Annotated in this window: 59 protein-coding genes and 2 pseudogenes (2 of these 61 cut by a window edge); 8 read left to right on the top strand and 53 right to left on the bottom strand. The window is 49.4% G+C overall.

The annotated features are described in order from the left end of the window. The 14 genes from VV089_RS03960 to VV089_RS03895 all read right to left on the bottom strand — a co-directional run. Nucleotides 1-300 carry the 5' end (the start) of an ABC transporter ATP-binding protein gene (locus VV089_RS03960; protein ID WP_334335035.1) on the bottom strand. Its footprint begins 618 nt before the window's first position, so only the first 300 of its 918 coding nucleotides appear in the window; it begins with the start codon at nucleotides 298-300; its stop codon lies off the left edge, out of view. Beyond that, entirely contained in the window at nucleotides 297-500 is a 204-nt protein-coding gene (locus VV089_RS03955) for a PLDc N-terminal domain-containing protein (protein ID WP_172541147.1), read from the bottom strand. Before VV089_RS03955 ends, VV089_RS03960 begins: the two co-directional genes overlap by 4 nt. Before the next feature lie 93 nt (nucleotides 501-593). Beyond that, entirely contained in the window at nucleotides 594-1136 is a 543-nt protein-coding gene (locus tag VV089_RS03950; RefSeq protein ID WP_004073503.1) for a helix-turn-helix domain-containing protein, read from the bottom strand. A gap of 466 nt (nucleotides 1137-1602) precedes the next feature. Next, entirely contained in the window at nucleotides 1603-3225 is a 1623-nt protein-coding gene (gene groL / locus VV089_RS03945) for a chaperonin GroEL (RefSeq protein ID WP_172541146.1), read from the bottom strand. Nucleotides 3226-3311: 86 nt separating this feature from the next. After that, nucleotides 3312-3596 (bottom strand): co-chaperone GroES, encoded by a 285-nt coding sequence (locus VV089_RS03940; protein ID WP_172541145.1) that lies wholly within the window; start codon nucleotides 3594-3596, stop codon nucleotides 3312-3314. Nucleotides 3597-3802: 206 nt separating this feature from the next. Beyond that, on the bottom strand, nucleotides 3803-4732 hold the full coding sequence (locus tag VV089_RS03935) for a transketolase family protein (RefSeq protein ID WP_334335034.1): 930 nt from the start codon (nucleotides 4730-4732) through the stop codon (nucleotides 3803-3805). After that, nucleotides 4722-5549 carry a transketolase gene (locus VV089_RS03930; protein WP_334335033.1) on the bottom strand — a complete coding sequence of 276 codons (828 nt, stop codon included), beginning with the start codon at nucleotides 5547-5549 and terminating at the stop codon, nucleotides 4722-4724. Before VV089_RS03930 ends, VV089_RS03935 begins: the two co-directional genes overlap by 11 nt. A 32-nt stretch (nucleotides 5550-5581) precedes the next feature. Then, a complete protein-coding gene (locus tag VV089_RS03925; protein ID WP_334335032.1) occupies nucleotides 5582-6853 on the bottom strand; it encodes a PTS ascorbate transporter subunit IIC in 1272 nt (423 codons plus the stop codon). A 34-nt stretch (nucleotides 6854-6887) separates the two neighbouring features. Next, entirely contained in the window at nucleotides 6888-7175 is a 288-nt protein-coding gene (locus VV089_RS03920; RefSeq protein ID WP_172541141.1) for a PTS sugar transporter subunit IIB, read from the bottom strand. A gap of 40 nt (nucleotides 7176-7215) precedes the next feature. After that, nucleotides 7216-9312, bottom strand: a complete 2097-nt coding sequence (locus VV089_RS03915) for a BglG family transcription antiterminator (protein WP_334335031.1) — start codon at nucleotides 9310-9312, stop codon at nucleotides 7216-7218. A gap of 204 nt (nucleotides 9313-9516) precedes the next feature. Beyond that, entirely contained in the window at nucleotides 9517-10290 is a 774-nt protein-coding gene (codY, locus tag VV089_RS03910; protein ID WP_334335030.1) for a GTP-sensing pleiotropic transcriptional regulator CodY, read from the bottom strand. A 256-nt stretch (nucleotides 10291-10546) separates the two neighbouring features. Continuing rightward, nucleotides 10547-12622, bottom strand: a complete 2076-nt coding sequence (topA, locus tag VV089_RS03905; RefSeq protein ID WP_334335029.1) for a type I DNA topoisomerase — start codon at nucleotides 12620-12622, stop codon at nucleotides 10547-10549. 104 nt (nucleotides 12623-12726) lie between these two features. Next, nucleotides 12727-13821: a DNA-processing protein DprA gene (gene dprA / locus VV089_RS03900; protein ID WP_172541137.1), complete on the bottom strand. Its 1095-nt coding sequence runs from the start codon at nucleotides 13819-13821 to the stop codon at nucleotides 12727-12729. After that, complete coding sequence (locus tag VV089_RS03895) at nucleotides 13818-15359, bottom strand: YifB family Mg chelatase-like AAA ATPase (protein WP_334335028.1); 1542 nt, start codon at nucleotides 15357-15359, stop codon at nucleotides 13818-13820. The genes dprA and VV089_RS03895 overlap by 4 nt, the downstream gene beginning before the upstream one ends. 201 nt (nucleotides 15360-15560) lie before the next feature. Between VV089_RS03895 and ybaK the strand changes: the two genes are divergently transcribed. Continuing rightward, a complete protein-coding gene (gene ybaK, locus VV089_RS03890; protein ID WP_172541135.1) occupies nucleotides 15561-16037 on the top strand; it encodes a Cys-tRNA(Pro) deacylase in 477 nt (158 codons plus the stop codon). A gap of 317 nt (nucleotides 16038-16354) precedes the next feature. On the opposite strand, the gene sigK is transcribed toward ybaK, so the two are convergent. From sigK to mtaB, 10 genes are all read right to left on the bottom strand, one after another. Next, entirely contained in the window at nucleotides 16355-16972 is a 618-nt protein-coding gene (gene sigK / locus VV089_RS03885; protein ID WP_172543802.1) for an RNA polymerase sporulation sigma factor SigK, read from the bottom strand. Between the two features lie 73 nt (nucleotides 16973-17045). Continuing rightward, a complete protein-coding gene (locus VV089_RS03880) occupies nucleotides 17046-18293 on the bottom strand; it encodes a peptidase U32 family protein (RefSeq protein ID WP_334335027.1) in 1248 nt (415 codons plus the stop codon). 21 nt (nucleotides 18294-18314) lie between these two features. Then, entirely contained in the window at nucleotides 18315-18956 is a 642-nt protein-coding gene (locus tag VV089_RS03875; protein WP_172543804.1) for an O-methyltransferase, read from the bottom strand. Next, on the bottom strand, nucleotides 18957-19337 hold the full coding sequence (locus VV089_RS03870; RefSeq protein WP_172543805.1) for an endolytic transglycosylase MltG: 381 nt from the start codon (nucleotides 19335-19337) through the stop codon (nucleotides 18957-18959). Nucleotides 19338-19402: 65 nt separating this feature from the next. Continuing rightward, the gene (locus VV089_RS03865) at nucleotides 19403-21067 is read right to left on the bottom strand and encodes a ribonuclease J (RefSeq protein WP_172543806.1); all 1665 of its coding nucleotides are present in this window, start codon (nucleotides 21065-21067) and stop codon (nucleotides 19403-19405) included. A gap of 234 nt (nucleotides 21068-21301) precedes the next feature. Beyond that, on the bottom strand, nucleotides 21302-21754 hold the full coding sequence (locus tag VV089_RS03860; protein WP_172543807.1) for a Fur family transcriptional regulator: 453 nt from the start codon (nucleotides 21752-21754) through the stop codon (nucleotides 21302-21304). 26 nt (nucleotides 21755-21780) lie between these two features. Next, entirely contained in the window at nucleotides 21781-22041 is a 261-nt protein-coding gene (locus VV089_RS03855; RefSeq protein ID WP_172543808.1) for a DUF1292 domain-containing protein, read from the bottom strand. 3 nt (nucleotides 22042-22044) lie between these two features. Next, a complete protein-coding gene (gene ruvX / locus VV089_RS03850) occupies nucleotides 22045-22497 on the bottom strand; it encodes a Holliday junction resolvase RuvX (RefSeq protein WP_172543809.1) in 453 nt (150 codons plus the stop codon). 32 nt (nucleotides 22498-22529) lie between these two features. Further along, on the bottom strand, nucleotides 22530-22793 hold the full coding sequence (locus VV089_RS03845; RefSeq protein WP_172543810.1) for an IreB family regulatory phosphoprotein: 264 nt from the start codon (nucleotides 22791-22793) through the stop codon (nucleotides 22530-22532). 122 nt (nucleotides 22794-22915) lie between these two features. Next, complete coding sequence (gene mtaB / locus VV089_RS03840; RefSeq protein ID WP_334335025.1) at nucleotides 22916-24220, bottom strand: tRNA (N(6)-L-threonylcarbamoyladenosine(37)-C(2))-methylthiotransferase MtaB; 1305 nt, start codon at nucleotides 24218-24220, stop codon at nucleotides 22916-22918. A gap of 86 nt (nucleotides 24221-24306) precedes the next feature. On the opposite strand from mtaB, the gene VV089_RS03835 reads away from it, so the two are divergent. Both VV089_RS03835 and VV089_RS03830 read left to right on the top strand, forming a co-directional pair. Beyond that, nucleotides 24307-24540 carry an HPr family phosphocarrier protein gene (locus VV089_RS03835; RefSeq protein ID WP_334335024.1) on the top strand — a complete coding sequence of 78 codons (234 nt, stop codon included), beginning with the start codon at nucleotides 24307-24309 and terminating at the stop codon, nucleotides 24538-24540. A gap of 246 nt (nucleotides 24541-24786) precedes the next feature. Continuing rightward, the gene (locus VV089_RS03830) at nucleotides 24787-25701 is read left to right on the top strand and encodes an AraC family transcriptional regulator (protein WP_334335023.1); all 915 of its coding nucleotides are present in this window, start codon (nucleotides 24787-24789) and stop codon (nucleotides 25699-25701) included. Here the strand turns inward: VV089_RS03830 and VV089_RS03825 are convergent. The 12 genes from VV089_RS03825 to VV089_RS03770 form a co-directional block, all read right to left on the bottom strand. Next, on the bottom strand, nucleotides 25688-26428 hold the full coding sequence (locus VV089_RS03825; protein ID WP_172543815.1) for an SDR family NAD(P)-dependent oxidoreductase: 741 nt from the start codon (nucleotides 26426-26428) through the stop codon (nucleotides 25688-25690). The two genes, VV089_RS03830 and VV089_RS03825, sit on opposite strands and share 14 nt — an antisense overlap. 15 nt (nucleotides 26429-26443) lie before the next feature. Beyond that, nucleotides 26444-27418 (bottom strand): phosphoglycerate dehydrogenase, encoded by a 975-nt coding sequence (locus VV089_RS03820; protein ID WP_334335022.1) that lies wholly within the window; start codon nucleotides 27416-27418, stop codon nucleotides 26444-26446. Nucleotides 27419-27491: 73 nt separating this feature from the next. After that, nucleotides 27492-28718 carry a TRAP transporter substrate-binding protein gene (locus VV089_RS03815; RefSeq protein ID WP_334335021.1) on the bottom strand — a complete coding sequence of 409 codons (1227 nt, stop codon included), beginning with the start codon at nucleotides 28716-28718 and terminating at the stop codon, nucleotides 27492-27494. A 36-nt stretch (nucleotides 28719-28754) separates the two neighbouring features. Beyond that, complete coding sequence (locus VV089_RS03810) at nucleotides 28755-30050, bottom strand: TRAP transporter large permease (protein WP_334335020.1); 1296 nt, start codon at nucleotides 30048-30050, stop codon at nucleotides 28755-28757. A 6-nt stretch (nucleotides 30051-30056) separates the two neighbouring features. Beyond that, nucleotides 30057-30554 (bottom strand): TRAP transporter small permease, encoded by a 498-nt coding sequence (locus VV089_RS03805; protein ID WP_334335019.1) that lies wholly within the window; start codon nucleotides 30552-30554, stop codon nucleotides 30057-30059. Between the two features lie 21 nt (nucleotides 30555-30575). Then, complete coding sequence (locus VV089_RS03800) at nucleotides 30576-31481, bottom strand: dihydrodipicolinate synthase family protein (protein WP_334335018.1); 906 nt, start codon at nucleotides 31479-31481, stop codon at nucleotides 30576-30578. A gap of 280 nt (nucleotides 31482-31761) precedes the next feature. Next, nucleotides 31762-32940 (bottom strand): tRNA uracil 4-sulfurtransferase ThiI, encoded by a 1179-nt coding sequence (gene thiI, locus VV089_RS03795; RefSeq protein WP_334335017.1) that lies wholly within the window; start codon nucleotides 32938-32940, stop codon nucleotides 31762-31764. Nucleotides 32941-32980: 40 nt separating this feature from the next. Then, on the bottom strand, nucleotides 32981-34135 hold the full coding sequence (locus tag VV089_RS03790) for a cysteine desulfurase family protein (protein ID WP_334335016.1): 1155 nt from the start codon (nucleotides 34133-34135) through the stop codon (nucleotides 32981-32983). 54 nt (nucleotides 34136-34189) lie between these two features. Then, a complete protein-coding gene (locus VV089_RS03785; RefSeq protein ID WP_334335015.1) occupies nucleotides 34190-34939 on the bottom strand; it encodes a 16S rRNA (uracil(1498)-N(3))-methyltransferase in 750 nt (249 codons plus the stop codon). A 45-nt stretch (nucleotides 34940-34984) separates the two neighbouring features. Continuing rightward, nucleotides 34985-35941, bottom strand: coding sequence for a 50S ribosomal protein L11 methyltransferase (gene prmA, locus VV089_RS03780; protein ID WP_334335014.1), 957 nt, complete (start codon nucleotides 35939-35941; stop codon nucleotides 34985-34987). 113 nt (nucleotides 35942-36054) lie between these two features. After that, entirely contained in the window at nucleotides 36055-36993 is a 939-nt protein-coding gene (locus VV089_RS03775) for an NAD(P)H-hydrate dehydratase (protein ID WP_334335013.1), read from the bottom strand. Nucleotides 36994-37038: 45 nt separating this feature from the next. Continuing rightward, entirely contained in the window at nucleotides 37039-37437 is a 399-nt protein-coding gene (locus VV089_RS03770) for a hypothetical protein (protein ID WP_334335012.1), read from the bottom strand. Nucleotides 37438-37592: 155 nt separating this feature from the next. Between VV089_RS03770 and VV089_RS03765 the strand changes: the two genes are divergently transcribed. Both VV089_RS03765 and VV089_RS03760 read left to right on the top strand, forming a co-directional pair. Next, on the top strand, nucleotides 37593-39332 hold the full coding sequence (locus tag VV089_RS03765; protein WP_334335011.1) for an Rqc2 family fibronectin-binding protein: 1740 nt from the start codon (nucleotides 37593-37595) through the stop codon (nucleotides 39330-39332). 182 nt (nucleotides 39333-39514) lie between these two features. Further along, nucleotides 39515-40870, top strand: a complete 1356-nt coding sequence (locus VV089_RS03760) for an SH3 domain-containing protein (protein WP_334335010.1) — start codon at nucleotides 39515-39517, stop codon at nucleotides 40868-40870. A 132-nt stretch (nucleotides 40871-41002) separates the two neighbouring features. Here VV089_RS03760 and VV089_RS03755 read toward each other — a convergent pair whose 3' ends face one another. Further along, nucleotides 41003-41590, bottom strand: a complete 588-nt coding sequence (locus VV089_RS03755; protein WP_334335009.1) for a zinc dependent phospholipase C family protein — start codon at nucleotides 41588-41590, stop codon at nucleotides 41003-41005. Nucleotides 41591-41789: 199 nt separating this feature from the next. Then, nucleotides 41790-42308, bottom strand: coding sequence for a shikimate kinase (locus VV089_RS03750; RefSeq protein ID WP_334335008.1), 519 nt, complete (start codon nucleotides 42306-42308; stop codon nucleotides 41790-41792). Between the two features lie 148 nt (nucleotides 42309-42456). Between VV089_RS03750 and VV089_RS03745 the strand changes: the two genes are divergently transcribed. Continuing rightward, a complete protein-coding gene (locus VV089_RS03745; RefSeq protein ID WP_334335007.1) occupies nucleotides 42457-43041 on the top strand; it encodes a TetR/AcrR family transcriptional regulator C-terminal domain-containing protein in 585 nt (194 codons plus the stop codon). Here VV089_RS03745 and VV089_RS03740 read toward each other — a convergent pair. The 3 genes from VV089_RS03740 to VV089_RS03730 form a co-directional block, all read right to left on the bottom strand. Further along, nucleotides 43010-44719 (bottom strand): CotH kinase family protein, encoded by a 1710-nt coding sequence (locus VV089_RS03740; protein WP_334335006.1) that lies wholly within the window; start codon nucleotides 44717-44719, stop codon nucleotides 43010-43012. The genes VV089_RS03745 and VV089_RS03740 overlap by 32 nt on opposite strands. A gap of 129 nt (nucleotides 44720-44848) precedes the next feature. After that, complete coding sequence (locus VV089_RS03735) at nucleotides 44849-45940, bottom strand: DUF2974 domain-containing protein (RefSeq protein ID WP_334335005.1); 1092 nt, start codon at nucleotides 45938-45940, stop codon at nucleotides 44849-44851. 203 nt (nucleotides 45941-46143) lie between these two features. Next, on the bottom strand, nucleotides 46144-47292 hold the full coding sequence (locus VV089_RS03730; protein ID WP_334335004.1) for an aldo/keto reductase: 1149 nt from the start codon (nucleotides 47290-47292) through the stop codon (nucleotides 46144-46146). Between the two features lie 278 nt (nucleotides 47293-47570). Between VV089_RS03730 and VV089_RS03725 the strand changes: the two genes are divergently transcribed. Next, complete coding sequence (locus VV089_RS03725) at nucleotides 47571-47987, top strand: hypothetical protein (protein WP_334335003.1); 417 nt, start codon at nucleotides 47571-47573, stop codon at nucleotides 47985-47987. 95 nt (nucleotides 47988-48082) lie between these two features. On the opposite strand, the gene VV089_RS03720 is transcribed toward VV089_RS03725, so the two are convergent. After that, on the bottom strand, nucleotides 48083-50170 hold the full coding sequence (locus VV089_RS03720) for a glycogen debranching protein (protein ID WP_334336203.1): 2088 nt from the start codon (nucleotides 50168-50170) through the stop codon (nucleotides 48083-48085). A 466-nt stretch (nucleotides 50171-50636) separates the two neighbouring features. On the opposite strand from VV089_RS03720, the gene metA reads away from it, so the two are divergent. Continuing rightward, a complete protein-coding gene (gene metA / locus VV089_RS03715) occupies nucleotides 50637-51554 on the top strand; it encodes a homoserine O-acetyltransferase MetA (RefSeq protein WP_334335002.1) in 918 nt (305 codons plus the stop codon). A 205-nt stretch (nucleotides 51555-51759) separates the two neighbouring features. On the opposite strand, the gene VV089_RS03710 is transcribed toward metA, so the two are convergent. From VV089_RS03710 to VV089_RS03660, 11 genes and pseudogenes are all read right to left on the bottom strand, one after another. Next, nucleotides 51760-52287, bottom strand: a complete 528-nt coding sequence (locus VV089_RS03710; RefSeq protein ID WP_334335001.1) for a cob(I)yrinic acid a,c-diamide adenosyltransferase — start codon at nucleotides 52285-52287, stop codon at nucleotides 51760-51762. 106 nt (nucleotides 52288-52393) lie between these two features. Then, nucleotides 52394-53362, bottom strand: coding sequence for an adenosylcobinamide-phosphate synthase CbiB (gene cbiB, locus VV089_RS03705; protein ID WP_334335000.1), 969 nt, complete (start codon nucleotides 53360-53362; stop codon nucleotides 52394-52396). Next, complete coding sequence (locus VV089_RS03700) at nucleotides 53304-53927, bottom strand: histidine phosphatase family protein (protein WP_334334999.1); 624 nt, start codon at nucleotides 53925-53927, stop codon at nucleotides 53304-53306. Before VV089_RS03700 ends, cbiB begins: the two co-directional genes overlap by 59 nt. After that, nucleotides 53920-54306 (bottom strand): bifunctional adenosylcobinamide kinase/adenosylcobinamide-phosphate guanylyltransferase, encoded by a 387-nt coding sequence (locus VV089_RS03695; RefSeq protein WP_334334998.1) that lies wholly within the window; start codon nucleotides 54304-54306, stop codon nucleotides 53920-53922. Before VV089_RS03695 ends, VV089_RS03700 begins: the two co-directional genes overlap by 8 nt. A 266-nt stretch (nucleotides 54307-54572) precedes the next feature. Continuing rightward, on the bottom strand, nucleotides 54573-55334 hold the full coding sequence (gene cobS / locus VV089_RS03690) for an adenosylcobinamide-GDP ribazoletransferase (RefSeq protein WP_334334997.1): 762 nt from the start codon (nucleotides 55332-55334) through the stop codon (nucleotides 54573-54575). 101 nt (nucleotides 55335-55435) lie between these two features. Then, nucleotides 55436-55822 (bottom strand): annotated as a pseudogene (locus VV089_RS03685) (KilA-N domain-containing protein); the annotation flags it as partial. A gap of 172 nt (nucleotides 55823-55994) precedes the next feature. Then, entirely contained in the window at nucleotides 55995-56177 is a 183-nt protein-coding gene (locus tag VV089_RS03680; protein ID WP_334334996.1) for a hypothetical protein, read from the bottom strand. After that, on the bottom strand, nucleotides 56177-56524 hold the full coding sequence (locus VV089_RS03675; protein ID WP_172541537.1) for a hypothetical protein: 348 nt from the start codon (nucleotides 56522-56524) through the stop codon (nucleotides 56177-56179). The genes VV089_RS03680 and VV089_RS03675 overlap by 1 nt, the downstream gene beginning before the upstream one ends. A 152-nt stretch (nucleotides 56525-56676) precedes the next feature. Continuing rightward, the gene (locus VV089_RS03670; RefSeq protein WP_334336202.1) at nucleotides 56677-56859 is read right to left on the bottom strand and encodes a DUF1016 N-terminal domain-containing protein; all 183 of its coding nucleotides are present in this window, start codon (nucleotides 56857-56859) and stop codon (nucleotides 56677-56679) included. A 183-nt stretch (nucleotides 56860-57042) separates the two neighbouring features. After that, a pseudogene (gene rhuM, locus VV089_RS03665) lies at nucleotides 57043-57300 on the bottom strand (RhuM family protein); the annotation flags it as partial. A 125-nt stretch (nucleotides 57301-57425) separates the two neighbouring features. Then, nucleotides 57426-57671: the 3' portion of a bifunctional adenosylcobinamide kinase/adenosylcobinamide-phosphate guanylyltransferase gene (locus VV089_RS03660; protein WP_172541538.1), read on the bottom strand. It continues 279 nt past the right edge of the window; only the last 246 of its 525 coding nucleotides appear in the window; the start codon falls outside the window, past its right edge — the gene reads right to left on this strand; its stop codon occupies nucleotides 57426-57428.

Here is a 57671-nt window from a genome sequence, read left to right as displayed (position 1 = left end):
GCATAGCTTTAGATACTGTATCGGCGTCATATAGTTATAAAATTCTGGAACGTCCGGCAAATATCCAATATATTGATTTGTCCTTGTCTGTCCAAAACAAACAGGCTCATTGCAGACATGGATTTCTCCCTTGTCGGGCTGTAACAGTCCCAATACCATTTTCATAGTCGTTGTTTTGCCAGCACCATTTTTCCCTATGAAGCCAAAGATACTTCTCTCTGGAACAGACAGATTAAGATTGTCAATGATTTTCTGCTTTCCAAAACTTTTAGATAAATTTTGTATTGTGAGGACATTCATTCGTTCTCCCCCTTTCCAAAGACAAAATAAATAATCGGTCCAAAGAGCAAAAGGACTACAACAATTACAAGCCACATGGTTTTATTTCCAAAGCGATAGCGTGGATGTCGTAGAATGTGTCTTACTGCTGCTACTGCAAGAGCAATGTCTATCAGCAGAACGGGAACAAGTAATGGCAGAATTTCAAATATCGTGTTCAATATTTTTACCTCCTATTTTATCATTTCAATAATATTATCATAACGATAATATAAAGTCAATAGAAACCGTCCCTCTGATTTGGGACGGTCATTTTATTTATCTGTATTTTCTGCCGGAGATACGATTACGCCTATCGTCCGCAGCTTGCGCTCCGAGTTGGGTGCATTGTTTTTTACTGCGCTGATTATTTGAGAAATATTTGTTATAAGAGAAGTCAATTCATCATCAGAAAGATATAGTGGGGAAAGAGAAAATCCCGTCATATCTTTTTTGATATTGATATTCGGAGAGTGGCAATATTCCTGAAACTGTTTTGCAAACCCAATGAAATATTGCATGAAATACTGCATATAAAGTTCGCCGGAATTTTTCTCGACGATTGTTTCTATATCGCTGCTGAGGTTGTGTGCCAGCGAATAAGTTTTTTCTACCGTACCGCGTACCTGTGTTTCTTCCACCACCTGTAAAATACCGTCGCTTAACATTTTTTTGAGATGCCGGTATAAGGTAGCTTGGGGAATGTCGGTATAAATATCGGCTAGCTGTTTCGCAGTTGCTTTCCCCTGTGAATGTATTTCAAGCAGTAATTTACATTTCACCGGATTTGTAATGCACTCCATAAGCCTATCTGTCATCTTTCACCCTCCTGCATTGCTATATGAAAATATTATCATTTTGATACTAAAAAGTCAATCGACACTTTGATATAGCGCAATTAAAAATATGGAACATTTTTTTGGTGTAGGTTTGGCATTTTTCAAAATCCTCCGTAGTAGGAAGTAGGAAAAAATATTTCTTAAACTTTTCTAAAATCTTCGGCAAAATCGCCTTGCCTGGTGTAGTAGGTAGTGAAAGAAAAGCAAGAAAATCCGCGCTGTGATGAAGTCAAAAGGAGAAGCGGGCGAACATCTCTGCACAAACCCGCCCTATGGCTGCATCAGAGAAAAAATGATGACCTGCAAAACGGAGAAACGGCATAGCCCGCAAGCTACGCCGTTTCCCGAAAACATTTCTAATACTGTCTTATGAGTGCGGCCCCAAGGCCGCTTTTTTTCTTGTTCTTATTGCACGGACATTTGTCCTTACAGTACAGGCTTTTCCTTACATCATACCGCCCATTCCGCCGCCTGCGGGCATTGCGGGAGCTTCCTCCTTGATGTTTGCCACACAGCTCTCGGTGGTTAAGAAGGTAGATGCTACGCTGGTTGCGTTCTGCAGGGCGCTTCTGGTAACCTTGGCCGGATCCAGGATGCCTGCCTCTACCATATTCACATACTCCTCATGGAGCACATCGAAGCCTACGCCCGGCTCGCACTCTTTTACCTTGTTGATGATAACGGCGCCTTCCAGTCCGGCATTTGCCGCAATGTGGAACAGCGGAGACTCCAGAGCCTTCAAAATCACCTTAACACCTGTCTGCTCGTCGCCCTCTGTGGTGTCAAGCAGCTTCTCGATCTCCTTGGTTGCATGGATATATGCAGAGCCGCCGCCTGCAATGATGCCTTCCTCTACAGCCGCTCTTGTAGCTGCCAGAGCATCCTCCATACGAAGCTTTGCTTCCTTCATCTCGGTCTCGGTTGCAGCACCTACACGGATCACAGCCACGCCGCCTGCCAGCTTTGCAAGACGCTCCTGGAGCTTCTCGCGGTCAAAGTCAGAGGTGGTCTCCTCGATCTGCGCGCGGATCTGGCCGATTCTCTGGTCAATCTCAGTCTTATCCCCTGCTCCGTCTGCGATGATGGTGTTCTCCTTCTGAATCTTCACGGACTTTGCAGTTCCCAGCATATCCAGGGTAGCTTCCTTAAGCTCAAGGCCGAGCTCCTCGGAAATCACCTGTCCGCCGGTCAGAATCGCGATATCGCGAAGCATCTCTTTTCTTCTGTCGCCATAGCCCGGAGCCTTAACGCCCACTACAGTGAAGGTTCCGCGCAGCTTATTCATAACCAGAGTTGTCAGAGCCTCGCCCTCAATATCCTCTGCAATGATCAGAAGCTTGCGGCCGGTCTGTACAATCTGCTCCAGAAGGGGAAGGATCTCCTGGATGTTGGCAATCTTCTTGTCAGTGATCAGAATGTAGGGATCGTCAAGATTCGCCTCCATCTTCTCCATATCCGTAGCCATATATGCGGAAATGTATCCACGGTCAAACTGCATACCTTCTACCAGATCCAGCTCCGTCTTCATGGTCTTGGACTCTTCGATGGTGATAACGCCGTCCTTGGAAACCTTCTCCATGGCATCTGCTACCATATTGCCCACCTCGTCGTCTCCGGAGGAAACAGCCGCTACTCTTGCGATCTGATGCTTGCCGTTTACCTTGCTGCTCATGCCTGCGATGGCGTCTACAGCTGCGTCGGTAGCCTTCTTCATTCCCTTTCTCAGAACAATGGGGTTGGCTCCTGCTGCCAGGTTCTTCATTCCCTCATGGATCATAGCCTGTGCCAGAACCGTTGCAGTCGTAGTTCCGTCGCCCGCAACATCATTGGTCTTGGTAGCAACCTCTTTTACAAGCTGGGCGCCCATATTCTCAAATGCGTCCTCAAGCTCAATCTCCTTAGCAATGGTAACACCGTCATTGGTAATCAAGGGAGCGCCGTACTGCTTGTCAAGCACCACATTTCTTCCCTTAGGCCCTAAGGTTACCCGAACGGTATCTGCCAGTTTATTCACGCCTGCCTCCAGTGCGGATCTTGCCTCCACACCGTACTTAATTTCCTTTGCCATTTTAAAACTCCTCCAGTCTTATTTGTTTTGCTGATTTGCGGATATCATTTATCTGCCTCAAAAGGCTTATGCCGTCAATACACGCTTTATTCTACAATTGCAAGGATGTCGCTCTGCTTCACAATGATAAACTCCTCATCCCCGAGCTTCACCTCATTGCCTGCATACTTGGAATAGATAACCTTGTCGCCTTCCTTCACATGCATGGTCACTTCTTTTCCATCCACCATTCCGCCAGGGCCTACAGCGATAACCTCTGCCTGCTGCGGCTTCTCCTGTGACTTGCTGGCCAGAATAATTCCCGATGCTGTCGTCTCTTCTGCTTCAAACTGTTTCAGTACAACTCTGTCGCCTAATGGTACTAATTTCATTTCTATTCCTCCTTGATTCTATTGTTAACATTTTTCTTTATTAGCACTCACTAAGATTGAGTGCTAACTTACGGGTATAATATTAATGCTTTCCATTTTATTTGTCAACACATTTTATGAATTTTTTATATTTTTAACATTTAAAAAATTTTTCCGACAACAAGGGATGCTGCCCTTTTGTTTTGCAGCATCCCTAATTACAATTGTCAGTCTTCTTCCAGCTTTTTCAATACATTTTCCACAGTCAGCCCATACTTTTCCTTCACATCCTTTAATGGGCCGGACTCTGTAAATACATCCTCTACGCCTACTCGCTTCACCGGTGCATGCCAAGGCATGTCGCAGACCGTTTCAGATACCAGTCCTCCAAGTCCTCCGAGTATTGTGTGGTTCTCGATCGTTACCAGCTTCTTTACCTGGCCGGCAATCCGGCGGATGCAGTTCGTGTCCGCCGGCTTTATGGAAAAGATATTTATCAGCTTTCCCTTCTTTCCCTTTTCCCTGCAGGCTTCAAAGCTTCTCATAGCCAGATCTGACGCAGAACCCTCATATATAAGGGCAAAGTCATTTCCCAAATCTTCCATAACAACCGCTTTTCCCATCTGCACCTCTTCCTTTGCCGCCAGGTTGGGAACCTCGTCTCTGGCACAGCGGATGTACACCGGCCCTTTATAAGCAAGAGCCAGCTTTACCGCCTGGCACAGTTCGTCCGGATTGGAGGGGGACAGTATGCGAAGATTGGGAAGAACACGCATAAGCGCTAAGTCCTCATTTGCATGATGGGTTGCCCCGTCAAAGCTTCCATCCATCCCCGGATGGGTCGCTATCAATTTTACATTCAAGTTGGCATAGCAGATTTGCCGAAGCTGCGTCCAGCAGGTTCCCGATACAAACATTGCAAAATTTACATAAAATGGGATTTTTCCTTCTGCTGCCATTCCAGCCGCAATTGACATTGCATTCTGTTCTGCAATGCCGGATTCAAAAAAACGTTCCGGAAATGCATCCTGAAATTTATTGGTGGTGGTGGACTTTGCCAGATCGCTGTCTATAACAAAAATATCCCTGTTCTCTGTTCCTGCCTCAACTAATATGCTGCCCACCAGCTCCCGCAGGGTAATCTTGTTATATTTCATGAGCAAGCTCCTCCTCTTCCCGTGCCAGATCCTCCATTGCAGCCCTGTACTCTTCCTCCGTCAATCCACTGGAGTGCCATTTGGGAATGTGTTCCATAAAGCGGATTCCTTTCCCTTTTACCGTGTCTGCAAGGATCATCACCGGCATTCCATTTACCGCTTTTGCCTCCTTTATCGCTGCAAGAATCTGCTCCATGTCATGCCCGTCTATCTCTATCACGTGATAATTGAAGGCTCTCATTTTCTCTGCTAAAGGCTCTAGGTTTATAATCTCGTTCGTGGGATGGCTGGAGGACAGCTTGTTGTAGTCTATAATCAGTACCAAGTTATCAAGCTTATAGTGAGCGGCCGCCATAAGTGCCTCCCACATCTGCCCTTCCTGCATTTCCCCGTCTCCGGCAATGGCATATACCTTGTGGGGGTCTTGTTCCTTCTTTTTCACCGCCGCCATACCGACCGCCATAGAAAATCCCTGCCCCAGCAAACCGGTTGTGGCGTCAACCTCTGGAATATCACAGGTATACGGATGTCCCTGAAGCCTGGAGTCAATCTGCCGGAAGGTGGGAAAAAGCTTTTCTTCTATAATCCCCTTTTCCGCAAGTTCCGCATAAACAGCCGGAACTGCATGCCCCTTAGACAGAACCACTCTTGTACGCCTGCTTTCCTTAAAATCCACTTCGTTTTCATAAATGGCCGTTAGAAGATCCGTTGCTGACAAGGCTCCCCCCACATGGCCGACACCGGCCCGATATACCATTTCTATAATACGCTTTCTGTTTCGATTTGCGATAAGCTTTAATTGCTTTGCGTCTTTCATCTGCAAATATCCCTCCAATATCTAATAAATGCTTACCACTTCCCAAGGGCTTTTCCGATAAAGTTAAATATAATTCCAATCAAATTGAAATCTGTCTCTGGGAAGCTGCTTCCGGACAGCCCAACGCTTGTCAAAATGCCATAGATAACCGCCGGGCCTACAGAAATCAGAACGCCTGTCACAAAGGCCCCAAGCACACAGCCTTTCCAGCCGCCTCTTGCGTTTCCGAATACGCCTGCAGTAGCTCCGATGAAGAAGAAGGGAATTGCTACCGGAATCATAACGGTTGTCTTCATAGCCGCCATAATAAACATGCAGATCAAGCCTGCCGCATAAGCGGAAATAAATCCAAGTACCGTTGCCGTCGGCGCATAGGGGAACACAACCGGACAGTCCAGAGCCGGCTTTGCGCCAGGAATAAACTTCTCTGTAATGCCTACAAATGCCGGAACAATCTCTCCCAGGAACAGGCGGACACCTGTGATAATAACATATAAACCGCCCGTAAAAGTTAATGTCTGCATCAGCGGCCATACCAGCCAGTGGGTTCCGCCGGCCAGGGGCTCTACCGCAGCTTTTCCGGCAACGATCGCCGCAATATAGTAAATAACGCCGATGGATAAGGACACGGAAACAATGTAATCCTTAAACATGGAAAGCCACCCGGGAAGGTTGATGTTCTCCGTACTGTCCTTCGGGTCTCCCACCTTACTTCCCAGCCATCCGGAAAATGCATACGCCAGCGTGCAGTAATGTCCGATTGCAATCTCGTCACTGCCTGTAACAGCCTGCATGGATTTCTGGGCAATAGCAGGATACAGAGCCGCCGCAAAGCCATGAATAACAGAGCCTATGATAATAGCCGCAGCATCAGACAAACCCAGGGCCTTCAGCATAACAGCCAGAAGTGCGGACAAAAACAAGCTATGGCCGCCGGTCAGGAAAATAAACTTGAACTTCGTCAGCTTTGCAATTACTAAGTTGCATAAAAATCCGCCAACCATAATCAATGCAATTACCATAGGAAACAGTGTCTGGGCCTGGGCCGTAATTGCCTCTGAAATCGGCGTTACGCCTTCCAGGCCAAAGGCTGTTACAAACAAGGTCTGAAAGCCATTCAACGCTCCCTGCGCCGCAGAAGAACCTATACCAAAAATCAAGAAACCTACAATTGTTTTGACGGTTCCGGCCACTACCTTTTCCGCCGGCTTTTTCTGAATCAAAAGGCCGATCAATGCCAAAAGCCCTATCAGCAGAGACGCTTCTCCTAAAATCTCATAAACTACGAATTGTAATACTGCCATTACAACTCCCCCTTTCTACTTTGTGTTTCTTTTGTTAATTTACCTGGGCAAAATATTTGTCCAGCTCTTTTTCCAGAAATTCCATATCCATAATGTCTTTTACACCGATGACATACGCTTTGGAATCCTTAAATTCGTCGATGAGATCCTCCATCGTAACAATCACATCCACATTCTGCTGTCCTGCAAAGCCGCTGAATGCGTCATGGGTTACGTCCAGGGGATAGCCCTTTTTATCAATCAGCTTATCCACCTTGATTTTCAGCATCATAGAGCTTCCCATTCCGGTTCTGCACATAATCAGGCATTTTTTTGTCTGCATTATTAGTTCCTCCCTTCTATTTTTATCTGCCGTCGGCAGATTATTTACCGCTCTCATTTTCCTTGATATAGGAAACAACATCTGAGGGTTCTTTTGCCGTCTCCAGTACCGCCATAAATTCTGTTCTCTCCAAAAATTCCGCCAGATCCTGAAGCGCTCCCAGATGGGAATTGGCGTCTGTGGTCGCCAGCATAAAAAGATACTTTACCGGGTCATTGGAAGCATTTCCAAAATTCACCGGCGATGACAGCCTCACAAAAGACATGGCCGTTCGATTGACGCCTTCTTTATTCGTGGCATGAGGAAGCGCTACGCCCTTTGTAATCACGATATAAGGCCCTGCCTCCTTTACGCTGTCGATTACCGCCTGAATATAGACCTCCGTAATATCTCCCTTTGCAGTCAGCGGCTCTCCAGACCGCCTGACTGCTTCCTCCCAGTCCCCACAGGACACGTCCAGACGAATGCTCCTCTCATTCAGCAATTCACTTAACATATATCGCTTCTCCTCTTTCCTTAAATTTTTTTCTTCGGGAATTTTACTGATTTTGCTTTTTAACACTTCCTCCTGTTCCTTATTGGAATAATTTAGAAGCAGATATTCAAGCCATCTGGCCGTATCGCTCCATTCTTCCTTAGCTTCCGGCGGTTTCTCTATATCAAAGCCCAAATCCAAAAGCCGCTTGCCGATCCTGACCACATCATCCCTCCGAAGCAGGGGGCTTACCCTGACGAAGCTGTGATTTATCCGCAAAGGTACTGTAGTAATAATCAAATCTACCGTTTTCTTTTTCAGAAAATTGTCCAGTTGGTGCTCTGCAACAGCTCCCACAAGGTTCAGACGGAAATTTCTTCTAAGCCCTGTGACTACCAGTTCTGCCGTGCCCACTCCCGTGGCGCAGACAACCACTACATCTGCAAGCCGTGCCGCATTCTGCTTTCTCCGGTAAAGCGCAGCGGCAAAGTGTAGTAAAATATAAGCAATTTCATCATCACTGGCAATAATAAGATCCGGCTTTAATTCTACACAGAGCATTTGGCGAATCACCTCATACAGACGGGGATAACTGTGAAGCAGCTCTTCCTTCAGCGGATTTTCCAGAAGCATTCCGTTCTTCTTTCGATAGACACATACGTTCATATGCTGAAGCAGGCTTTCATACAGGCTTTCGTCCCCTGACAAATCACAATCCATACTTCTGCTGACACCGGAAATCAATCGAATGCAATAGTATTCCAAAGGGACATCTCCAATGGCTTCTCTTTCAATCACATTGCTGGATTTTGCACCGATATGCAATGCCACATAGTGAACCTCTGTTTCCGGAAGCTTGATTTGAAAGGCCTCGTTGACGCTGCCTACTATCTCGTCCGCCATCTGATATTGGATGCTTTCCTTTTTGGCCATAGGCCTTTGGATAAACTCACCGTACCGGCTGTCCGTCCGAAAGCGCTCGATAGACAGCGCAATATGAAGCACAAGTCCCTCATATGCAATATCTGCCAGGTAAATAGAGAATTGCTCCTCCACATCTTTCACAATTTCCCGAATGCAATCCAGATCTTTTTCCCGGAACCACTGAGAATATGCCGACTGTGCCAAACGATCATCCTTTGCCTTCCAGGCGGTCAAATCCCGGATAATCTTTGCCAGGTATCTCCGTCTCTCTGTCTCGTCTGCATCCACACAGATCCCTTTCCCTCGGCTGCTGACAAAACGAATATGATTTTTCCGGCAATACTCCTTCAAAGCCACAATGTCCTTATTTACGGTTGCCCGGCTTACAAAATATTTATCCGCAAAGCTTTGAATGGTGCTTCCGCCGCTGCTCCAGCATAAATCAAAAAGCATCAAAAGCATCCGCTCCCCGCTGCTCAATCTGTCTGCATAAAAATCCTTCACATTCAAATCCGCCGCATGCTTCAGCTTTTCCTGGACTTCCGCCTTTACGCTGGCCGTTTTATTGTTCACCTTGATATATTCGGCTCCGAACTCCTTTTGCAGATATTCATTTATAATCCGGATATCATACCGCACAGTTCGCAGATGGATGGAAAACAGCTCCGCAATCTTAGACATATCCATATGGCCGTCATCTGACAGCATTTTTAGTTCATATTTTTGTCTGATATTCATATCTCTTCCCTTACTCCATTATCGCAGCTTTACAGTTATTATCAAGTTCAACAATTTTCACTTGATAGGCTGTAAATTTTACACTATATTGCACAATTCCAGATATTTAAAGCAAAAAAACAGAAGCCAAACGGAAAACAATCTCTCCATTCAGCTTCTACTATTTTTTCAAAAATATAAGCGCCGCAATTACCTCCAAGCCGTCTACGCCTTCTTAAGCTTCGCCAGCTCCTCAAACACCACATCATTCACCACTTTGATATAAGTCCCCTTCATCCCCGAAGATCTGGACTCAATCACCCCCGCGCTCTCAAACTTGCGCAGGGCGTTCACAATCACTGACCGCGTAATCCCAACGCTGTCCGCAATCCTGCTTGCGACCAGAATTCCTTCGTTCCCCTTAAGCTCCTCAAAAATATGGGTAATCGCCTCCAGCTCCGAGAAGGACAGCGTGCTGATGGCCGACTTCACAATCTGAACCTTCCGCTTCTCTTCCTCGTTCTCCTCGTTCACAGACCGCATCATCTCCAGCCCGACCACTGTAGTTCCATACTCGCTCAGAATAATGTCGTCAATGTCGTACTGCTCCCGATACTTATACAAAAAAAGAGTACCGAGCCGCTCTCCGGCAATATCAATGGGGGTGATAATGGCCTGATAATCCTGTACATGCTCAGACACAAAGCCCAGTGTCTGAAGATTGACATTCTCTTTTGTAGACAAAATTCCAAGCAGCCGCTCATTCAGCGCCTCGTCAATGTGATCGCCGACCTGGCCGGAAATCAGTTCCCGAATCTCTTCCACGCCTTCGCACTGACTTACACCCAAGACCTTGCCTTTTCTGCTGAGAACCAGAATATTCGAGTTCAGAATATTCGTGAGAACCTGGCAGATGTCGTTAAACACAACCTTGCTGGAATTATTATTATGAAGCAGTTTGTTAATCTTTCTGGTTTTATCTAATAACTGTACGCTCACTTGCACCCCTCCTTTTGTAAAAAAATATAGTTCTTGTTATCTGTGATACTAGCATATGTTGTCAAACTTTTCAATCTCTTTTTACAAATACTTGTAAATACTTTAAAAAGCGGTCAAAACCTACGGCCATTCAGCCGGGCTGCGGCAAAATCCGCCCTCTGGATCTCGCCGCGGCCCGGCTGAACTATCGCAAGCCTATATTTTATTCATCATCTTATTTGTAGTCGCTGCACAACAGCACTACACACCTGTATTCTTAGCCGGACTCTTTCTCCCTGGCTTCCCGGTAACCGCATCCTTCCCCGGCGCAGGCCAGATTGTTCCCCTTCTCCACCATAAAGCTTCCGCATCGGGGGCACTTTTTCTTCGAAGGCTTCTGCCAGGACATAAAGTCACATTCCGGATGGTTCTCGCAGCCATAGTATTTCCGCCCCTTCTTTGTCTTGCGCAGAACCACCTCGGCGCCGCACTTGGGACAGGGAACGCCGATTTTTTCCAGATAAGGCTTTGTATTCCGGCAGTCGGGAAATCCGGGGCAGGCAAGGAAACGTCCGTGGGGGCCGTATTTGACGACCATATTGCGGCCGCAGAGATCACAGACCACGTCCGTCACCTCGTCCTCGATTTTTACCTCCTCAAGCTCCTTCTCCGCCGCCTGTACCGCAGCCTCCAGATCCGGGTAGAAGTTCTCCACAACCGTTTTCCAGCTGACGGTTCCCTCCTCCACGCAGTCCAGAAGACCCTCCATATTGGCGGTAAAATCCGATTCCACAATGCTGGGGAAGGCGGCCTTCATCATATGATTGACCACCTCGCCCAGCTCCGTCAGATAGAGATTCCGGTTTTCCCTGGAAACATAGCGGCGGGCAATGATGGTGGTGATCGTAGGCGCATAGGTACTGGGGCGGCCGATTCCAAGCTCCTCCAGGGTCTTTACCAGCGCCGCCTCCGTATAATGGGCCGGGGGCTGGGTAAAATGCTGCTGACTGTCAAGAGCCTTCAAATCCAGGACCATATCCTTGGAAAGCCCCTTTAAAAGCGGCCCGCTCTCCTCCTTCTCCTCCTCCTGCACATAGACGGACATAAAGCCGTCAAAGAAGAGCCGGGAAGCGGACAGGGTAAAACGGTAGTCTCCCCCGTCGATTTTAGCGGAGGAGGTCTCATATACGGCGTCTGCCATCTGGCTGGCCGCAAACCGCTTCCAGATAAGCTGATAGAGGCGGAACTGATCCCGTGTGAGAGATTCCTTTAAGGCTGCCGGCGTCCGGGAGATGTCCGTGGGCCGGATGGCTTCATGGGCATCCTGGATCTTCTTTCCGCTCTTCTTGGTAGAGCTGCCGGAAGAAACATAATTCTTTCCGTACTGCTCCTCAATGTAGGCCCTTGCATTTTTCTGGGCCTCCTCGGAGATACGGGTAGAGTCGGTACGCAGATAAGTAATCACGCCGACGGTCCCGTTTCCCTTGATATCAACACCCTCATAGAGCTGCTGTGCCAGGCTCATGGTTTTCTGAGTGGAAAAATTCAGCGCCTTGGAGGCCTCCTGCTGGAGGGTACTGGTCGTAAAGGGCAGGGGCGCCTTCTTGGTTCTCTCTCCCGTCTTTACCTCCGCCACCTGAAAAGACGCATGCTCAAGCCCTGAAAGTACTTGATCCATCTCCTCCTTGGAGGCAATGGTCATCTTCTGGGTCTTGGTTCCGTAAAATTTGGCGCAAAGGGGCTTCTTGCTTCCCTCTGCCAGAAGCTCGGCCTCCAGGGTCCAGTATTCTTCCGGGATAAAGGCATTGATTTCCTCCTCCCGGTCTGCAATCAGGCGCAGGGCTGACGACTGGACGCGGCCCGCGCTTAAGCCCCGTTTTACCTTGGCCCAGAGAATCGGGCTGATGCGGTAGCCCACCATGCGGTCCAGCATACGCCGGGCCTGCTGGGCGTCCACCAGATCCATATCAATCTCTCTTGCATTTTTTAAGGATTCCTTTACCGCCGCCTTGGTAATCTCGTTGAAGGTAATGCGGTACATTTTCTTATCGTCCAGATTCAAAGCCTTGGACAGATGCCAGGAAATCGCCTCTCCCTCCCGGTCCGGGTCAGTTGCCAGATACACGCGTTCCGCCTTCCTGGCCTCCTTGCGCAGCTTTGCCAAAATCTCGCCTTTTCCCCGGATGGTAATGTATTTGGGCTCATAATCATGCTCCACATCGATTCCCAGCTGACTTTTGGGCAGATCCCGTACATGCCCCTGGGATGCCAGCACCTCGTAATTACTCCCCAAAAATTTTTTGATTGTCTTTACCTTGGCCGGTGACTCGACAATAACCAGATTCTTAGCCATTGATACGTCCTCTTTCCTAATATTCCTGTGAATCCTTCAGCTTCTGCCTGCTTTATACTGCTTCACAGCCTGCAGCTCTGTATAGTGTTTATCACATGATATCCTTACAATACCCGAATATAATTATTTTTATAAATTTCTTTTGCATACCCCTTCAATTCCAGTCCGGTAAGCGTCCGCAGCACCTCTGTCAAAGTAAGTCCGCTCTCCAAAGACAGCTCTTCGGGGTTCTTTGCTTGTAAACCTAGACAACTATACACTATATCTTCTGCCTTTTCAAGAACAATTTTCCTGCACTTCCTATTTTGTTCCCCGAATTTGGGGGTTATTCCCATTTCTTCCAAAATCTGTTCTGGAAAAAGGGCAATTCCGGATCCCTGGCGGATCAGGTTGTTGCAGCCGGCGCTTAAGGGGTCCTCAAGGCGTCCAGGAACGGCGTACACATCCTTTCCCTGTTCCAAAGCCAGATCTGCCGTAATAAGAGAACCGCTTTTTTCTTTTGCTTCTATAATAATTATAGCATCTGCAAGTCCGCTGATAATCCGGTTCCGAAGGGGAAATAAATGACGCATGGGCCTGGTTCCCGGAGGATACTCGGACAAAAGTCCGCCCTCTCTCTCCAGCTTCATATAAAGGTCTCTGTGAAACTCCGGGTAACAGATGTCTACGCCGCCTCCCAGAACCCCAAAGGTTTTCCCTCCTCCCTCAAAAGCCCCCTGGTGCCCGAAGCCGTCGATGCCGGCCGCCATTCCGCTTACAATCTGCACACCCGCCCTGGCCAGCTCCCTTCCAAACCAGAGGGCAGCGCTTTTTCCGTAGGGGCTGCATACCCTGGCTCCCACAATGGCTATGGAGGGGCTTGCATCCTCCGGCTGTCCGCCCCGGACAAACAGTCCCCCTGGTTTCTGAGGGATGACGCTTAAACGCCTGGGATAGGCCGGATGTTCACAGCTTATAAAGACGACTCCCTTTCGCCGAAGGCTCTCCCACTCTCTTTCAAACTCCCAGCCCTTTCGTTTTTCACAGAGACCTGTGATTGCTTTGGGATTTCTTGGAAATCTTGCTGTAAGCTCCTCCTCCTTTGCATAAAATATGTCCCTTGGCGTTTTGTACTGCCCTATCAGGCGCCAGAGCAGGCTCGGTTCCCCCGCAAGACTGCTGCACAGCCAATGCCAATAGGCTTCCATGGTATCTTTCATACTCCCCTCCCCCAGTAAGTCCCGCCTGGCAGACGGTATTGGATAGCTTCTAAGAGATGCTGCTCCAGAATCCGATCCTCCTGCTCCAGATCCGCAATGGTACGTGCTGTCTTGATAATCTTATAATATGCCCGGGCGCTTAAATTTAGTTTTCCAAATGCATTTTTTAACAGCTTCCGTTCCTTTTCGCCCAGGGGGCAGTAAAGCTCTGTCTGATTTCCGTTCAGATAAGCGTTAAAATAAATGGGCAGCCCCGCATAACGCTCCTGCTGCATCTGATGGGCGGTTTCCACTCGCTTCCGTATGGCGGCCGAGCTTTCATTTTCCTGCTTTTTCGTCAGATCCCCATAGGAAATTCCCGGAACCTCCGTGCAGATGTCCATCCGATCCAAAAGAGGACGGCTGATTTTTCCCCGGTAACGGCCCAGCTCCTGTTCCGTACAGACACAGCGGCTGCGGTCGGGAAAATATCCGCAGGCACAGGGGTTCATGGCCGCCACCAGCATACATTTTGCCGGAAATATGTAGTTTCCGGCTGTCCGGGAGATACAGACACGCCGCTCCTCCAGCGGCTGCCGCAGGATCTCCAGTGCGCTTCTCTTAAATTCCGGGAACTCGTCCAGAAAAAGGACGCCGCCGGAGCTTAGCGAGATCTCTCCCGGGGAAGGAATCCGCCCTCCGCCTGCCAGAGCCTCCGGCGTCACCGTGTGATGAGGCGCCCGAAAGGGTCTGCCTGCAAGTAAGGAAGTCTGCTCCGGAAGCAGGCCGGCCACACTGTAGATTTTCGTCATTTCCAGGGCCTCCTCCAGCGTAACGGGAGGCAGGATTCCACCAATCCGCCGGGCAATCATCGTCTTTCCGGCGCCGGGCGGCCCGATCATCAGAAGATTATGCATACCGGCCGCCGCAACCTCCGCCGCCCGTTTCGCCATAGCCTGTCCGTTTACCTCCGAAAAATCCTCCTCCCGGGCCCGGGACTGCTCCCTCAAAAGCCGCTCCGTATCCACCCTCACAGGAACCGCATCCTCCGGGTGGCGCAAAACCTCTATCAGCTGCGCCAGGCTGGACACCCCTATCACCTCCAGCCCATCCAGCACTGCGCCCTCCGCCGCATTCCCTTCCGGCACAATACATCTGCGGACACCTCCGTCCCTGGCCGCCTCCGCCAGAGCCAGTATCCCCGTAACCGGGAGTATCTGTCCGCTCAAGCTCAGTTCTCCCGTAAGCATCACATCCTTCAGACTATCCGCCGGAATCTTTTCCAAGGACGCCAGAATAGCCGCTGCCACAGGAAGATCGAAGCGGGAGCCCGCTTTACGAATCCCGGCCGGGGCCAGATTCACCATAATCCGTTTCGGCGGCAGGACAAACCCCGTATTGCGCAGAGCCGTCCGGACCCGATCCCCGGCCTCCCGGACCTCCGAGGACAGATAACCCACCATAAGAAACTGAGGCATCCCCTCACTAATATCAGCCTCCACCCGAACCAGATAAGCATCCATCCCATTCAGAGCCGCCGAATACACCTTACTAAACATAAAAAATAACATTCCTCCTTTTCATTAACTCATCATCCATTGGGAAATCATAAATCTCGAATTGAGATCAGAACAAATTCAGATACACCTACATTACCATATATTTACAACTATTACAAGCAATTTTTATACCAGTAGACAACACACCCCAAAAAACACTATAATAAAAACAAAATAATCAATTATAAAAAGGAAAAAACCATGAAAAAGAGCACAGAAAAAACAAACGTTATGCGAATCCTAGACCAAAAGAAAATCCCCTACCAAAGCCACACCTACGCCGGAACCGGCGCCATCAGCGGCCGGGAAGCCGCCGCCATCCTCAACCAGAACCCCAGCCAGGTATTCAAAACCCTGGTAACATACGGAGCCACAAAAACCAACTACGTCTTCCTAATCCCCGTAGAAAAAGAACTAAACCTCAAAAAAGCCGCCCTCTCCGTCAACGAAAAAAGCATCACCATGCACAAATCCAAAGACCTCCTCCCCCTAACCGGCTACATCCACGGCGGCTGCTCCCCCATCGGCATGAAAAAGCCCTTCCAAACCACCATCGACACCACCGCCCTCACCTTCCCAACCATCCTCTTCAGCGCCGGCAAAATAGGCTTCCAGGTAGAACTCACCCTAACCGACCTCAAAAAAGTCCTACCCTTCACCCTAAAAGACCTCACCTAACCCCCATCCCCCCTTCACCCACCCCCTACCCAATTTCCAATCACCCCAAAAAACCCTCGCCCTTCCACCCTACCGCCTCGCAAAATCAGGAACCGATCCGAAACCAGGGCCGGACATTTCCAATATCCCAGTGTCCGGCTGTTCACGCACACGCTGTCTGATATTGGCGGACCTGCGTCAAAAAAGGCCAACCAGGCACCGCCTGGTCACCCCAAAAATCCGCAAGTCCGACAAGAGCAGACAGCGTGTACGTGAACCGTCCGAACACTAGATATTGGAAATGTCCGGCCCTGGTTTCGGCTCGGTTCCGTCCCACCCTAAAAATACTCCTTCAACTTCCCCAAAGCATTCTTCTCAATCCTGCTAATATAAGACCGCGAAATCCCAAGCTGCCCCGCAATCTCCCTCTGGGTATACTCCTTCCCATTATAAAGCCCGTACCTCATAATCAGAACCTTCTGCTCTCTCGGCGTCAGCACCTGATCAAGAAGCTCATACAGCTTCTTGCTGTCCGCCTTCAGACTAATCTGTGCAAAAGCATCCCGCTCATTACTCTCTATAATATCCAGCAGATGAATCTCATTTCCTTCCTTATCCGTACCTATCGGTTCATAATAAGAAGTCTCCCGGGCCGTCTTCTTCCTGGCCCTGAAAAACATCAAAAGCTCATTCTCCACACAGCGCGCCGCATAAGTGGCCAGCCTGGGCCCCTTTCCGCTGTCAAAGGTCGTAACCGCCTTAATCAGGCCAATCGTACCGATGGAAATCAAATCCTCCACATCCTCCTCGGTCCCCTGGTACTTCTTCACAATATGGGCCACAAGGCGCAGATTGTGCTCCACCAGGATATTACGTGCCTCAAGGTCTCCCTCCTTCAGCTTCTGCAGATAAAATTGCTCCTCTTTGGCCGGTAGTGGTTGGGGAAAAGTTTTCAAAAAGGCACCTCTTTGGCGGATTTATATTATCTTATGATAACTCCCCCAAAGAAGTGCCTTTCCACCTAATATCTCAGATAATAGGCCATGCAGGCCCCTGCTCCTGCCTCCGCAAAAGATCAAAAGCCGCAGCTTCCCCGCTTAGCCTTACAAACAATTTCTGCTTCGGATGGGGCGCGCTCTCCATCCGGTTTCCTTCCTCATCCAGAAGCTCCTCCACCCTCACAGGCACATTGCTCCCGTCCGGCTTCATAATCTCAATCTCGTCCCCCACAGAGAACTTATTGCGCTGCTCAATCCTGCAGTATCCCCTCTCATCAAGGCCATTCACAATCCCCAGATACGTATATCCCTTAATATACGTATTATTTCCATAAATCTGGCTGTTCTCGTCCGGCTTTCCATAGAAAAATCCTGTGGTAAACTCCCGGTAAGTGCAGCCGCTGATCTGCTCCCTATACCAGTCCATATGCTCCCGGTAAAGCTCCTCCGACTTAAGACAGTCATCAATGGCCTTCCGGTAGGTTCTGGCTGCTGTCGCCACATAGAGAGCCGTCTTCATCCGTCCCTCAATCTTAAAGCTGTCAATTCCAGCCTCCAGAAGATCCGGAATATGCTCAATCATGCAGAGATCCTTGGAATTGAAGATATAAGAGCCTCTCTCATTTTCATAAACCGGAAAATATTCCCCCGGCCTCGTCTCCTCCACCACCGCATACTTCCAGCGGCAGGGGTGGGTGCAGGCTCCCTGGTTGGCGTCTCTCCCTGTAAAATAATTGCTCAGCAGGCACCGCCCGGAATAGGAGATACACATGGCCCCGTGAATAAAGGTCTCGATCTCCAGATCCGCCGGAATATTGGCCCGCAGCTCCCGAAGCTCCGACAGCGTCAGCTCCCTTGCCGACACCACACGCTTCGCCCCCTGCTCCTTCCAGAACCGGTAGGTGAGATAATTCGTATTGTTGGCCTGGGTGCTGATATGGCGCTCAATCTCCGGGCAGATCTCCTTGGCCAGGAGAAACACCCCGGGATCCGCAATGATCAGGGCGTCCGGACGCAGCTTTCGAAGCTCCTCAAAATACGTCCGTATCCCTTCCAGATCCTGGTTATGCGCCAGAATGTTCGCCGTCACATAGACCTTCACTCCGTATTCATGTGCAAATGCAATGCCTGCCTTCATATCCTCCAGGGAAAAGTTCTTCGCCTTTGCCCGAAGCCCGAAGGCCTCTCCTCCGATATAAACGGCATCTGCTCCAAATATTACCGCTGCCTTCAGCACCTCTAAGCTGCTGGCCGGTATCAACAATTCCGGTTTTTTCATCTGTCATTCCCTATTCCAGTCTTATTGTTTCACACTCAAGGTCACCCCGTCCCCCAGGGGGAGAATCGAAGTAACCAGCTGCGGATGATGCTTTAGCTCATACAGATATTCTCTCATCCTGCTGTGAATCGTCCGGTTCCTGCGCTCCACCGCAAACCGGGACTCAATCAGCTCCCCGTCCTGAAGGACATTGTCCGACACCAGAATCCCGCCCGGCTCCAGAAGCCGCAGCACATCCGGCAGGAAATGAATATACTGTCCCTTAGCCGCATCCATAAAAATAAAATCAAAGGGCCCGCAAAGCTGCCCCAGGTATTCTGCCGCATCCCCTTCAAGGAGTGTGATCCGCTCCTCCGCGCCCGCTCTTCGGAAATTCTCCCTGGCAACGGGTATCCGCTTTTCATACTTCTCTATCGTCGTAATATGCGCCTCCGGGTGAGCATGCTCACACATCAAAAGAGCAGAAAAGCCTACGGCCGTTCCTACTTCCAGAATGGCCCTGGGCTGTCTGACTGCCAGAAGCGTCTTTAAAAAGCTCTGCATCTCCCGGCGGATCACCGGCACAAAGTCCCTCTTCGCTTCTCTCTCTATCTCTTCCAAAAGCTCTGTATGGCCCATATCAAGGGAATTGATATAGGCCCTTATTCTCTCGTCAACAATCACTTACTCTTCCTCAGCCGGATCTACGCCGGACATGACTGCCATCATCTCTCTGGGCTTCATGGCCGTAGTAAGGGTATACGTTCCGGCCTCCAGCTTTTTTGCGTATTTGGATACCTTAACCTGGATATAGAACAGCTTCCAGTCATTGACCAGACCCTTATCCTCCAGAAGCTTCGCAACCGCCTGGACATCTGTCCCGTCCTCAATGGACACGGTAATGCTTCTCCCCGGCTCCTCGTCCACCGCTTCCTCCTGGAACACGGAATGGCCGTAATCAAAGGCCATGCCTCCCAGCCGGATAATCCCTAAGATAACTACTGCGGTCACTACAATCTTTAATGCAATTGACAGAACTGTTAAAGCTGCTCGTTTTGTATTCATCTTCCGTCTCCTACACGCGTCTGATATCACCCGCCAGCAATAAGCAGGAGCTGCCTATGATCCCCCTAAACCTCCATAATAATAGGAAGAATCATAGGATTACGCTTCGTTCTTTTCCAGATAAAATCACTGAGGGAATCCTTGATTACATTCTTTAACTTTCCCCAGTCGGAAACACCCCGGTCCAGACAGTCGTTCACCGCATCGTTCACCACGGCTCTTGCTTCCTCCATCAAATCCTCGGATTCGCGCACATAGACAAAGCCCCGGGACACAATGTCCGGCCCTGCCAGAAGCTGATTGCTGTACTTTTCCAGCGTCATTACCACAATCATAATACCATCTTCCGCCAGATGCTGTCTATCCCTCAATACAATATTTCCTACATCTCCCACTCCAAGGCCGTCCACCAGAATGGAACCTGTGTGCACATGATCCACGACCTTGGCGCTGTTCTCACCAAGCTCCAGCACGTCGCCGGAAGAGAGGATGAAAATATTTTCCTTGGCGATTCCCAGGTTCTTTGCCAGATCCGCCTGTGCCTTCAGGTGGCGGTATTCGCCATGGATGGGAATGGAATATTTCGGACGCACCAGGGAATAAATCAGCTTAATCTCCTCCTGGCAGGCATGGCCGGACACATGGGCGTCCTGGAAAATCACATCCGCCCCCTTCATGGAGAGCTCGTTGATTACCTTGGACACGGCTTTCTCGTTGCCGGGAATGGCCTTGGAGCTGAAAATCACCGTATCTCCCGGCTTAATCTGCACCTTTTTGTGAAGGTTGGCCGCAATCCGGGACAAGGCCGCCATGGATTCTCCCTGGCTTCCCGTGGTGATCAGTACCACCTGATCGTCGGGATAATTCTTCATCATCTCAATATCAATCAGGGTCTTGTCCGGCACGGTCAGATATCCGAGCTCCGCAGCCGTCTTAATCACATTGACCATGCTGCGTCCTTCCACAACTACCTTCCGGCCGTACTTGTAAGCAGAGTTGATGATCTGCTGCACCCGGTCTACATTGGACGCAAAGGTTGCAATGATAATCCGGGAATTCCGGTGATCCGACATAATATTGTCAAACACCCTTCCCACGGTGCGCTCCGACATGGTGAAGCCCGGCCGCTCCGCATTGGTGCTGTCGCACATAAGAGCCAGCACGCCCTTCTTGCCGATCTCCCCGAAACGCTGCAGATCGATAGCGTCCCCGAATACCGGGGTGTAATCCACCTTAAAGTCTCCCGTATGCACTACAATTCCCGCCGGGGAGTAAATAGCCAGGGCAGAAGCGTCCACAATACTGTGATTGGTCTTGATGAACTCAATCCGGAAAGCCCCCAGATTGATGGACTGCCCGTGCTGCACTACCTTCCGCTTGGTGTGGTTGATGAGATTATGCTCTCTCAATTTATTTTCAATCAGTCCGATGGTCAGCTTTGTGGCGTACACCGGAATATTAAGCTCTTTTAATACATAGGGCAGGGCGCCGATGTGATCCTCATGTCCGTGGGTGATCACAAAGCCCTTTACCTTCTGAATGTTGTCCTTTAAATATGTGATATCGGGAATCACCAGATCGATCCCCAGCATATCATCCTCCGGGAAGGACAGGCCGCAGTCCACAACAATAATACTGTCTTCAAATTCAAAGGCAGTAATATTCATTCCGATCTGCTCCAGTCCGCCCAGAGGAATGATACGCAATTTTGAATTGTTAATATTTCTCAATCTTAAACCTCCTATTCTAAGTCGCTGCGCGACGGCACTAAAGGGTAAAGTCGCTTCGACACACCGGTGATGAGAGAAACTTTTATTCGAAAAAGCACTCATAAAAGTTTCTCTCGTGCGCCTTTGCGACTTTACCTTCCAGCGTGCACTTTGAAGGATATTACTTTTTTTAGTCGCTGCGCGACAGCACTAAAGGGTAAAACCGCTTCGACAGAAATTATTTTCTGTTTTTTGTTATATTTCTTTCTCCGAACAGTCCTTGCAGATGCCGTAAAGCTTCACCTCATGATCCGTCACCCGGAATCCAAGCGCTGCCTGTACCCCCGTCTCCAGCGCCTCCAGCATGTCCTTCTGAAATGCAGACACACTGCCGCACCTTAAACAGATCAGATGATGATGTCTGTGCCGCGCGCGTTCCTGTGTGTCTCCAATCTCATAACGGGCAAAGCCGTCATCCAGATTGATCCGGTCAATCAGTTCCAGTTCCAGCAGAAGCTGAACCGTTCTATATACCGTGGCCAGCCCGATATCCGGGTTGTCCGCTTTTACTCTCTCGTATATCTCCTCCGCAGTCAGATGTTCCTCCGGGTTCTCTGCCAATACCTCAAGAACCACCAGGCGCTGCCTGGTTACCTTCAGTCCTTTTTCCTTCAGTAATTTTTTAAATTCTTCTCTGTCAATCGCCACAGACGCCGCCCGCCTTTTCCTGTCTTTTAAAAGGTGATGTCCACGTCCTCCAGAAGCTGCTCAAAAACACTCATCACAGCCTCCAGCTCCCGGTCATCCTCTACAACCTCATAGACCGCCTCCTGGCTGCCGTCCGCAGATAGATCCTTCAAAATCATAGCCTCTGCGTCCTCTTCTTCCGAATCCGCCACCAGAATATAATCTATTCCATTCAGTCTCGTCTCCTCCAGAACAAAAAAATCCGTCCCCTCTCCTGTGTCATTCTGGACAAACGTAATCTTTTCCATTCCTTACTCCTCGTCTCCCGGTTTCGCAGTTCCCGGTGCGCAAATAGAATCCAGATAGCCCTGCAGAATCAAAACAGCGGCAATAGCATCCACATACCTGCCTCTGTTCTCTCTTCGTACATTTCCTTCCATCAATGCCCGATTGGCCTCCACCGTAGTCAGCCGCTCGTCCCACATCACAACAGGCAGACCTGTCCGTTTTACCAGCATCTCCTTAAATTCCAAAGATTTTTCCGCCCGTTCTCCCAGAGTGTTATTCATATTTTTAGGCAGTCCCAGCACAAGCTTCGTAACCTGGTATTCCTTTACCAGCTCCTCCAGCCGTGCAAGGGTCTGCCGCAGCTTATTCTCCGATTTTCTTCTGATAATCTCCACAGGCTGGGCCGTGATGCCCAAAGGATCGCTCACCGCCACCCCCAGAGTTTTGGAACCAAAGTCCAGTCCCATAATCCGCATAAGCTGCTCCCGTCTCTTTCTCTGAAAAAAGTTTATTCATTCACAGTTGTCTTAATATAAACTTTCAGAAGCTCCTCAACAAGCTCGTCACGTTCCACCTTCATAATCAGACTGCGGGCATTATTGTGGCTTGTGATGTATGTGGGATCTCCGGACATAATATATCCTACAATCTGATTTACCGGGTTATAACCTTTCTCCGTCATAGCCTGGTATACTTGATGCAGAATATCACCTACCTTGGTTTCTGTCTCCGGCATTACCTTAAAATTTTGTGTGCTATCCAATCTACCCATTTCTGCCTCCACAGAACAGATGAAGCTCTTTACTGCTCTGTTCATCTGAACCTTAATTTTTCACGCTCCTAAAACCACTCCCTCTTATTCTACTCTATAATTTCAAAAAATACAATACCTTTTCAGAGAAGTTTACATAACAGAAGCCCATTTTCTAAAACTTTTTCGCCAAAAGCCCGGACAATCTGCCCGGACAACTCCTTATCCGAGACAAAAACTGCCCGGCAGTACTCTCTGGTATGCCCCGTCTGATAAGAAACGCCCGAAATCTCCATAGCTTCCTCCACCAGGATCTCCGACTGCCGCCCGATCCGCCTCTCAAGATACTGCCTCTCATGTATCTCATTCAGCGCAAGGAGGCGTCTGCTCCGCTCCCCCTTCACAGCCTCTGTAATCTGCCCGGCCATAGAAGCGGCCTTCGTCCCCTTTCTTTTGGAATACTTAAAAATATGGGTCTGAAAAAAAGCAATCCTCTTCAAAAAGTCCTCCGTCTCAGAAAACTCTTCTTCCGTCTCCCCCGGAAAGCCTGCGATTACATCCGTCGTCAAAGCCGGATCCTCAAAAATACCCCTAAGGATCCCACAGGCCTTTTCATACTCCGCCGTCGTATACCGGCGGTTCATCCGCATCAGGACAGCGTCGCAGCCGCTCTGAAGAGACAAGTGAAAATGAGGGCAGAGCTTATCCATTTTCCGCAAAGCCCCCGCAAACTCTTCTGTAATAATCCGCGGCTCCAAAGACCCCAGCCGGATCCGCCGGATTCCCGGGATCTCCTGCACCATCTCTATCAGAGACAGAAGCTTTACCCCCTCCAGATCCACGCCGTAAGAGCTCAAATGAATCCCCGTAAGAACCACCTCCCGGCAGCCTCCCTCCGAAAGCCGTTCTATCTCCTTTCGGATCTCCTCCGGCGCCCTGCTGCGCACCCGTCCCCGGGCAAAGGGAATGATACAATAGCTGCAGAACTGATTGCACCCGTCCTGCACCTTCACATAAGCTCTGGTATGATCCGCCTGCTCCGTCACAAAAAGCCCCTCGTACTCCTTCGTATGGTTTATATCAATCAGCGCTTCCGCCTTGCTTCCTCTCTCATAAGCCTCCAGAATGGAAACCAGATCCTTCTTTTTATTATTGCCAATTACCAGGTCAACCGAACCGTCCTCCCAGATATTTTCACCGGCCGTCTGGACATAGCATCCCACCGCCGCCACAACCGCGTCCGGATTCAGCTTTCTGGCCCGGTGAAGCATCTGCCGCGACTTCCTGTCCGCAATATTCGTCACCGTACAAGTATTGATAATATAAAAATCCGCCCCCTCATCAAAAGGCACAATCTCATAGCCCGCATCCTTCAGAAGCTGTCCCATAGCCTCCGTCTCATAAGCATTCACCTTACACCCAAGATTATGCAGCGCAACCCTCTTCATATCCAACAATCCTTTCGACTTTGTATTGACTTTTACCACCCCCCGTATTAAGATTAAGATAAGCTGATAATTAGGAGGTATTTACAATGAAAACCATAAAAATATGCTTAAACTCCATCGAAAAAGTAAAATCCTTTGTAAACGATATTACAAGATTCGATGCCGACTTCGATCTGGTCTCCGGACGCTATGTCATCGACGCCAAATCCATCATGGGAATCTTCAGTCTCGACCTGTCCAAACCCATCGATTTGAATATCCACGCCCAGGAAGAAATGGACACTATCCTCACCACACTGCAGCCTTACATCGTCGACTAACCCATTTCTTAACTAAAAGCATTCTGAAGAAAGCCGTTCTGCACGCCGGATCCATCCATCGGCATAGGCCGGCTTTGATCCACGGAAACGGTATGGTTCTCCTTCTGTACCGTTTCTTTCAAAAAACACCTGTGTTTATTCTACCGTTCTTTTTGACATTTATCAACATTTTTTCACAAGGCAGTATAAAATGCTTTTCTAAATAAAGATTGTATGGTAAAATAGGAAAAAACTTCAGGAGTATTCATGCAGGAAATCATTGATACATTTTGCTGGACAAAAGAACAAAAGACTATTACCCATGACAGGCATAACATAGAAGGGCTCGGAAATTTTGCACATTGGACATTCACTTCTTCTCTGGAGCCGGTTAGTCTCCACTACCATTCCAACATGCTGGAGATTCACTGTCTGATCAAGGGCAAGCGCTTAAGTCAGCTCTCGAAAGACGGTTCCTGTACCGAATATATTACTTTAAGCAACGAAGCGTTTATCACCTTTCCCTTTGAGATTCACGGCACCGGTGAGAATCCCAGATACCCAGGCGAATTTTATTCACTTCAGATTGATCTGTCCGATCCCTATCATTTGCTGGGACTGAACAGAGATTTTTCTTATGCCCTTTACCAGCAGCTGATGCATTTGCCCCACCGGCAGCTGATTTTAGGCGCTACTCATATTGACACCCTGCGCAGCGCGTTCAATTTTTTCAGCGATCTCTCTTCGGACGCAATCAAGGTTGGCGTGCAGTTTTTGTGCTGCTTTCTGTTTAGTCTGCAATTTTTACCCCCCCCCGTGCAGCAAGGCAAGACTACGGCAAACGATCCCCATATCAAAGATGCCATTGACTACATGCTTGCTCATGTGACAGATAAACTGCAGCTTTCTGAACTGGCTGATATTTCCGGCTATTCCCTGTCTTTCTTCAAGACCAAATTCAAAAAAGAGGTTGGGATTACACCGGCGGATTATTTTAATCTGCAGAAATTTGAGGCTGCAAAAAAGCTGCTTACAGAGACAAACCAAAGTATTACCGATATTGCATATGCGCTTGGTTTTTCTTCCTCCAGCTACTTTAGCTCATCTTTCAAGAAGCTGGCTATCTGCACGCCTCAAATTTACCGCAAAAATCACAGTCCTTCTCTCTCTACCAGCGATTGATTCCACGCAGGACCAGAATCTGGCTGTTCATTCCGCCGCTCATGCTGCTGGCCAGAAACAGCGCGCCGTTTGCTACGGTCTCTGTACTGAATACGTCCCCTCCGGACTGAAGGATAAACTCCCTCCGCTCCGATTTTTTGAACATTTCCGTATCTACGGGTCCCGGACAGATGGCGTTCACACGGATTCCGCTCTCAAGCCTTCGGATCTCATCTCCCAGGGCCTGTGTAAAGCAGACCACAGCGGCCTTGCTGGCTGAATAAGCCACGCTTCCGGGCAGACCGCGCAAAGCGGCTCCGCTTCCGATGTTGATAATATTTCCTTCCTTCTGTTCTACCATGTAAGGAAGCACGGCCTTTGTCATCAGCATCACACTGCGCATATTCGTATTCATAATCTCGTCAAACACCTGAACCGGCATTTCCAGCAGCGGCATTTCCTTGCTGATTCCCGCATTATTGACCAAAATATCAACACCGCCGTGCCTAGCTGTCACGTCATTCACCAGACGGCATACGTCTTCTTCCTTGGAAACATCCGCCGCAAAGCATTCTGCCCTTCCTCCGCTTTTTCGAATCTCACAGGCCGCCTCTTCCAGGGCCGAAAGCCTGCGTCCTGCCAGCAAAACGACAGCTCCCTGCTTTGCGAATGTCTCTGCAATCCCTTTTCCGATTCCCTGTGCCGCTCCGGTGATAAGCGCTCTTTTTCCTTCTAACAGCCTATCCATTTCACAGTCCCCTTTTTACTCTTTTCTCTCACGGTTCACCCAGAACTGTGGTTCCCGCCCGTCCAATGCATCTATGACATTTTGAGCGGCAGCCATGCTGACCTTGTGATACGCCTGGCGCGTTTCTGCCCCGGTATGAGGCGTGAGCACCACATTTTTGCAGGTTAAAATCGCCGCGTCCGAAGGCAGAGGCTCTGTCTCAAAGGCATCCAGCGCCGCCCCGGAGAGCTTTCCGGAATTCAAAGCCGCCGCCAGCTCCTCCAAATCCACCAGCGCTCCCCGGGCCGCATTGATCAGATAGCTGCCTTCCTTCATACGGGAAAAGGTGTCTGCGCCGAACAAATGGTAGTTCTCTTTTGTGGCCGGCGCATGAAGGCTGACAATATCGCAGGTCTCAATCACTTCCTCCTGGCTGACCATCTCCACTCCCAGTTCTTTTGCAGCAGCTTCATTGGGATAAAGATCGTATGCCTTAAGCTTTACATCAAAGACCGACAGCTTTCTTGCCACCTCACGGGCAATTGCGCCGAATCCCAGAAGGCCGACTGTCTTTCCCTCCATTTCCTCTCCCAGAAACCTGGGCCAGGCGCTCTGCTCCATTGCCTTGTGCAAAGGAAGAATTCCTCTTAAAACACAGAGTATGAATCCCACCGTCAGCTCAGCCACGGCATTGGAGTTCTGTCCGGGACAGTTGCATGCCTTTACTCCATATCTTGACGCAGCCTCCAGGTGGATATTATCTACTCCCACCCCGAACTTGCACACGCATTTCAGTCTGGGGGCAGCCTGGAAGACCTTTTCATCGTAAACGTCCATGCCGATAATCGCCGCGTCTATGTCGGGAAGAATCTCCTTTAACTCCTCATATGTATATGCCGGAAAAGAGCGGGAGGCGTCAAACACCACCTCGTGGCCGTTCTCTTCCAATAATTTCCATGCTTCCTTGCATAAGGTATCAAAATGCGACGCTGAAACCAGTACTTTTCCCATTTTACTTCGTCTCCTTTTTTGCTCTCATTTTCACATTTCACAATCCTTCCGTTTTGCCGGAGCCTCTCACGGATTAATACTGAAATACAGCCTTTACATCGTTAATGATCTCCACATATTTGGGATCTGTCATATACGTTTTTTCAATCATTGCATCGGCGCCTGCATAGAAAGCATCCATATCCAGCTCATCCTGGCCTACAATCTCCACGCCGGCGTCAACCATTACCTGTGTACAGTCCTCGCGGAATTTCAAAACCTCCTGATGGTAATAGTTGCCCTGGTATTTTTCCATCAGGCCGGCCACCAGCGCCTTGTAATCATCCGGCAGAGCATCCCAAGCTGTGGGATTTGTATAATATCCGGACACCAGATAGCTGTGATCCGTCTCATAATAGGTATCTAAAACTTCATAAAACTTTCCGTCCACCGTATTTGCCACCGGATTGTCCTGCCCCTGAACCACGCCTGTCTGCAAGGCAGTGTACAGCTCCGTATAGGCAACGGGAACAGGCGTCGCTCCCATGCATGAAATAACATCCTGCCATACCTGAGCTTCCATAGAACGAACCTTCACTGCCTTCAAATCCTCCGGCGAAGAAATCCTGGACACGCCTGTGGTAGACAGACAACGAGAGCCCGTGCAGTTGAAGCCGAGGGTAACCAGATTGGCAGTCTCTTCCAGCTCCTTGTAAAGCTCTGCTGCTTTTTCACTTGTAGAGAGATAAGTCAGCTCATCCTCTTCTGTATGAAACAAATAAGGCATGGCAAATACTCCGAAAGCATCTACATAAGGGGACATAACCGTAACATTTGACGTTACAAACTGAACCGTATTGTTGCGTACAAGCTCAACCGCCTCGGATTCACTGCCCAATGTGGAATTATAAAAAACATCCCACACAAAATTCCCGTTTGTCTTTTCCGCCAGCTCCTCTGCCATAAGCTTGACCGCCATGCTTTGAGGATTGGATTCCTGAAGGCATACGGCTACCGTCCATGTAATCTGATCGGTAGAAGTGATTTCCACATCCAAATCCGCTTCCGGATCCTGAGCCCGGTACACTACCATGCCGGGATACTGGTCATTTGGATCATAGACGAATCCATCCTCGGAAGCAGCTTGAGAAGAATCTGTCTCATCGCCTGCTTCTTCTGCACTGTCTGCCGCCTTCTCATTTGCGGCTGTTCCCGTTTCCTTGGTCTGTCCATCTCCCTCTGCCTTGGGATTATTCATGGCACATGCGGACAAATTCATCATAAGAGCGAACATCAACATAACTGCAAGCAATCTTTTCATTTCATTTACTCCTTCCATTATTCTCTTCATTTTCAATTAAAATACTTCAAAACCCAGCATAACCGGAATCGCCAATGTGATAGGCTCAATAAAGGTAACCGCCAGCAGGGCGATAAACATGGGAAGCAGCCAGGGCATTACATATTTCACTATTTTATTAAACGACACCCCCGTGGTTCCCGACAGCATAAACAGCGACTGGCCGTAGGGCGGGGTCATTAAACCAATCATAAGGTTCAGTACCACAATAATTCCCAGATGAATGGAACTGATTCCAACTGCCTGGGTCAGCGGCTGGAAAATAGGAACCAGCAGCATAATCGTAGGCGTGGAGTCCAGTATCATGCCGAAAAACAGCAAAATCAGGTCAATAATCAGCAATATCAGCCATTTGTTATCTGTCACTGCCATAATTCCTGTATACATTTTCTGCCCAAGATGTTCAAACTGAAGCACCCAGCCAAAGAGTGAGGCAGAGGATACAATAGCCAAAGCGGGAACAATTCCGGAAACCGTGCCGTCAACAACACCTAGCAAATGCCGAAACGGCATATCGCGGTACACCAGGCAGACCACGAAAATACAGTAGGTAATGGCTATACAGGACGCCTCGGTAGGCGTAAAATAGCCGCACATAATCCCGCCCATGATAATTATGGGGAGCAAAAGGGCAAAGAAACTGCGCTTAATGCAGCCAAGCAGCTCCCGAAGCGTGGCCCGCTTATGTACCTGATATTTGCGGCGCTTGGACACCAGAAACACGGCGATGCACAAAATGATCCCAATGGCAATGCCAGGCCCGAGACCGGCTACAAAGAGCGTGCCTACCGAGACGGAGGCCGCCGACCCGTACACAACCATAGGAATACTGGGAGGAACAATCGGCCCCATCGTTGCGGAGGCCGCCGTTATCCCGAAAATCGTGTCATCGTCGTACCCTTCGTCACGCATAGCCTTAATTTCCACATTTCCCAGACCTCCCACGTCTGCCAGCGCAGATCCGGACATACCGGAAAATAAGAAGGAAGCCAGAACATTCACATAGGCCAGACCGCCGGGCAGATGCCCAAGGAGCGCTCTGCAGACATTGAAGATTCTGTCTGTAATGCCGCCGTTATTCATAACAATTCCAGCCGCCATAAACATAGGGATTGCCAGCAGGACGAAGCTGTCCAGACTGCCATACATTTTTGCCATAACAGCCATATTGTCAATGCCGCCATGCAGAAAGCAGTAGCTAAGCCCGCTGCTGAGCAGCGCCATGTAAATAGGCGCCCCACAGGCCAAAAAAGCGATAAATATAATTAAATACACCCAAAATGCAACACTCATTCTCTCTTATCCCTCCTCTGCTCTTTTTCCCCCGACTTTAAACTCAGGGATATGCTCTGTCAGCATTTTCTGCAGGCAGCGAACCACGTTCAGACATGCGCTGAGAGGAATCACAAAAGCTACAATTCCCTTATTTATCTGCAGCGCAAAGGTTGTGGAGGCGCTGCTGTAGGCCACATACCGAAAGCCGTAAAACCCAATCCAGATAAACACGGCGATCGTAATCACATCCCAGAAAATTGTTACAGCCGAAGCAAATTTGGGTCCGAACCGGTCCGGCAGAATGGTAACTCTGATATGCTTGTCATATTTTGTCCCGAAGGACAGTCCAAAAAACACCATCCACACAAAGCAAAGCCGCGATGCCTCTTCCGTCCATGAAATGGGGCTTCCCACAAGTCTGGTAATAATCCCGAGAAGAACGACTACAAACATAATTACAAGCAGAATCCCCATGCAGACGCGTTCAAAATGCATGTCTAAAAATTTGATTGCTTTTTTCAAGTCCCAGACACCTCCCTCCCGTCAAATCAATACCTTGCGATAGTTCAATCCTTCCAATGTATCCAGCAGCTCCTTTTCCTGCTCCAAGGTCAGGTTCTCCATAGGACGGCGCATTTTCGCTGTAGCGATCACGCCCTCTTTTTTCAGAATCACCTTATAAGCCGCTATGTTATTTACGGCGCACATCACTTCGTTCAAAATATTCGTTCTTCTCTGATATTTCGTCGCCAAGTCAAAATCCTTTGCCTGCAGAGCCTCCCAGATTTTGGCATAATGCTCCGGAATGCACATGGCGTTGCCGGAAACAACTCCGTCTCCGCCCACAGCGCACAAGGCCTCAAACAAATGATCCGGCCCCACCAGAACGCTGAAGGTCTCTTCCCGAATCATCATAAATTGCTGCAGCTTCGTAAAATCCGGCCGGCTGTATTTGATTCCCACTACATTGGGACATCTCTTTGCAACCGCCTCTGCGGTAGCAGCGTCAATATCATTGACCGCATTCTGCGGAATACTGTAGAGATACACCGGGAAATCAGCGGGAACGGCTGCGGCAACTGATTCATAAAAATCCACCAGTCCCTGGCTGCTCAGCTTATAAAATACAGGCGTCACCACGCCGATTCCGTCAGCGCCAATCTCCACGGCATGCCGGGCCAGTTCTATGGTATCTGACAGATTCCAGGCGCCTGCCTGAACAAAAACAGGCACCCGCTTATCCGCATGTCTGACAACTGTCTCTGCTGCCAGCTTCCGTTCCGAAACCGTCAAATACATCATCTCTCCTGTGGTTCCACAGGGATACAGACACTGCAGCCCATTGTCAATGCAGTGATCCGTCAAATTTTTTAAGCTCTGAACATCAATTTCGTCATCCTCCGTCAAAGGTGTGACAATCGGAACAACTGTCCCAAACAATTTTTTCATACCGAACTCATCCTTTCCTCTCCCGTAAAAACGGTTTATGAACATCTGCTTGCTGCAAACTTTTTTTGTTCTGGAAAGTATGTTATCATATCCTCTGCAATTTTGCTTTTGGTATGAATTCGAATATTTTTTTGAAATAATTTATCAAAAAAGTATTTCACACGATTTTATAAGTGGGGAAAATTTTATAAAATACAAACGATAATTCTTTTAATACAGCAAAAAAAGGCTCCTCTAAACACATCTGTCCAGAGGAGCCTTATGTGCGCTGTCTGCTTTGTCATCCAACAACAATCAATTCCGCCGTCTCAACCGCCTCATCCACCATAGCGTCAATCTTCTCCGAAAGCTTCAGCTCCGACTTCCGGATCACTGCGGCATTCGGCTTCGTCACCGGATGCTTCGCCACAAAAATCGTACAGCAATCCTCAAAGGGCTGAATCGAAGTCTCAAAGGTATCAATGCGCTTAGAGATCGTCACGATATCCTCCTTATCAAAAGCAATCAAAGGCCGGAAAACAGGCATCGTGCACACCTCATTGGTAGCCGCCAGGCTCTGCACCGTCTGGCTGGCCACCTGCCCGATGCTCTCCCCGGTGATAAGCCCCAAAGACCCCGTCTTCTCTGCAATCCGCTCTGCGATCCGCATCATATACCGCCGCATAATAATCGTCAGCTCCTCATGGGGGCATTTCTCATAAATATAAAGCTGAATCTCCGTAAAATTCACCACATACAGATAAACAGGCCCTGCATACCGGGCAACCTTAGCCGCCAGATCTACCACCTTCTGCTTCGCCCTCTCGCTGGTATAAGGCGGCGCATGAAAATACACCGCGTCAATCTTCACGCCGCGCTTGGCCACCATATACCCGGCCACTGGACTGTCAATCCCGCCGGAAAGCAGCAGCATAGACTTGCCGTTGGTTCCAACAGGCATTCCCCCAGGCCCGGGAATCACATCGGAATAGAGATAGATCCGCTCCCGGATCTCCACATAAAGCATCAGCTCCGGATGATGCACATCCACCTTCATCCCCGGGAAGCACTCAAGAATCCGCCCTCCAAGCTGTGCGTTTATCTCCATAGACTGCAGCGGATACGTCTTGCGCGCCCTTCTGGCGTGAACCTTAAAGGTTTTATCGCATTCCCCGTAACAGGAGCCCAGATACTTCACAACCTCCTCTGCCAGACGCTCGAAGCCCTCGTCCTCCAGAATCACAACCGGGCAGATTCCCACGATTCCAAACACCCTTTTTAAGGCCTCCACCGCTTCCTCAAAGTCATAGTCTCCCTGGGCTTCCACATACATCCGCCCCTGCTCCTTTGTCACAAGAAAGGAACCCTCCACGTCCTTTAAGGCATGGCGGATCTGTGCCAACAGGGCATTTTCAAACAGATATCTGTTTTTCCCCTTAATTGCAATTTCTCCATATTTAATCAAAAACGCTTTGAACATATACCGCTCCTTCTTTCCCTGTTATATCTTCCCCTGCATCTCAATGCCTTCGAAACCTGCGGAGCATAGGAAGCAGCTCTCCCAAGGCCCCCAGGCAGTAAGAAATCTCATCCTCCGTAGTAAATTCACTGAAGCTGAAACGAAGGGTTGAATCAAGCAGCTTTTCTTTTATCCCCATGGCCTTTAACGTCCCGCTGACTGAGGGATGGTTGGAAGCGCAGGCCGATCCGGAAGAAACATAGATTTCCCGTTCCTCCAGGGCATGGAGAAGCACCTCGCTGCGCACCCCCTCAAAGCTGACGCTGACAATATGAGGCGCACCCTCCTCCCCCGCTTTCCCGTTGAGCACCGTTCCCTCAAGCTCTGACACGCCTTTTACAAACTGCTCCTTTATCCGGTAAAGCCGCTCTCTCTTTTCCTCAAGGTTTGTATAAATCTCTCTTACAGCCTCCCCAAAGCCTGCGATTCCCGGCACATTCTCTGTACCAGGGCGGAGATCCTTCTGCTGGCCGCCTCCATAGAGAAGGGGACGTATCTTCACGCCCTCTCCCACATAGAGCAGCCCCATTCCCTTAGGGCCGTGAATTTTATGGCTGCTCACGGACAGCAGATCCACATGCAGCTTCTTTGGGTGAATCACATATTTTCCAAAAGCCTGGACTGCGTCCACATGGAACAGTATGGGCTTTTCCCTGTTTTTTAAAAGCCTGCCAATCTCTGCTATGGGCTGCAGGGAACCCACCTCATTATTTACATACATCACAGAAACGAGAATCGTGTCCGGACAGAGGGCCTCCTCCAAATCCGCAAGGCGGACAACACCGTAAGAATCTACCGGAAGATAGGTGATCCGAAAGCCCTGCTCACTCAGATACTTCATGGCCTGCAGTACGGCCGGATGTTCGATGGACGTGGTAATCAGATGCTTCCCGGCCCTCTGATTGGCAAAGGCACAGCCTATGAGAGCCAGGTTATCGCTCTCTGTACCTCCCGATGTAAAATACAGCTCCTTTTCCTGAACCTTCAGATTGCCGGCCAGGATCTTTTTCGCTTCCCGGATCGCCCGCTCTGCTTCCACCCCTTTGCAGTGAAGGGAGGAGGGATTGCCGTAGTCCTCCGTCATAAGGCGGCACATCTTCTGGGCCGCCTTATGATAGCAGCGGGTGGTAGCGGAATTATCCAAATATACTTCCATGCTTCTTTTTGTTTCCTTTCTTTATTGAAGTCCGCAGCACTGCAGGATGGAACTTTACTCCTCTTCCTCATGTTCCAGAAGATAAGCCAGCACCGAAATCAAAGCCATTCCCGCCGTCTCTGTACGCAGAATCCGCTTTCCAAGGGTAACAGGCTCTGCCCCTGCTTCTATAGCCGCCCGAACCTCACTCTCCTCAAAGCCGCCCTCCGGCCCGATAAAGATCCCCACAGACTGCCCAGGCATAATGGAGGAGCACACTTCCCTTGTATGCTCTATTCCCCGGGCAAGCTCATAGGGAATCAGACAGACATCCAGATCCGCCGCTTCCGCAAGGGCCTGGGAAAAGTCTGTAACTGCCCCGATCTCCGGCACAATGCCCCGTCCGGACTGCTTGGCCGCACTCTCGGCGATCGCCGTCCACCGCTTTCTCCTTAACTGCTCCTTTTTCGCATCCAGCTTTACCACCGTGCGCTTTGTCTGTACCGGAACAATTCTGACCGCTCCCAGCTCCACGCATTTCTGAATAATATATTCCAGCTTGTCCCCTTTGGGAAGACCCTGGAACAAGGTGATCCGGGAAGGCAGCTCGGCATTCCCGCCAAGGCGCCACATAATGGAGGCCGTAACGGACGTATCGGCGATATCCGTAAGCTTACAGCGGTAATCCCTTCCCTGCCCGTCGCTTACAAGAACCTCCTCGCCGGGACGCATCCGCAGCACATTACGGATATGATTCACGTCGGATCCTGTTATTCTGATTTCCTTTTCTCCAATCTGAGACGGTTCTGTAAAAAAATGATGCATAAACGCTCCCTTTTTCCTTGTCTGAATCTATTTCCATTCCGGCTGTCAGGGCTTCCTGGCTGTCACGGAAACCCACTCTCCCTGATAAGTTACCTCAAGCACTTCGAAGCCGCACTCCTTCACGGTCTTTACCACCAGTTCTTCCTTATCGTCAATGATACCGGAGGTAATATAGATTCCGCCGGGCTTTAAGTGCTTAAGGATTACAGGGGTCAGAGGAACAAGAACCTCTGCCAGAATATTTGCCACAGCAATGTCATAGCATTCGTATCCGGCCCAGTCCTGCACCTCCTGATCGTCAATAATATTTCCAATCCGCAGTTCAAAGGAACCGGGGTCTATGGCGTTTGCCTCCAGATTCTCTCTTACGGCATCCACGGCACAGGGATCAAGATCCGTTCCCTTTGCCTTCTCTGCCCCAAGCTTGAGGCTGATAACGGACAGAATGCCGCTTCCCGTTCCCACGTCCAGAAGTACTGTATGGTCCGTAAGGTGCTTGCGGATCTGGCGGATGCACAGCTGTGTGGTCTCGTGCATTCCCGTGCCGAAGGCCGTCCCCGGATCAATCTGGATCAGCAGCTTGTCCCGATCCTCCGGCTTCGTCTCTTCCCAGGAGGGCTTTATCAAAATATCGTCCACATAAAACTGGTGAAAATATTCCTTCCAGTTGTTGATCCAGTCCTTGTCCTCTGTCTCGGAGGATGTGAGCGTACCCTCGCCGATTGACAGCCCCCAGGTCTGTATTTCCTTCAATCCGGCCTTTACCCGGTCAAGCACTGCCTGCTCATCCGTCTCCGGCTCCAGATAAAAGCTGATATAGGCTTCGCCGTCGTCCTCCGGCATATCCGGCAGGATATCCACAAACATCTGCTCCTTGTCACGCTCTGAGAGGGGCACCTTATCTTCAATCTCGATTCCCTCAATGCCTGCTTCCATCATCATATTGCTGATGATATCTTCTGCCTCCGTCGTGGTTTTTAAGGTGTATTTCTTCCATTTCAATGTCTGTCACCTCATTGTCTTGTTTTTATATTCCAATACTGCCCCAGGTGTGTTGCTGGGCACGGAACGGACAGTAACGTATTTTTCGCTCCCCTTACCATAACATAAATGCTTCAAATCAACAAGTGTTTCTGCAAAGAACAAATTGCCCTGGGAATCCGCTCTATCATATCCCTTGGCAGCATCCCGAATTCTCCCAGCTCTTCCTTTGCCAGATCTCCTGCGTATCCGTGAAGCCACGCGGCCAGTGCGGCCGCCTTTACCGGCTCCATCCCCTGTCCCAGCAGGGAGAGGATCATTCCGCCTAAGACATCGCCGCTTCCGCCCTTTGCCATTCCGCTGTTCCCGGTGGAATTAACAAAAACAGTCCCGTCGGGAGCCGCCGTCACCGTATCGGGCCCTTTTAACACCAGAATGCAGCCTGTCTTTGCCGCAAATGCCTCCGCAGCCCGGATTCGCTCCTGCATCCGCTGCTCCCGGACTGCCGGGACATCTTTCCCTCCTCTTTCCAGACTTCCGCCCAGATAGGCAAACTCCCCCTCATGGGGCGTCAGAATCGTCACCCGGCCCTTTTCTTCCCTGGCTTTTAAGAGCTCCTTGTGATTCCGTATCCCGTAGAGGGCGTCGGCATCCAGCACCAGGGGAATCTCTGACTGCTCCAGGAGACGCTTAAGCAGGATTACATGCTCCTGGCTTCTTCCGAGCCCCGGCCCGATCAGCCCGGCATCGCAGGCATTCAGCCGCTCCAGAATTTTAAAATACGCTTCCCCTGTGATCATGCCTTCCCGATCCGGCAGGGGGTAAGGCATGGCCTCCAGACACATCGCCGCCGTCATCGGATATATTTCCCGGGGAACTCCCACATAGACAAGGCCGCTTCCTGTCCGGGCCGCAGCCAAAGCCGCCAGAACCGGCGCGCCGGTAAGCCCGACGCTTCCTCCCGCGACACAGACCTTTCCAAAGGTGCCCTTGTGCCCGTCCCAGGGACGCTCCGGCAGAAAGCCTGCCGCCTCTTCCTTTGTAACTTTAAGCGCCTGTCCCGGTAATCTCATGCCCTGCACCTCCTGTTCCATTGCCTTTTATCCTTCTTTCCGTTCTTACTTCTGTGCCAGATAGGGCAGGCTGTTTTCATCCTCATAGTAATACCAGTCTCTGCCGCATATCTTTGCCGGATGCTCCTTGTCGTCCTTTGGAATGAAAATCTCCCTGTCGCAGCAGTCCTGCTTTTTTGTAAAAAGTACGTGGTGATGGGGCTTGTTGTCCTGGAAGAACCATTCCTCCCAGGGGTGATCCTTTAAAAGCTCCTCTGAAGGAACTGCGTGAATGACATAGTGGGAGCGGATTCCATCCTTCATGCAGGTGATTTTCTGCCAAGAGTAGGATGCATAGACTTCCATAAGCTCCCGGGACAATCCTCCAAAAATCTCGTCATAATCGTAGCCCAGCTCTTCCAGGGCCTGCCTGATTCCCAACTGCTCCATTTTTTCTTTCAGCATGGTATGTTTCTTCCTTTCTCTTGAATTTTTTACTCTTCTTCCTAATCTGATTTTAATTCATCCGGCGGCTTTGCGCAATCGGTGTTGAAAAAATTTATGGAAACATAGATTCTTTCATGCTATACTGTTAGCATTCAACAGGAAAGGAGTTTCACATGGCATTTGACGGCATTACGACTGCAAGTCTGCGGGCGGAGCTTTCCAAAGCTCTTGTAGGCGGGCGGATCTCCAAGATCGCCCAGCCGGAGGCAGACGAGCTTCTTTTGACCATAAAAAATAACAAAAACCAGTACCGGCTTCTCATCTCCGCTTCCGCAAGCCTGCCCTTACTCTATCTCACCGAGAGCAGCAAGCCAAGCCCCATGACGGCGCCGGGCTTCTGCATGCTCCTGCGCAAGCACTTAAACGGAGGGAAAATCACGGATATCCGTCAGCCCTCCCTGGAGCGGATTATCCAGTTTGAGATTGAACATTTAAACGAGCTTGGGGATCTCTGCCGCAAGCTGCTCATCGTGGAGCTTATGGGAAAGCACAGCAACCTCATCTTCTGCAAGGAGGACGGAACGATTCTGGACAGCATCAAGCACATATCCTCCGCTGTCAGCTCCGTCCGGGAAGTGCTCCCGGGGCGCGCCTATTTTATTCCGGCCACACAGGAAAAGCTGGATCCTCTCACGGTCCCGGAGGAGCTTATGCTTGAAGCGGTCTGTGCAAAACCCCTGCCTCTTGGCAAGGCCCTTTACACCACCCTCACCGGATTTTCTCCCGTGATGGCGGAAGAGCTGTGCCACAGAGCCCTTCTGGATTCCAGCAGCCAGCCCCAGACCCTTACAGCGAACCAGAAGGAGATGCTGATGCATCAGCTTTCCCGTGTCTTAACGGATATACGGGAGGAACGGTTTGCCCCCCAGATCCGCTTCCGGGGAAAAGAGCCCGTGGAATTTGCCGCCCTTCCCCTAACGGTATATGAGGAGCTTGAAGCACAGTCCTTTGAGAGCATCTCCGCTCTTTTAGAGACCTACTACGCCTCCAAAAATGCCATCACCCGAATCCGCCAGAAATCTTCGGATCTCCGGAAAATCGTACAGACTGCCCTGGAACGCAGCCGCAAAAAGTACGATCTCCAGTCGAGACAGCTCAAAGACACGGAAAAACGGGAGAAATACAAGATTTACGGGGAACTGCTCCACACCTACGGCTACAACCTGGAGGAAGGCGCCAGTTCTTTGGAGGCTCTCAACTACTACACCAGCGAGACCGTTACCATTCCCTTGGATCCCCAGCTGAGCGCCCAGGAGAACGCAAAAAAATATTTTGACAAATACGGCAAGCTGAAGCGGACTTATGAGGCCGTCACGGAGCTTCTTGCAGAGACCGCAAAAGAGACGGCCCACCTGGAATCCGTCAGCCAGGCCCTTGACATTGCCTTGTCAGAAGCGGATCTGGTGCAGATTCGCGAGGAGCTGATGGAATCCGGCTATATCCGCAAGCGTAGAACCCAGGATAAAAAGCCGAAGATTACCTCAAAGCCCTTTCACTATCTCTCCAGCGACGGCTTTCATATCTATGTGGGAAAAAACAATCTCCAGAACGACGAGCTGACCTTCAAATTCGCCTCCGGCAATGACTGGTGGTTCCACGCCAAGGGAACGGCCGGCTCCCATGTAATCTTAAAAAGTGAAGGACAGCAGGTGCCGGACCGGGCTTTTGAGGAAGCCGGCCGTCTGGCTGCTTACTACTCCAAGAACCGGGAAGGGGAAAAGACAGAGATTGATTATGTAGAGAAAAAGCATGTCAAAAAACCGGCCGGAGCCAAACCGGGCTTTGTGGTTTACTATACAAACTATTCCCTGGTCATTGACTCCGATATCTCTGGGCTTACTCTGTTAACATAATTCTGAATATTTTCTTAATACTGCTTTCTGATTCTTGCATTTTGGGACAAGTATGCTTATACTGGGAATAGTATCCTTTTATATTCAAGACGAAAAATATGTCGTAATCGTGTTCCATTGGGGACACAAAAGCCAACAAAAGGATTCCTTGATAAAAACCGAAGATAACAGGGGGTATTTTTATGTCAACAAAATCAATCTGTAAGCAAGGCAGAAGCTTTCTTACCATACTGCTGATGCTTGCCTTATTCTTAACGCCGCTGGGACCGGGACTTCGCTCCCAGGCTGCCCGGGCGACGGGCACTGTGAAAAACCGTATCTTAAACGTCCGTTCCTCCGCCTCAACCAGCTCTTCCATTGTGTGTAAGCTGACCCAGGGCACCAAGGTCACCATTCTCTCCGACACTACGGGAGACGACGGCCTCAAGTGGTACAATGTATACTTTGCCTACAACGGAGACGCAAAGGAAGGCTATGTGCGCGCCGATCTCGTCAATGTATCGGGCGCTGTTCTTGGCAGTTCCTCCGGAGGAAATACCTCCTCCAATACGCCGGCAGGTTCCGGCTCCACCCGTTACGTGAAGCCGCCTGTAGCCATTATACGAACCTACGCTTCCACCAATGCCGATATCCGTTCCAGGCTGGAAAAAGGCTCCAGCGTGACCGTCCTCTCCTCCAAGACAGGATCTGACGACGGAAGAACCTGGTATAAGATATCCTTTACCAAGAACGGCTCCGCCATGGACGGCTATATCCGGGGCGATCTCCTGGTTGACACCAATCCCGGCGGCACCGGCTCCACTTCCACCGATGTGTCCGGCACCCGGTACATCAATACAGACAGCGCCCGGATACGCACCTACGCTTCTCCAAATGCCGATATCCGCTCCGGCCTTCCCAGGGGAACACAGGTTACGCTGATTTCTTCCAAGACAGGAGACGACGGCGCTGTCTGGTATAAGATCTCCTACACGGAGAACGGGAGCCGCTTAACAGGCTATGTCCGCTCGGATCTGCTGAGCTCCGACAAGCCCGGCTCCGATTCTTCCGGCGGCTCCTCCGGAGGCGCTGCCAATACGCCTGCCACAGTAAAGCCTGCCGTGGCCAACATCCGTACCTATGCTTCCACCAGCGGAGACATCCGTTCCAAGCTTCCGGCCGGCACCAGCGTCACCATCCTTTCGGAGACCACCGGTTCCGACGGAAGGAAGTGGTATCAAATCTCCTATACCTATAACGGCTCGGCCCTAAAGGGCTATATCCGCAGCGACCTTGTGACCTTGGGCGGCACCACAGGCGGTTCCTCTTCCTTGGGGAATTCCTCAGGCTCCAATTCCAATAACAATTCGTCTGCAGTAGCCGAGGTACGCACCTATGCTTCACCCTACGCAGACATCCGGGCCACCCTGGCCAACGGCTCAAAGGTGACTATCCTAAAGGAGGTAACGGGAGAGGACGGACAAAAGTGGACGAAAATTTCCTTTACCCAGAATGACCAAAAGATAGAGGGCTACATCCCTTCCTCCATCATAAAATAAGACAGGGATCTGTATTCACGGATACCTCCAAAACAGGAAAGCGCATGTCATCCAAAACCGGCTGACATGCGCTTCTTTTAAAAAGGGGCTGCTGCAAAGGCAGCACCCCCTCTCTCTCATTTCAATCTCTTTCTATGCCGCAGAAAGCCTCGTCTCGATCCGGCAGCAGCCTGCCAGGTTCAGAATGGCCTGCACTACCTGATGGCAGATGCGGACAATATAGCGGCAGTCCTCCTGGACATTGCGCTTCCGGCTCAGATACTCCCTGTGGGCGTTCCGGATAAAGTTCACGATGGCCTCCGGCGTAGTAAAACGCCAGGCTTCAATCCGATCCCGAAAGGCCTCGCCGCTTCTCACATAGTCCCGAAGCTGAAACTTCAATTCCTTCTCATAAAAGCAGTGATCCTTCAGATTCCCGTCATAAGTACTGTTGTGAGGAAAGGTAAAATAATCCGCCAGATAATGAATGACCTCTCCCAGATGGCGCATATAAGCTCTGAGATTCGATCTCTCACGGCCTTCTCTTTCAGACAGCCTGCGAATCTCATCCGTCACCAGATCAAAGGTTGCCCCAAACTCATGGCGCTTCGTCAGAAACGAGGGCTTGCAGTCCGGAAGAATACTTCCAAGATAAAAAGCCTTCCGATGAGCCTCAAGCTCCGGCACATGCATATCCTCCACAATATATTTTGCCAAAGAAATATGTGATTTCTTTCTCAACCTGATATCCTCCTTAAAAGCCGCCCCGGCAGCCCTTGTCTGTTGTTTTCCGGCTTGCACCGCCTTTTTTATCATACTCTTTCTGAAGTCCATTTGTCCATAGATAATTCTGCCAGTTTTTTAAAACTTTTTCTGTAATTTTTATTCATTTCCGCAAGTCACGGGATAAGAGCCTTCCCAGCTTCCCGAAACACGCTTTCTACCGGCAGCCCTCCTGTATTTTTTTCATAATCTCCCGGCAGATCTCCTCCCCAGTGCGCCCGTCCGTAGGGACAAGATAATCCGCAGCCGCCTCATAACGCTCCTTACGTTCCTCCATAAGCTTCTCAATATAAGATACATTCTTATTCTTTTCCAAAAGAGGACGGTTATGGCTGTCCTTCACACGCTCATAAACAGTCTCAGGCCTGGCCGTCAGAAAAACCACCCTGCCGTTCTTTTTCATAATCTCCACATTGCAGGGACGTAGAGGCGCTCCCCCTCCGCAGGAAACAACAAGGTTTTCCTCCTCTCCAAGCTCTTTCAGAAGCTCCGTCTCAAGTCCCCGGAAATACTCCTCCCCCTTTTCCTCAAAAATCCTGGAAACAGGCATCTGCTCCCGGGCTTCAATCTGCTCGTCCATCTCCACAATTCTCCGCCCGTAATTTTGCTCCAGACATTTTGCCACGGTGGATTTTCCTGCTCCCATGAACCCGATTAAAAAAATGGTATCCTTCATGCTTAACTCCTCCTGCCGGCCCAATTTACAGACCTGCGCTTTTCGCTAACGCTCATTGTACCACACATCAGATTGATGGTCAAAAGTTTCCATTTAACCATTGAATTTCAGAAAAAGGAACGTATAATGAATGGAAAGGAGAACTACTATGCAGTATGAAGTGACCAGTCTCAATACCAAACGCCTGCTTGCCGGATCTCTTCGAAAGTTTATGAGAGAAAAAAGTTTTTCCAAAATTACCGTCAGCGAAATCTGCCTGGACTGCGGCGTTAACAGAAAAACCTTTTATTATCATTTTGAAGATATTTATGCGCTTTTAAAATGGATTCTGGATCAGGAGGCCCTTAAAATCTTTCTGGACTGCGGTCTCCATGGGGATTTCAAGGACACCATTCTGTTTCTTCTTGATTACATAGACACAAACCGGCAGTTTTTAAATTCCATCTACGATTCTCTGGGCTATGACGGTCTGAGAGAATTTCTTTATGAGGATTTTATCCGCCTGCTCTCTTCCATTATTACAAATCTGGAAAAGCAGGAGGGCTGTCTCCTGGAACAAAATCTCAGACAGTTCCTCTGCCAGTTTTATGCCGGAGCCCTTTCGGGAATTCTCAAGGATTTCCTAAAAGCCCGGCATCCCGGAAGCCACAAGGACATTCAGGAGCGCATTTCCTTTACTCTGGAAACCTCCCTCCTGTCCCTTATCCGCGAGAAGGGGAAGAAAGTCTCATAAGCTCCTTTTCCATGACTTCCGGACGCAGGCGGAAAAATTCTTTAATCTTCTCTATTTCCTCCTCGTACACCATTTTCTGATGCTGATAAGCTTCCTCTGCATCCAAAAATTCTTCTGCATTTTGCTGTGAAACAAGGCGCATCTGAAATTCCAGCTCCCTCTCCATTTCCCTTTGCATTCCTTCTATAACCCGGCAGGCGTGCTCGTAGGAAAAAGCCCCCTCCATCAGCTCCTCCATAATCTCTGTAAAACGCTTTCTCATATCCTCTCTCTGCAGAATTGCCCGAAGAAGGGGCTCCTCCCGGTTCCAGCTGCTCTCCTCCTCTCCGAGAACCTCCCCCAGAGACGGGTTGTCCGCCCGGGAAGATCCGGTTCGCTCCATTCCCACATCCAGATCGTAGAGAAGAAACCGCCACCGGCCGTCCAGATAGGGGCCGTTATAATGATTGCCAGCCCCATGCCAGCGGTAGGCCTTGCAGTTGTTGTCGGGCCAGTCCGGATTGGAAAGGTAAATCTCAATGGCACAGTACTTGAGAAAATTGTCCACATCCAGCTGTTCCTCAAGCTTTGCAAAAACAAGGTCGTCCCTAAGATCCTGATACCGGTATGCATACATAAGGTTAAAATCCCATGCTGCCTGGGCCTCTGCCTCATCCTCCAAATCAGTATTGGCATTCCCCCGGTGAGGCGAAAGGATCTGCCAGCTTCCTTCACCGCTTTTTGTTCCGTAATGGGTCTCAAAATAGACCTGGTCATAATTCTCTTCCAGCCACTCAAATCCATAATATTCCCCGTTCAGCCAGACAGACGCTCCGCAGAATTCCTGGGTATCGAGGAATCCGGCATCTTTGGCCAGGCGGTGTCCAAGCTCGTTGCGAAGGTAGGCTTTCTCATGATCGTTGCCGTGGTTGCGGAGCACCAGACGCTTGTACTCTGCTATGGGCTTCCCCGTCCAGTCGCTGACAGACTCCGGAAATATTTCATAGGAAATACGTCCTTCCCCGTAATCCTTCCTGGCAATCAGCCGCAGCGACTTCATATCATTTCCCCGGGAAGTTCCTCCATAAACACGGACGCCCATATCCTGTGAAACTATCTCTGTGCCGTCAGCCTCCCAGATCTCCACATGGACAGGCCGCTCAGACTCCATACCTCTCAAATTATAGTTGGCCGGCGCAGTATCGGTAAATTCCACCCCCGGATTTTCAAAAACATACTCGTCGCGGATTCTGCCCGGCACCAGAATGCCCTGATCATAGCCGTAAAAGCTTTCCGGCTCCCCTGTAATGGAAACAATTTTTGTAGAAAACCGTTCTTCTATCTCATTTCCCAGAAAATAGGTTTTTGTATAGATCTCAGAAGCCGCTCCTTCTCCATAGTAAGCAGCCGCCCGGATGGTAACGGCCTTCGGCTCCTTCCCTGCCGTAAGCTTGACAGGCTCCCGGTATAGCTGCGCGTTTTTGTCAGGCAGGCTCCCGTCCATGGTAAAATAAATATCCGAATCCAGAAGGGTAGACAGCTGAAGCTCCTGATCCTCGCTGTAAAAGCTTTCCTCCAGGGAAAATGCTATCTCCTGTTCCTTATAGGGCTGGCAGAGCCTTCTCGTCCGGATTAGGACGCACAGCATCGCCCCTCCCAGAATCAGACAGGCCCCTGTTCTCCTCTGTCGCTTGTTCATTGCTTCTGTCCTTTACGGGGCTGCCGCAAAATAAGACAGCAGCCCCATCTTCCTATGTATTTGGACAGATTATAAAAAAGCAGAGGAACAGATCAAACCGTCAATCTGCACGCTTTGTATAAAAACAGGTCAATCCTGCAGATTTGGGTAAACAACCCCTGCCGCCGCCTTCACAAGCTGCATCAAAATGCGGATTAGCATCTTTTTCGTCTCGTCGTCCTCTCCCCCCAGCTTCTTAAGGATCGCAAAGAGGCTTCCGGGCTTTGCCAGATCGCCCACATGCTCTGCACCGGAGGCTCCCAGAATCTCAAAGAGCGTATCTATAAAATGCTCTCTCTCCTTGACGGACAGGCCGGCGAGCCAGCTTTTGATGGTTTCATCCACCATGCGGCTGCCCTCTGTCACCTGGCCAAGCTCCACAAAGCCGTCCCCTGAAACCTCCCAGGAATAGGGCTCATGCTGAAGAAGTCCTTCTTCTGTGCTCTGCACCACCTGATAGGGTTCCTCGTGCTCTAAAAGCATTCCCACCACGGATCCCTGGGGAACAAAGGTATGTATCCGATCCAGCAGTTCCAGGTATCCCGGATCCTCCAGCACTTTCTGCCGAAAGCCCGGCCCGTCGTAATTGTAGACGCCGCCGATGCGGCCCCTTATCTCCTCCCCGCTTCGCACGGCAGCATAGACGGCCAGATTGCCGCCCTTGGAATGGCCTGCCGCATAGAGCTTCCCCGGGCAGAGCCTTCCGATGCCCTGGAGATAGTCTCTGGCCGCCTGCTGCCCGGGTATCACATCCAGAAAGCTCATATTCAGATCCTCCTTCCACCCGGTCAGCGTCCCGTCCGTTCCCCGGAATGCCGCAAGAGCCCCTCCATCCTCCAAAAGGAGCGCCACAGCCGCAAACTGAAGCTCCTTTTTCGCATCTGTCAGCTCCCTGGCCCCTGTAAGGCGCAGCGAACCGAAGCGCCTGCTTTTTCCCATAGCCTCCAAAAGCGTTTCGTCCAAAGGATGCCGGAAGCGGCTTTTTTTCCCTTCCTTTGAGAGTTCCTGGAACATTTGGGAAAGCTCCGAAAGCCTTGGAGCTTCCAGTGGATTCCCGGATATCAGGTGATCGAATTGTATGTAGGATAAAGCGCTTACGAGCAAAGCGTCTACAGGGGAAATGGGGGATTCCGTAAGGGAAATATCTCCCTTACGGGATAAATAGTCAAGCATATTCGGCATCTGTCTAACATCCTTTTTGATTCTCAATTGGGATCCGCAGCCCCTGCTGCAAATCATTTTTTTAATCCTATGGTATCTTGTATCGAAAAAGACCGCCTTTGGGCGGCCTTTTCTGTTATCTTTTATTTTCGCGGGAAACAAGCCAGGCGGACATGGCCCCTCAAGCCCGGAGGGCCTGCTTTGTGCCGGCATGTCCGTTTGATTTACGCTCCGAAGAGCTCAGCCGCCTGCTTCATATTCTCTGCAGCCGGCACTCCAAAAGGACACCGCTTCTCGCAGGCTCTGCAGGCCGTACACTCTGACGCCTTATGGGCAAGGCTCCCGTAATGCTCCCGGACTGTCTCTGGAATACTGCCCTGGGCCTTTGCCAGATTCAAAAACTTTGTCACAGAAGCCACATCGATTCCCTTGGGACAGGGCGCGCAGTGGCCGCAGTACATACAATGTCCCTGCCAGCTTATCTTCGGCATAGCGGCGAAGGCTGCCGCATAATCCTTCTCTTCCTCCCCTGCCGTCTCATAGGCAATATTGGACTCCAGCTCCTCCATTGACCGGGCTCCTGCCAGGACACAGGCCACAGCCGGACGGGTCAAGGCATAGTGGATACACTGATACGAAGTCAACGCCTTACCTGCCAAAGAAAGCTCCGCGCTTAAGAGATCTCCGCCCCCAAAGGCTTTCATCACCGTGATGCCCACGCCTTTTCTCTGGCAGACCTCATAAAGCTCCTGCCGCTGAGGATCCATATTTACCAGAGGCCTCTCATAATTCTTCTCATCCCACAAAGCTTCCACATCTTCATTGGCCGGAAGCAGATCATAACAGGGATTGACGCTGAACATCAAAACATCCACCAGGCCGCTCATAACCGCTGCCAGAGCTGCCTCCGGATTGTGGCTGGACATGCCGATGCAGCCGATCGTTCCCTGTTCCTTCAATTTCAGTGCATACTTTATCACATCCCCGTTTTTTACCGTCTCCCAGTCCTTTATGGAATCCACATAATGGATCATGCCAATCTCCAAATAGTCTGTCTCCAGACGGCGGAGCTGATCCTCAAACCCCTCTTTCACCTCCGAAAGCTCCCGGGTCCGCTTATACTGCCCGTCCTTCCAGATCGTACACAGATGCGCCTGGAGCACAAACTTCTCTCTCCGCCCCCGCAGGGCCCGTCCCAGATTCGAACGGAAATCCGGATTCGGCGTATACAAATCAATACAATTCACACCAGCCTCCTCCATACGATCAATGTACGCCTTCACCGTCTCATAGGGCTGATCCAAAAATCCCTCACAGCCCATGCCAATCTCGCTGACCTTCAGCCCCGTGCGTCCCAAAACCCTGTAATTCATAACTCATAGCCTCCATTCCAGTACTGTAATAGTTGTTTCACACACCTGTATCTAAATCAATTTCCAGCCGCCTAACCATGCGTCTGTAAACTGATTTGTGCATGAAACAACTATTACGGTTTCCAGTACTGTAATAGTCGTTTCACACACCTGTATCTATTTTGTCTAGATCAATTTCATTATACTTCTTAAACCCTGCTTTAAGTCAAATATTTCTTGTGTTCTTTCTTTATATGGAGTAAAATTTTGTTATTAGAATTTTTTGGGGAGGAATGCATATGAACTGGAAAGACCGCTGTTTCCTGTCATTAGACGAAGAAAAACTATTTGAAAGCTCTGGACACCGGACCCGATTCTTTGAGCTGTTAGACTGTTACAGCGACTACCCCTTCTTTACCAAGGGCCTATGCAAATGTATGTACCTATCCGCCTGGGACGAGGAGCACTTTGCCATCATGCTGGAAACTCTCACCGCCATGAGCCTCGGCCGCGAAACCGACACCGGCGACATGCGTATCCAGGGCGAAACCCTGGCCGAAGTCCAGCCCGACGCCGAATACTATGTCTACCAGCTCTCCAACGCCTTCCTAGACCACAAGGACTTCACTCTCCCTGCCGATGCCGCCATCGGACCGGCCCAGCGCCACATCATAGATCAAGCCCTAAAAGCCTCTAAAATAATCGACACCATCTAAAACGTAAATGGCCTGCCGCCAAATAGGGGGCTGCTGCGGAAAAGCCTTCCGGCTTATCTGCGGCAGTTCCTTATTTTGCAGCAGGCACACACACCTCAAAACTCCCGAACCGTAAACACCGCCACCGATCTGGGCCTCATAATAAACTCCCCTTCAATCCGAACCTCTTCCCCTTTCCGGTAAAAATAACGCCCCTCTCCATCCCCGGACGTATTCACCGACAAATACCATCCCCCAGAACAATAAACCTTAGGAAGCGTAATCCTCACGTCCTCCCAAAAACTATTAATCGCAACATATACGATATCATCCCGTCCCGATTCCCTGTCATACCCAGCAAAGCTCATCCCAAAAGTCCTTGCTCCATCCGGAATCATAACCTTATCCGCATCAACGTCATGGGCATGAATCGGATCCATTCCGCACACCGCCCCCGGCAGAATCTTCCGAATCACCGGGTGCTTATGACGATACGCAATCATAAACTTAAAAAACTCAAACAGCTCCCGGTTCTTCTCCAGCAGTTCCCAATTCAGCCAGGAAATTTCATTGTCATGGCAATAGCTGTTATTATTCCCATACTGGGTATTTCCAAACTCATCGCCTGCCAGAAACATCGGCGTCCCCCGGCTGCACATCAAGATGGTACAGGCATTGCGGATCATCTGAAATCGAAGCTTCAAAACCTCCGGATCGTCCGTCTCCCCTTCTGCTCCGCAGTTCCAGCTCCGGTTGTTATCCGATCCATCCGTATTATTCCATCCGTTGTTCTCATTATGCTTTTCATTGTACGCATACAAATCATAAAGAGAAAAACCGTCATGGCAGGTGAAAAAATTCACACTGGAATTGTAGCCTGCATACTCCTCATGATCGCCTTGATGGTGATCTCCGTAAAGATCCCCCGAACCTCCGATACTCCAGGCCGCCTCCTTCGCCGCATGATTTTCCCCTTTCAGAAAGCTTCGAAGAGCATCCCGGTATCTCCCGTTCCACTCCGCCCACCGCTTACTGGCGGGAAAACGCCCCACCTGGTAGAGGCCGCCCGCATCCCAGGCCTCCGCAATCAGCTTCACCTTGCTCAAAATGGGATCGTAAGCCAGGCTTCGAAGGAGAGGCGGATTGCTGATTGGCGAACCGTCCACATTTCTTCCTAAAATACTCGCCAGATCAAAACGGAACCCGTCCACCCGGTAGCTGACTGTCCAGTAGCGAAGGCACTCCAGAATCAATTGGTGGACAATGGGATGGTTGCAGTTCAGCGTATTGCCGCAGCCGCTGAAATTATAATAATTCCCGTCGGGCGTCAGCATATAATAAACCTTATTGTCAAAGCCCTTAAAGCAGAAGGTAGGCCCGTGCTCGTTTCCCTCCGCCGTGTGATTAAAGACTACATCCAGGATCACTTCAATCCCGTTCTCGTGAAGCTCCCGGATAAGCTCCTTAAGCTCCGTTCCCTCCCGGTTGTACTCTTTGGCCGAGATATAGTTGGTATTCGGGGCAAAAAATCCAATGGAATTATACCCCCAGTAGTCAAGGAGCCTGTGGCCGTCCTTCTCCCTGGAATTCATGGTCTCGTCAAATGCAAAAATAGGCATCAGCTCCACTGCATTGATTCCCAGCTCCTTCAGATAAGGAATCTTCTCCTTCAGACCGGCAAAGGTTCCCCGGTGCTCCACTCCCGAGGTTGGATGCTGGGTAAACCCCCTCACATGAAGCTCATAGATAACCAGATCGCTTAACTCCCGGGAGGACTGTGGCATGTCCCCCCAGTCAAAAATATCCTTCACCACCCTGGCCCGGTAACCGCGGCTCCGGCGCTCTCCCCAGCGGCCCTGCCTGGTGACCACCCTGGCATAAGGATCCAAAAGCACCGATCTTTTATTAAATATCATGCCTCTCTCCGGTTCATAAGGGCCTCCTACCCGGTAGGCATACTCAAACTTCTCAATATCCAGCCCAAACACAATCATGGAATAGACGTCGCCAATCTTATATTCCTCCGGAAAGGGAAGCACCGCATAAGGCTCCTCCTCTCCTTCATAGTAAAGCAAAAGCTCACAGGAGGTTCCAAAATGAGTATGAACCGTAAAGCTTACCCCATTCGGCAGGGCCATAGCCCCGTTCACATCAAACAACCCCGGCCTTACGGGAAAGCCTGCGATCCTTCCCATAGGCGTCATTGTTATGGTATATTCCGGAACAAATTTCTGTGTGTAATATTTCAAAGTCTCTCTCCCATCTTTTGATTTTGTCTGTCAAACTTTGCCGAAAGACCATCCTTCCTTAAGCAATACTTTCAGCTGTCTATATGTCCTTCCTACAATTACACCCAAGATTTATATGTGCAACATTATAACTGGTTTCCCCCTCTGCGTCAAAGGAAATCTTCAAAAAATCCTATATTTTAGAAATTTTCTCCAAAAAATTTGTTAAAAATTGTCTGCACGTCCGCAGACGAACGACACTCGTTAGAATTCTGTGAAAAATCCATAAGCATTCTCGCAAAATATCTTTTCCAATGCTCCTATTTGTGATAAACTGTATTTTAATGAGCAGATTCTGCCCTCCGCTGAGCCATTTTCCTGGAGCTCATTCCCTGGCAGCTCCAAAGGGCAGTTTATTAAAAAAGAAAGAGTGTGAATTCATATGCCGATCAAAGTACAAAGCGACCTGCCTGTCCGGGCCATACTGGAGAAGGAAAATATCTTCGTAATGGATGAGACAAGAGCCTTAAACCAGGATATCCGGCCCTTAAAAATAGGAATTTTAAATCTGATGCCTTTAAAGGAGGATACGGAGCTTCAGCTTCTGCGCTCCCTGTCCAACACGCCCTTGCAGCTTGACATTACCTTCCTGACCGTCAGCTCCCACGAATCCAAGAACACGGCTCAGAGCCACATCAACAAATTCTACGAGCCCTTCTCACAGATAAAAAAACGCCGCTTTGACGGGCTTATCATAACGGGAGCGCCTGTGGAGCAGATGGAATTTGAAGAAGTGGATTACTGGCCGGAGCTTGTGGAAATCATGGACTGGGCCCAGACTCATGTTACCTCCACCTTCTTTATCTGCTGGGGGGCCCAGGCCGCACTGTATCATTATTACGGACTAAATAAGCAGCTTCTGCCCGAAAAGCTCTTCGGTTTGTACCGCCATCAGGTACAGAACCGGAAGGAGCCTCTTATCCGGGGCTTTGACGATATTTTTCTGGCTCCCCATTCACGGCACACCACAGTAGACGCCAAGACCATTCACAGCTGTAAGGCATTAACCGTCCTTGCGGAATCACAGGAAGCCGGGGTATTTATTGCCATGGCCGAGGAAGGACGGAAAATTTTCGTCTTCGGCCACCCGGAATACGACCGGCGGACGCTGGAGAAGGAATATCTGAGAGATAAGGAAAAGGGACTGCCCATTCAGCCCCCCAAGGATTATTTTGAAGAAAATGACACCAGCAAAAGGCCTCCTCTGATGTGGAGAGCCCATGCCAATACGCTGTATACGAATTGGATCAATTATTATGTATATCAGCTTACTCCTTATCAGTGGGAGGATGAAGAGTAAGCCTCTTGATTTGAGGCTGCCGTGAAATATGGCATCAGACGTTTCTGATATCCAGTGTCCGGCTGTTTGCGTACAGGCTGTCTGATATGGACGGAGATTGCTTTTACAATGTCCGTACAGAGCAGACAGAATGTACACAAACCGTCCGAACACAGGATACAGAAACGTCTGATGCCATATTTCACGACAGCCCTATCAAAACTTTTTACAATTCAATCCCTTCCCGAGCCGGAATGCCTTTGTCAAAGGGATGCTTTTTCTTTTGGATCTCGGATACGTAATCGGCAAGCTTCACAAGCTCCGGATCCGGATCCCGTCCCGTAAGCACCACCTCCAGGCCTTCCGGCTTTTCTCTTAGAAAAGCAAGAACCCTCTCCCGATCCAAGAGGCCGTGATTGTAAGCGGCAATCAGCTCGTCCATGACCAGAAGAAAGATATCCTCTTCCACCGCAGCCCCTGCCGCCTTCTCAAACAATTCTTCATAGGAGCATTCTGCCTCCGCCTTCTGTTCTTCCGTCATATTCCAGTAAAATCCAAACTGCCGGGGACAGGTAAGCACCTTAACGCCGGGAAGCTCTCTCAAGATTTTCAGCTCCGAGGAACTGCCGTCTTTTAAAAATTGTGCCACAAGGACTTTCCTGCCGCTCCCGGCTGCCCGCAGAGCCAGGCCCATGGCAGCAGTGGTCTTCCCCTTTCCGTCTCCGCAGTAAATGTGAATGCATGACTGAGCCATCAATGATTCCTCCAATATTTTCTCATATATTTTTATATATTTTCCCCACAATCCGCCGCAGTAAAACACTTTTTAACAATTTTCTTTACTACTGCTGCCGCCTTTCTCACTGCAAAACCTTCCACAGAAGCCAAAGCCCCCAGATTCCTGCCAAAGCCAGGACTGAGGTCCTATACATCAGCCTGTTTACCCGGCGGATATCTTCGTGCTCCACAGAACGCAGCGGATCTCCGATGGAGGGCTTTTCATAGAGCTTTCCGAAATACCAGGCGTTTCCGGCAAGCTGCACCCCAAGGGCTCCTGCTGCTGCTGCCTCTGTGTGGGCGGAATTAGGGCTTGCGTGATTCTTTCTGTCTCTTAGGTAAATTCGGAATGCATGTCCTAGAGACAGCCCCGAAAGAGGGCTTGCAAGGGCCATCAGAAAGCCCGACATCCGGGCGGGAATCCAGTTCACCACATCGTCCAGCTTTGCGGAAAAACGCCCGAAATAGAGATATGTCTCATTTTTATATCCGACCATAGAATCCAGGGTGTTCACAGACTTGTAGAGAAATCCCAGAACCGGCCCTCCAAGAGCCAGAAACAGCATGGGCGCAATAACCCCGTCGGAAGTATTCTCCGCCACCGTCTCCACGGCTGCCTTTGCCACTCCTTCTTCGTCCAGCCTTTCTGTGTCTCTCCCCACAATCATGGAAACAGCCTGGCGCGCCTTCGGCAGATTCTTCTCCTGCAGGGCATCCAGGACACGCATACTCTCCGTTTTCAGAGATTTTGCCGCCAGAAGCTGATAATCCCAGAATACACTTAGGGCAAATGCAAACCAAACATTTATCTTCCACGCCAGGAACAGTAGCAAAAAAGGCAGTACTGAGGATACGAGTATCACAAAGACTGCAAAAAAGGCGCCGGCAGCCAGCTCTCCTTGGGGAGACTTTGGAAATACCCTTCGAAAGATTGTTTCCCCCCGGCTAATCAAAACCCCAATGGCACGCACCGGATGGTACAGCCATCTTGGATCACCGAAGATCCAATCCAGTACAAAGCCTGCTGTCAATGCCAATAGGTTCCACCTCATAAAGCCGAATGCCTCCTTCGTCCCTTTCATCCCACCGGGCCTGGTAGCCCATGCCGTTTTTTACCTGCCAGTCATAAAATGATTTCTTCGGTTCCCCGTAAGCTGCCAGAATACTCATAATCGTTCCTCCGTGAACCACAAGCGCAGCCTTTTTGCAGTCTGCCTGCCGGACAGCCTCCAGAACCTCCAGAAAGCCTTCCAGACATCTCTTTTGAAACTCCTCCCGGCTCTCCCCCTCTGGAAATGCCGTCTGTCCGCCGCTGTCCACCCAGGCCTGGTAATGGGGATTGTCTTTGAGTTCCAGATAATTTTTATTTTCAAATTCCCCAAAGTCACACTCCCGAAGCTTATGGAAGGACTGTACCGGAAGCTCCGGCCAGAGGATCTTTGCTGTCTCCAGGCAGCGCTTCATAGGGCTTGCATAGACGGCTTCCGCCTGGGGATAGGTGTATGACTGCAGAGCCTCCCGTCCTTCCGGGCACAGGCTTTCATCCGTGATTCCGATATAGCGTCCCAGTGTGTTGCCATAGGTTTTTCCATGGCGGATCAGATATAGTTCAATCATGCTTAATCACCATTCCAATTCCACAGACAACCCGATGAACCTCACAGGCTTTTTTTGCCAGCTCACAGCAGATTCTCCCGGTTGTCTCCCGGTAGATCCGATCAAAGGCATCCACGGGAACTACGCCGCTGCCAAGCTCATTGACCACAATCACTGCCTCGGGATTCTGCCGGGCAAGGTCTTCTGCCAGGGTTTTAAGCTCTCTTCCTTCTTCCAGGCTGCGCCGGATATATTCGTGAAAATAAAAGATTCCGCGGGTCTTAAAGATCTCCTCCCAGGAACAGCTTCTGCCGTCTGCCGCCGCAGATTCCTCCAAAGAAAATGTTTTCATTGCATAAGCCTTTTTTCCCTGAAAGGCTCCGCCTGTTATTAGTATCATCTGTTTCTCCTATTCCAGTTCCGTAATATCCCTCAAAGTACACGGAGGTGAAATCAATTTCCAGCCGCAAAAACTTGCGTCTGTAAATCGATTTGTGCACTTTGAGGGATATTACTGTTTCCAGTACCGTAATATCCTTCAAAGTACACGGGTTTGAAATCAATTTCCAGCCGCAAAAACTTGCGTCTGTAAATCGATTTGTGCGCTTTGAGGGATATTACTGTTTCCAGTACCGTAATATCCCTCAAAGTACACGGGTTTGAAACTTAGAATCTCCCGGCCAGATAGACTGCTGCAGCCATGACGAGTTCGCATATCTGTAAAAAGAAGCCGGCCAAATCCCCGGTGATTCCTCCGAACTGTTTCTTTGACATCCGGTAATAATATAGAAAGGTCAGACAGGCCCCGGCCACAGCCGCCGCTCCCAGCTTTCCATCCATGAGGCACATATATACGCCAGAAAGAATCAAGAGCGCAGCCAGGCTGATCTCCACACACCGCTTCTGAGCCGCATCTGCGAACATGGCAACGGTTCCGCTTTTCTTTGCGCTTGGAAATGAGGCCACCGCAAGTCCGCTAAAGGCTCTGGACATTACATAGCCTCCAGCCAGAAGCCGCACTTCTTCCTCCCCAAGCTCGCTCCAGATTCCAAGGCTGGCTGTAAAATAACAGCAGGCCGTTATCACTGCAAAGGCTCCTGCATGGGAATCCTTCAGAATCTCCAGCTTCCGTTCCCTGGTCTGGTAGGAGCTCAAGGCGTCGGCTGTGTCTAAAAGTCCGTCCAGATGGATGCCTCCTGTAATCAATACAGGAATCAGCACGTAACCTGCGGCCCTCAAAAGAGTCCCGGCTTCAAGCCACTGTGCCGCCTGGCTGAAGAGGATGGAAGCTATACCAATTACAACTCCAATCAGGGGAAAGAAGCACATCATATAACGCATGTTATCCTTTTCCCAGTCTGCCTTCGGCATGGGGATCTTTGAGTACATGGCGAATGCAATTTTAAAGCTGTTCCATAATTTTCCCATGGCATTGTTCTCCTATTCCAGTTCCGTAATGTCCCTTTCAATACACTTGTATGAAATCAATTTCCAGTCATATGTACAAATGCACCATTTCCCATAGGATTTTCAGGAGAAATCCAAGCTGCGAAAGACATGGCAATATCACTATGGGCATATGTTCCTCCGTAGCGTCCTGCTTTTGAAACAATACCGATAGCATCTGTTGTTTCTATCCATTTCTTAAGCGACATTGTAAAGGCATTGGCACCTGCCTGCTTTTTAAACCCCTCGAATTCGAGGGGTTTAAAATCTGAATTATGTAGTCTTTCCCAAAGTCCCAGAAATTCTATCACATCCCGATTTCTCATCCAGTTTTGAATAACCGCCGTTGGGTCATCGCTCTTATACCGGGCAATATCCGTCAATGAAATAAATTCATTTTCAAAATCCTGCGTATAAATTCCAATATCTATTCCATTTGCATGAATTGTATCCTTAATTATTTTTCCCATCGCTCCTCCTTTAATAATATCACAAACTTTCTCAAGCATTGTAACTGTTTCTTCTCTTAGATATATTCTGCCAAATAGTCATTTGTTTTCATTTTCCCACATCTCCCGATATGCTTCAATATAAAACTTAATACAGCCAGGATATACATACAAATATCTTCTACACACCCTTTTATATAATTTCAATATTTTTTTCCTCACATGCAAAATCCAGTAGATACTCCAACAAATGCGACAATTCATCTTCTGACACAATTCTGCTGCACACATCTTCAACCAACGGCAAATATAACTCATAGGCTTTTTGATGTATTTCAACTATCTGTTCTGCAATCTGATAAATCCTCTCATCCATTAAATTACCTCAAAATATTTAAGTGCCTCCATTATCGCTTCTACCTTCTCTTTCGGCGGGTGCTTCCTCGGATGTTTTAATTCTTCTACCGCATTAGGAGCATCATACATTGTCAATCCCAAAGACATTTTCACCTCTGCAATATACGCAGTATGTACTTTAAATCCATATTTCTTTTCAACATATTCCTGTATCATTTTATATGTGATTTTCGGTTTGGGCTGGTATTTCTTTGCCCGCTCTGCTATTGCTTCTAAAGGTACTTTCCCTTCACCATCTCCAAACTCCACCGTAACATTAATGACACTATCTGGTGATTTGTGGGACAAAAGTACGATTGTCTCCACATGCGTACCAAATTAGAACATATCCCCACAAAATCACGGAAATATGGGCAATATTTTTACAATACTAAGACCGTTCGTGCAACCCTTTTCCCACAAAATATAAGCTCCATCAATTTTGCACCACCCTGATGCAAAATTTCTTCAGATGGTATTCAACATGCGAACTGCTTCATATAATTAAGATTTCTAACGGAATATCCTTCTCTGCTAGGATAAGTCATTCTCAAATCTTTTGATAATGTTTCAACAAATTTATTACCCCATTGACTGTATTGGAGAAGTACCTTTCCTATGTTCCAAAACAAAATATTGCGTTCAACATTTGCATTTGTCATTACCTGATACTGTGCTTGTGTAATTCGCTCTTTTTTTTCCAAAAACACCAATATATTCATCCATGACTATCTCTGTTCTCTTCGGCATTTTATTCACCTCCATATCCTGTTCCCCTTCTTATCATCCTCCACTACAAGCTTGCTCAATATTTTTATCTTCTCCAACTCTCCAAAACATCATTTATGCCCAGAAACAAGTTGTCCCATAGCACGAAGTTCTTTTTCATCCAGGTAATTTTTCACAACAACAGCCTCTTTCAATGTTGGCTGATTTCCGGCAAATGTTGTAAGGCCCATAAACTCTTTTTTAGCATCTGCTCTTGTGTAAATAACCTCTGCCGCAGTTGTTGCAAAATTTGCAACAACTGATTCTCTCACCAGTTTACCTTCAGAAAAGACATTTTTTATATGCCTTGAAATCGTCGATTTATCTCTTTGGAATCTTTCCTAATCTAACGACGTTACTGCTTTTCACGGACACTTCTGTTTTTCAATCAACATTCTACCCCTATATTACCAGCCACAAGAACATGTGCCTACAAATCGATTGTGCATTTTAAGAGATATTACTCTTTCCAGCATAAAGGAATCCCACACACAATCTCTGTTACCTCGTCCGCCTCTTCTGCCAGCTTCCGGTTAATCCAGCCCAGATACCGCTGATACTGCTCTGTTGTCTTATCGTATCGGATCCCATCAGAAAAGATGTCATTGGTAACTGCAATCAAATGCCTGCTGGCTGACCGGATTTCCTGGATTCCCAAAAGAACCTCCTCCGGGGTATGCTCTCCTGCGCCGCCGGTCTCAAACAT

This window comes from Candidatus Merdisoma sp. JLR.KK011 (genome assembly GCF_036941125.1).
In the GTDB taxonomy this organism is placed as follows: Bacteria; Bacillota; Clostridia; order Lachnospirales; family Lachnospiraceae; genus Laedolimicola.
Note: the sequence above shows the minus strand (reverse complement) of the source record. Positions and strands in the feature narration are given on the sequence as shown.

Bases quoted from the DNA above. Each gene is read 5' to 3' on its own strand.
- VV089_RS03950 (WP_004073503.1), bottom strand. From the start codon at position 1,136: ATGACAGATAGGCTTATGGAGTGCATTACAAATCCGGTGAAATGTAAA.
- groL (WP_172541146.1), bottom strand. From the start codon at position 3,225: ATGGCAAAGGAAATTAAGTACGGTGTGGAGGCAAGATCCGCACTGGAG.
- VV089_RS03940 (WP_172541145.1), bottom strand. From the start codon at position 3,596: ATGAAATTAGTACCATTAGGCGACAGAGTTGTACTGAAACAGTTTGAA.
- VV089_RS03935 (WP_334335034.1), bottom strand. From the start codon at position 4,732: ATGAAATATAACAAGATTACCCTGCGGGAGCTGGTGGGCAGCATATTA.
- VV089_RS03930 (WP_334335033.1), bottom strand. From the start codon at position 5,549: ATGAAAGACGCAAAGCAATTAAAGCTTATCGCAAATCGAAACAGAAAG.
- VV089_RS03925 (WP_334335032.1), bottom strand. From the start codon at position 6,853: ATGGCAGTATTACAATTCGTAGTTTATGAGATTTTAGGAGAAGCGTCT.
- VV089_RS03920 (WP_172541141.1), bottom strand. From the start codon at position 7,175: ATGCAGACAAAAAAATGCCTGATTATGTGCAGAACCGGAATGGGAAGC.
- VV089_RS03915 (WP_334335031.1), bottom strand. From the start codon at position 9,312: ATGAATATCAGACAAAAATATGAACTAAAAATGCTGTCAGATGACGGC.
- topA (WP_334335029.1), bottom strand. From the start codon at position 12,622: ATGGCTAAGAATCTGGTTATTGTCGAGTCACCGGCCAAGGTAAAGACA.
- dprA (WP_172541137.1), bottom strand. From the start codon at position 13,821: ATGAAAGATACCATGGAAGCCTATTGGCATTGGCTGTGCAGCAGTCTT.
- VV089_RS03895 (WP_334335028.1), bottom strand. From the start codon at position 15,359: ATGTTTAGTAAGGTGTATTCGGCGGCTCTGAATGGGATGGATGCTTAT.
- ybaK (WP_172541135.1), top strand. From the start codon at position 15,561: ATGAAAAAGAGCACAGAAAAAACAAACGTTATGCGAATCCTAGACCAA.
- VV089_RS03880 (WP_334335027.1), bottom strand. From the start codon at position 18,293: ATGAAAAAACCGGAATTGTTGATACCGGCCAGCAGCTTAGAGGTGCTG.
- VV089_RS03870 (WP_172543805.1), bottom strand. From the start codon at position 19,337: ATGAATACAAAACGAGCAGCTTTAACAGTTCTGTCAATTGCATTAAAG.
- VV089_RS03855 (WP_172543808.1), bottom strand. From the start codon at position 22,041: ATGGAAAAGATTACGTTTGTCCAGAATGACACAGGAGAGGGGACGGAT.
- ruvX (WP_172543809.1), bottom strand. From the start codon at position 22,497: ATGCGGATTATGGGACTGGACTTTGGTTCCAAAACTCTGGGGGTGGCG.
- VV089_RS03845 (WP_172543810.1), bottom strand. From the start codon at position 22,793: ATGGGTAGATTGGATAGCACACAAAATTTTAAGGTAATGCCGGAGACA.
- mtaB (WP_334335025.1), bottom strand. From the start codon at position 24,220: ATGAAGAGGGTTGCGCTGCATAATCTTGGGTGTAAGGTGAATGCTTAT.
- VV089_RS03835 (WP_334335024.1), top strand. From the start codon at position 24,307: ATGAAAACCATAAAAATATGCTTAAACTCCATCGAAAAAGTAAAATCC.
- VV089_RS03830 (WP_334335023.1), top strand. From the start codon at position 24,787: ATGCAGGAAATCATTGATACATTTTGCTGGACAAAAGAACAAAAGACT.
- VV089_RS03825 (WP_172543815.1), bottom strand. From the start codon at position 26,428: ATGGATAGGCTGTTAGAAGGAAAAAGAGCGCTTATCACCGGAGCGGCA.
- VV089_RS03820 (WP_334335022.1), bottom strand. From the start codon at position 27,418: ATGGGAAAAGTACTGGTTTCAGCGTCGCATTTTGATACCTTATGCAAG.
- VV089_RS03815 (WP_334335021.1), bottom strand. From the start codon at position 28,718: ATGAAAAGATTGCTTGCAGTTATGTTGATGTTCGCTCTTATGATGAAT.
- VV089_RS03810 (WP_334335020.1), bottom strand. From the start codon at position 30,050: ATGAGTGTTGCATTTTGGGTGTATTTAATTATATTTATCGCTTTTTTG.
- VV089_RS03800 (WP_334335018.1), bottom strand. From the start codon at position 31,481: ATGAAAAAATTGTTTGGGACAGTTGTTCCGATTGTCACACCTTTGACG.
- thiI (WP_334335017.1), bottom strand. From the start codon at position 32,940: ATGTTCAAAGCGTTTTTGATTAAATATGGAGAAATTGCAATTAAGGGG.
- VV089_RS03790 (WP_334335016.1), bottom strand. From the start codon at position 34,135: ATGGAAGTATATTTGGATAATTCCGCTACCACCCGCTGCTATCATAAG.
- VV089_RS03785 (WP_334335015.1), bottom strand. From the start codon at position 34,939: ATGCATCATTTTTTTACAGAACCGTCTCAGATTGGAGAAAAGGAAATC.
- VV089_RS03775 (WP_334335013.1), bottom strand. From the start codon at position 36,993: ATGAGATTACCGGGACAGGCGCTTAAAGTTACAAAGGAAGAGGCGGCA.
- VV089_RS03770 (WP_334335012.1), bottom strand. From the start codon at position 37,437: ATGCTGAAAGAAAAAATGGAGCAGTTGGGAATCAGGCAGGCCCTGGAA.
- VV089_RS03765 (WP_334335011.1), top strand. From the start codon at position 37,593: ATGGCATTTGACGGCATTACGACTGCAAGTCTGCGGGCGGAGCTTTCC.
- VV089_RS03760 (WP_334335010.1), top strand. From the start codon at position 39,515: ATGTCAACAAAATCAATCTGTAAGCAAGGCAGAAGCTTTCTTACCATA.
- VV089_RS03750 (WP_334335008.1), bottom strand. From the start codon at position 42,308: ATGAAGGATACCATTTTTTTAATCGGGTTCATGGGAGCAGGAAAATCC.
- VV089_RS03745 (WP_334335007.1), top strand. From the start codon at position 42,457: ATGCAGTATGAAGTGACCAGTCTCAATACCAAACGCCTGCTTGCCGGA.
- VV089_RS03740 (WP_334335006.1), bottom strand. From the start codon at position 44,719: ATGAACAAGCGACAGAGGAGAACAGGGGCCTGTCTGATTCTGGGAGGG.
- VV089_RS03735 (WP_334335005.1), bottom strand. From the start codon at position 45,940: ATGCCGAATATGCTTGACTATTTATCCCGTAAGGGAGATATTTCCCTT.
- VV089_RS03730 (WP_334335004.1), bottom strand. From the start codon at position 47,292: ATGAATTACAGGGTTTTGGGACGCACGGGGCTGAAGGTCAGCGAGATT.
- VV089_RS03725 (WP_334335003.1), top strand. From the start codon at position 47,571: ATGAACTGGAAAGACCGCTGTTTCCTGTCATTAGACGAAGAAAAACTA.
- VV089_RS03720 (WP_334336203.1), bottom strand. From the start codon at position 50,170: ATGACGCCTATGGGAAGGATCGCAGGCTTTCCCGTAAGGCCGGGGTTG.
- metA (WP_334335002.1), top strand. From the start codon at position 50,637: ATGCCGATCAAAGTACAAAGCGACCTGCCTGTCCGGGCCATACTGGAG.
- VV089_RS03710 (WP_334335001.1), bottom strand. From the start codon at position 52,287: ATGGCTCAGTCATGCATTCACATTTACTGCGGAGACGGAAAGGGGAAG.
- cbiB (WP_334335000.1), bottom strand. From the start codon at position 53,362: ATGAGGTGGAACCTATTGGCATTGACAGCAGGCTTTGTACTGGATTGG.
- VV089_RS03700 (WP_334334999.1), bottom strand. From the start codon at position 53,927: ATGATTGAACTATATCTGATCCGCCATGGAAAAACCTATGGCAACACA.
- VV089_RS03695 (WP_334334998.1), bottom strand. From the start codon at position 54,306: ATGATACTAATAACAGGCGGAGCCTTTCAGGGAAAAAAGGCTTATGCA.
- cobS (WP_334334997.1), bottom strand. From the start codon at position 55,334: ATGGGAAAATTATGGAACAGCTTTAAAATTGCATTCGCCATGTACTCA.
- VV089_RS03680 (WP_334334996.1), bottom strand. From the start codon at position 56,177: ATGGATGAGAGGATTTATCAGATTGCAGAACAGATAGTTGAAATACAT.
- VV089_RS03670 (WP_334336202.1), bottom strand. From the start codon at position 56,859: ATGACAAATGCAAATGTTGAACGCAATATTTTGTTTTGGAACATAGGA.